Source organism: Phenylobacterium conjunctum, assembly GCF_042679085.1.
In the GTDB taxonomy this organism is placed as follows: Bacteria; Pseudomonadota; Alphaproteobacteria; order Caulobacterales; family Caulobacteraceae; genus Phenylobacterium; species Phenylobacterium conjunctum.
Genome location: NZ_JBHTLQ010000013.1, coordinates 1 through 53,608, shown reverse-complemented (window position 1 = coordinate 53,608; position 53,608 = coordinate 1). Strand labels below are relative to the sequence as shown.

Genomic DNA, 53,608 nt, shown 5'->3' with positions numbered 1-53,608 from the left:
GACGGGCGGGCGCGGCGGAGGTCAGGGACATCGGGAGAGCTCAGACAGAGTCGTGGACGTATGTCGCAGCGCCATCGGGCGGCGACGTTGCTTCAGCGCCTAGCGGCGGTTGTCCGTGATCCCTGCCATGACACGATCCTAGACAGTTCCCTTCAGGCTGCAAGCCCCTCAGGCCGCAACCGCAGCGACCTCTGCGGGCCGTCCGACCTTGAGCGCCAGCACCAGGGCCAGGCCGAGCAGGCTGGAAGCCACCAGGATCGCGAGGCCCGGCATGTGCAAGGTGCGGTCGTTGTGCACCGACCAGGCGAAGATGGTGCCGTAGATGATCGGCCCCAGGACCGAGGCGATGCCCTGCAGGCCCTGGTTCGCGCCCTGCAGGCGGCCCTGTTCGTTGGGCTGGACCCGGCGGGTCATCAGCCCTTGCAGGCCCGGCTGGACGAAGTTGGCGAAGGCGAACACCGGGGCCGAGGCCAGGTACATCCAGCCCTGCGACGAGACCGCGTAGAGGAAGAAGCCGAGGCAGCCGGCGGCGCAGCCCAGCAACAGCGCGCCGCGCTCGCCGATCCGCGACACGACGGGGCCGACAAGGGCCAGCTGCACGATCAGGCCCAGCACCCCGGTGGCGGCCATGGTCAGGCCGATGGTGGCTGGGCTCCAGCCATAGCGGTAGCCGGAATAGAGCACGAAGATCGCCGGCAGCACGGTGTGGGCCAGCTGAAACAGGAAGCCGACCCCGGCCAGGCCCAGGAGCTGGCCGTGGTTCTTCAGGAAGCCGAGGGAGCCAATCGGGTTGGCGCGCTTCCAGTCGAAGGCGCTGACCCGGCGCTCCGGCGGCAGGGACTCCGGCAGGACGAAGAAGCCGTAGAGCAGGTTGGCGCCCGTGATCGCCCCGGCCACCAGGAAGGGCAGTCGAAGGTCGATGCCGGCGAGCGCGCCGCCGAAGGCCGGGCCGACCAGGAAGCCGAAGGAGAAGGCCGAGCCCATGATGCCGAAGGTCTTGGCCCGGTTCTGCGGCTCGGTGACGTCGGCCACATAGGCGTTGGCGGTCGAGAAGCTGGCGGCGGTGATCCCATTGATCACCCGTCCCACGAACAGCCAGGCGAGGTTGGGCGCAAAGGCCATGACCAGGAAGTCGATGGCCAGGCCAGCCAGGGAGATCAGCAGCACGGGCCGACGGCCGAACCGGTCGGACATCATGCCCAGGATCGGCCCGCAGAACAGCTGCATCAGGCCCCAGGTCGCGCCGAACACCGCGTTCCAGTTCGAGGCCGCCGCCGTGTCGCCGCCGGTGAAGCTCTTGATCAGGTTGGGCAGCACCGGGATCATGATTCCGAAAGAGACCGAGTTCATCAGCGCCACGGCGAAGATGAAGCCGAAAGCGGCGTTGCGCCCCTTGGGCGCGGGCTGGTCGGTCATGTCGGCGTCTCCCCCCAGGGACAATCGGTCAGTTGGTATGGATGGGCAAGCCTAGGCCAGGCCAGATCCCATTCCCGTCAGCAGATCCCGCCACCATTCGGCCAGGCGCATGAGCAGCAGTTGGTCGGGGAAGCCATGGCGGGCCACATGGTCGGCTGGAACCTGGTCGAAGCCGCGATGCTCGACACTGACCCTTGTCTCCTCCCCCACCGCCTCGAAGCGAACCTCAACCTCTGTGAGAAGATCCGCCGGGAAGGTCGCCTGGCGCCAGGAGAACACCAGGCGCGCCGGTGGCTCCCAGGCCAGGATCCTGCCGATCTCGAACACCTTGCCATTAGCCAGGGTCTCGGTCAGGCGACCGCCCTCCCCCGGCTCAAAGGCCAGGACGCCAGGCGCGCGCGGCGTGGTCTGGAACAGCGCATTGGGCCGCCACCAGGCGCCGATGTCGGCCGTGAACACCTGGAAGGCGCGCTCGGGCGTCGCCTTCACACGCAGGGCGACATAGACCTTGGAGGTCACGCCTGCCCCTCGATGTGGGCCTTGAAGGCCGCGAGCTGTTCGCTCCACAACCGTTCGGCCTCTTCCAACCAGCGCATCAGGTCGATCATCGGCTGCGGCCTCAGGGCGTAGATGCGCACCCGCGCATCGAATTCGGGATGGGTCTCGTCCACCAGGCCGCTCGCCTTCAGCGCCTTCAGGTGCCGGCTCATGGCCGGCGGCGGCAGGCCGAGCTCGCGCGCCAGCTCCCCGGCCGGACGCGGGCCACGGGCCAGCAAGTCCACCACCTGGCGCCGATGCGGATCGGCCAGGGCCGCCAGGGTGCGGTCGATGGCGAGGGCCGCGCTCATTGCCAGCCGGTGATCTTCAGGCCGGTGGCGGCCTCGGCCTCTTCGCGGCTCACGGTGGCGACGGTCTGGCCAATGGTCCAGATGTGGCCCTCTGGGTCGCGGCAGCGATAGGTGCGATCGCCATAGAACTGGGTGGTCGGCGGCTCGATGATCTGGGCGCCGTGCTCATGCGCGCGGGCGCAGTGGGCGTCGATGTCGGTGTCGATCTGGATATGGACGGTCTGGCTGTTGATCCCCCCGAGCGAGGCCGGGCTCTGGTGGAAGGCGGACCATTCGCCGCCGACCATGATGGTCCCATCGCCGAGGGTGAGCTGGGAGTGGGCGACATTGCCCTCGGCGTCCTCCAGCAGCATGGCGAGCTCGAAGCCGAGCGCCGATTCCAGCCAGGCGATGGCGGCCTTGGGGTTCTTGTAGAACAGGGCGGAGCGCAGGGTGGGCATGGCGGGGTCCTAGAGGCTGGTGGTGATGGCGTGGCCGGTGGCGGCGGCCATCTCGTCCACGGTCAGTTGGGTCAGGGTCTGGCCGAAGGACCAGGGATGATCTTCAAGGTCGAGGCAGGTGTAGACCCGGTCCCCATAGGCCTGGGTCTCCGGCTCGCGGCCGATGCGGGCCCCTGCAGCGCGGGCCCGGGCGCAGTGCGCATCCAGGTCGGTGGTCAGCTGGACGTGGATCGACTGGCTGGCGCGGCCACCGAACGCGACGGGGCTGAAGCTGGGCGCGCGGGGCGGGCCCATGACCATGATCAGCCCGCCCTCCAGCTTCAGCTCTGAATGCATCATGCCGCCCTGGCCGTCGTCGACCACCAGCAGGGTTTCGAAGCCGAAGGCCTTTTCCAGCCAGGCGATGGCCGCGCGAGGGTCCTGATACCAGAGCCCAGGTGTGATCGTCGGACGGCCCATCAGGAGGGCTCCATTAGTTTTCATTGCATATAATATTTTCGCCTTCTGATAATTATGTCAAGGCGCGAGCGCAGGGACCAGCGGCCCGAGGGTTCCGTCGTTCGGCTGCGGCGTCACGCCAATCAGCCTGGCCAGCAGCGGATAGACGTCCACATTGTCGAAGACCGGCAGGACGACGCCCGGCTTGAAGGCTGGGCCCGCGGCGACGAAGACCGCGGCCATGGCCGGGTCATAGGGATCAAAGCCGTGTGCCCCCCGATTGGTCATGGGCCAACGGGCGTTGCGGGCGTGGGTCGAGAGCATCCAGCCGGTGTCGGCCAGGCAGACGATGGCCGGGATCCGGGGATGGGCGCCGAAGCGCATTCGCTTGGGCAGGCCGGACTTTCGCCAGCAGGTCATATGGTCATGGCGGCCCAGCAGAGCGGCCTCCACCTGCCGTTTGCGGCCGGGCTCGGGATAGAGCCCCGCCCCCGCCCCGAACGTCACCACGCGGATCGCCTCGGCCGGGACCAGATCATCCAGGTAGACGATGCGGTCACGGGAGACGCCGGCCATGCCGTGGTCGGCGACGACGACGAGGTTCGCATCAACGCCGCGTCCCCGCAGCTCCGCATCCAGGCGGCCGATCTGGGTGTCGATCCGGCGGGTCGCGACGCGACGCTCAGAACTGTCCGGCCCGAAATAGTGACCGACGGTGTCCACGTCGTCGAAATAGAGCGTGAGAAAGGTCGGCGGTTCGGGCGCGGCGAGCCAGGCCAGCACCTGGTCCACCCGCGCCGAAGCCAGCACGTTCTTGTCGTAGGGGCGCCAGGCCGAAGGACGAACGCCCCGGATCGGCAGGTCCGAGCCCGGCCAGAACATGGTGGCGGTGCGCACGCCGGCGCGTTCCGCCGTCACCCACAGGGGCTCGCCGCCATCCCACCAGAAGGGATCACCTGAGATCGCCTTGGCGCCCATGGTGAAGGTCTGCCCCGGGCGATCGGCGTCCTCCATCACATTGTCGACCACCCCGTGATGGTCGGGCCTAAGCCCGGTGACCAGGGTGTAGTGGTTGGGGAAGGTCAGGGATGGAAACGAGGGCCGCATCCCTTGCGCCCGCGCGCCACGCGCCGCCAGCGCGCTGAGGTTCGGCGCATCCTCGGGGTTCAGATAGTCAGCGCGGAAGCCGTCGACGCCGATCAGGATCGTGACAGGCCGCTCGCCCGCCCAGGCCAGGCCGGCGACGCTGAACAACAGGAGGCTAAGGACCGCAGTGAGCAGGTTGCGCATGCGCCGAGCCTAGCCCAGCGCGGTGACGGTCCGGATACGAAAAAGGCCCCGGAGGTCATCCGGGGCCTTTGAACGCTTCGAGCCTGTCGGCTTATTCGTCGGCGAAGGCCGAGACCTGGACCGGACCGGAGTCCTTGCCCTTTTCAGCCGGATCGCGATCCACGAACTCGATCACGGCGACCGGGGCGTTGTCGCCATAGCGGAAGCCGGCCTTCAGGACGCGGGTGTAGCCACCGTTGCGGCCCTTGTAGCGCGGACCGAGGACGGCGAAGAGCTTGCCGACCTGTTCGACGTCGCGGACCTGGCTGATGGCCTGACGGCGGGCGTGCAGATCGCCGCGCTTGGCCAGGGTGATCAGCTTCTCGACCACGGGACGCAGTTCCTTGGCCTTCGGCAGGGTGGTGACGATCTGCTCGTGCTTGATCAGGCTCGCGGCCATGTTGGCGAACATGGCGGTGCGGTGGGCGGTCGTACGACCAAGCTTGCGGTGGGCTTTACCGTGACGCATTTCAAAACTCCTGGGCCGCTCGGACCCGTTGGAAGCGCCCTTCGGACGCCCTCTTCCTGATCAATCCCAGCCTGCTCCCCGCCTGGGTCAACACGATGCGCCGGAGCCCTCCACCGCTGGTGCGGCTTCGACGGGCCCGGACCGCCCGAAAGCGGCCCTGGGGCTGGCGCTAAACCAGATTACATCTGGTCTTCGAACTTCTTGGCCAGTTCCTCGATGTTTTCCGGCGGCCAATTCGGCACGTCCATGCCGAGATGCAGGTTCATGCCCGCGAGCACTTCCTTGATCTCGTTCAGCGACTTGCGGCCGAAGTTCGGAGTGCGGAGCATTTCCGCCTCGGTCTTCTGGATCAGGTCGCCGATGTAGACGATGTTGTCGTTCTTCAGGCAGTTCGCCGAACGGACCGAGAGCTCGAGCTCGTCGACCTTCTTCAGCAGCGCCGGGTTGAACGGCAGTTCCGGCTTGGACTCGCCCTCGACCTTCTTCTTCGGCTCTTCGAAGGTGATGAAGATCTGCAGCTGGTCCTGGAGGATGCGGGCCGCATAGGCGACGGCGTCCACGGGGGACACGGCGCCGTTGGTTTCCACTTCCATGATCAGCTTGTCGTAGTCGAGGCTCTGGCCCTGGCGGGTGGGCTCGACGCGATAGGCGACGCGCTTGACCGGGGAGAAGAGGCTGTCGACGGCGATCAGGCCGATCGGGGCGTCTTCCGGACGGTTGTGCTCGGCCGGGACGTAGCCCTTGCCGTTCTGCACGGTGAACTCCATGCGCACGGTGGCGCCGTCATCCAGGGTGCAGAGCACGTGGTCGGGGTTCAGAATGTCGATGTCGGCGCCGGCGTCGATCTGACCGGCGGTCACGGCGCCAGGGCCGGTCGCGCGCAGGGTCATGCGCTTCGGACCTTCGGAATGCATCCGAAGGGCCATCTGCTTGATGTTCAGCACGATGTCGACGACGTCCTCACGGACGCCTTCAAGCGACGAGAACTCGTGGACGACGCCGTCGATCTGCACCGCCGTCACGGCGGCGCCTTGCAGCGACGAGAGCAGCACACGGCGCAGGCTGTTGCCCAGCGTCACGCCAAAGCCACGTTCGAGCGGCTCGGCGATGATGCGGGCCTTGCGGCTGGCATCGACGCCGGTCTCGATCACGGGCTTCTCGGGACGGGTGAGCTCGTTCCAGTTTCTTTCGATCACGGATGGATGTCCCTCGAACGCAGGATCGCCGGACGCGTCTTACGCGGTCCGGCGCCGGGAAATAGCAGTACTTCGGTACTCAGACGCGCCGACGCTTGGGCGGACGGCAACCGTTATGCGGAATCGGGGTCACGTCCCGGATGGTGGTGATGGTCATGCCCACCGCCTGCAGGGCGCGCAGAGCCGACTCACGACCCGAACCCGGACCGGAAACGTTGACTTCCAGCGTCTTCACACCGTGCTCGGCGGCCTTCTTGCCGGCGTCCTCGGCCGCCATCTGGGCGGCGTACGGGGTCGACTTGCGCGAGCCCTTGAAGCCCATCATGCCGGCGGAGGACCAAGAGATGGTGTTCCCTTGGGCGTCGGTGATGGTGATCATGGTGTTGTTGAACGAGGCGTTCACGTGCGCCACGCCCGAGGTGATGTTCTTGCGTTCGCGACGTTTGACGCGAGCCGGTTCCTTGGCCATCGGTAAGCTCTCTTACTTCTTCTTGCCGGCGATCGGCTTCGCAGGCCCCTTGCGGGTGCGCGCGTTCGTGTGGGTGCGCTGACCGCGGACCGGCAGGCCCTTGCGGTGACGCAGGCCGCGATAGCAGGCCAGGTCCATAAGGCGCTTGATGTTGACCGCGGTCTCGCGGCGCAGGTCGCCTTCCACCGTGTAGTCACGGTCGATGGCTTCACGGATCTGGAGCACTTCAGCGTCGGTCAGCTGGTTGACGCGGCGCGCGTCGTCAATGCCAACCTTATCCACGATCTCCCGGGCTTTCGCCTGGCCGATGCCATGGATGTACTGAAGCGCGATGACCACGCGCTTGTTCGTGGGGATGTTTACGCCGGCAATACGGGCCACGTCGGGTCTTCTCCTGGTCACGCAGAGATGCGCGAAAAACGCCCCGGCCCCGGTGTCCCTCTCGGGAAGGCCAGCGCATCCTTCGCGCGTTTCGCGGAAGCGGCCCGTTATAGGGATCGTTACGCTTCCGTCAATGGCCGCAGTAACGAATTTTCACCCCTTGCGGGAGCCTTTTGGGCCCCGCGTCGGGAAACTCGTCACACCGACCGCTCAAGTCCGGATCCCCCGGCCTCAAACGAGGCTGAAAGATCCTTGAAAGTGCCTCCGCCGCCCGGTTGGACGACGAAACAGCCCCCTGCCCTATTACGGGAGGCTGTTCAGCGCCGAATCGATTCCGGTGGCCACCGCGTCGATGGTCCCCATGCCGTCCAGCTCAACCAGCTTTCCCTGGCCCTGGTAGTAGGGCAGCAGGGGCGCGGTCTGTTCGTTGTACGCGGCGAGCCTCACCTTGAAGCTCTCCGGATTGTCGTCAGGGCGGCCCGACTCCGCGAACCGGCCGGCCACCCGGGTCAGCAGCGCGTCGTCGTCCACCTTCAGGCGCAGCACCACGTCGATCTTCGCGCCGCGGCCGGCCAGCATCTTGTCCAGGGCTTCCGCCTGGGCGAGCGTGCGGGGGAACCCGTCGAAGATCGCGCCGCCGGCCGCTTCGGCCTCGGGCAGACGCTCCTCGATCAGGGCGATGACGATCTCGTCCGTGACCAGCTCACCGCGCTGCATGACGCCCTCGACGCGCTTGCCGAGCTCGGAGCCCGAGGCGATCGCGGCGCGCAGCATGTCGCCGGTGGACAGCTGAACCATCTTGCGGGTCTCGACCAGGCGCTTGGCCTGGGTGCCCTTACCGGCGGCCGGCGGTCCGAACAGGATCAAATTCATCTAGCTATTCCTCCCCGCCGGCCGTCCCCACGGCCGGTTTAAATGGCGTCGATCAATAAGCGTCTGGGCGCTTTGAAATATCAGCGCCCGCGGCCCCCGCGCAGCTTCGACTTCTTGATGAGGCCTTCGTACTGGTGGGCCAGAAGGTGGGACTGGATCTGCGTGACGGTGTCCATGGTGACGCTGACCACGATCAGGATCGAGGTGCCGCCCAGATAGAAGGGCGCCTTGAACGCGCTGATGAAGATCTCAGGCACCAGGCAGACGAGCGTGATGTAGGCGGCGCCGATCACGGTCAGGCGGGTCAGCACGAAGTCGAGATACTCCGCCGTGCGCTTGCCCGGACGGATGCCCGGCAGGAAGCCGCCATACTTGCGCAGGTTCTCGGCGGTCTCCTCCGGATTGAAGACGACCGAGGTGTAGAAGAAGCAGAAGAAGATGATCAGGGCGGCGTACAGCACCATGAACAGGGGCTGGCCATGCTGGAGCTGGCCCACCGCGCCCGGCAGCCATTGCAGCCAGCCCGGCAAGTCCGCCGTGGCCAGGAAGCTCATCGCCGTCGCCGGCAGCAGCAGCAGGGACGAGGCGAAGATCGGCGGGATCACGCCCGAGGTGTTCACCTTGAGCGGCAGGAACGAGGTGTCGCCGCCGAACATGCGGTTCCCCTGCTGGCGCTTGGGATACTGAACCAGCAGGCGGCGCTGCGAGCGTTCCATGAACACGATGGCCAAGATGGCGGCGACGGCCACCACCAGGATCGCAAGGCCGCCGAAGGTCGACATCTGGCCGGTCCGCATGACCGTCAGGAGCTGCCACACACCCGTCGGCAGGTTGGCGACGATGCCGGCGAAGATCAGCAGGGACACGCCGTTGCCGACGCCGCGGCTGGTGATCTGCTCGCCCAGCCACATCAGGAACATGGTGCCGCCGGTCAGGGTGATGACGGTGGAGGCCAGGAAGAACGGCCCGGGGTTGATCACCAGGCCCGGGCTCGACTGCAGGCCCGCGGCGATCGCGAACGCCTGCAGCACGGCCAGGACGACCGTCAGGTAGCGGGTGTACTGGTTGAGGGTCTTGCGACCCGCCTCCCCGCCTTCCTTGCGCATCTTCTCCCACGGCGGATAGACCGTGCCGAGCAGCTGGACAATGATCGAGGCCGAGATGTAGGGGCCGACGTTCAGGGCGAAGATCGCCATCCGCTGGACGGCGCCGCCGGAGAACATGTTGAACATGCCCAGGAGGCCGCCGGACTGGCTCTCGAAGGTCCGCCGGAAGGCTTCCAGGTCGATCCCCGGGATCGGGATGTAGGTCCCGAGCCGATAGACGATCAACGCCAGCAGCGTGAACCAGATGCGCTTGTGCAGCTCCGTCGCCTTCTGAAAGGCGCCGAAGTTCATATTTGCGGCGAGCTGTTCTGCGGCCGAAGCCATGCAAGTCCCCGAGCTTTAAGACGGATCGTACATAGGGCGTCCGTTACGCCCTGTCATCCGCCCTGCCCCGCCCTTCTTTAAGGAAGGTGGACGGGCGTGGATGCGAAAAGGCCCCGCCACAGGCGGGGCCCTCAAGTCAGGCGCTTAGGCCTTGACCTTCTTTTGCAGCTTGCCCTTGGGCGCGTCGCTTTCCACCGGGGCGGTGGTGGTGACGCTGCCGCCGGCCTTCTCGACGGCGGCCTTGGCCGCGCCGGTGGCCGCGTAGACGGTGATGTTGATCTTCGACTTCAGCTCGCCCTTGGCCAGCAGCTTCACGCCGTCCTTCTTGCGGCGGATCACGCCGGCGGCCAGCAGGGCGTCAGCGTCGATGGCCTTCTTGGCGTCGAGCTTGCCGGCCGCAATGGCCTGCTCCAGGCGCCACAGGTTCACTTCCGCGAACTCCAGGGCGAAGGGGTTGTTGAAGCCGCGCTTGGGCATGCGCATGTGCAGCGGCATCTGGCCGCCTTCGAAACCCGCGATGGCGACGCCGGTACGGGACTTCTGGCCCTTCACACCGCGGCCGGAGGTCTTGCCCTTGCCCGAACCCGGGCCACGGCCGACGCGCATGCGGCCCTTGGTGGAGCCTTCGCGGGGAGCGATTTCGTTGAGCTTGGTCATGTGACGCCTCTCCTTGGAGATCTGTCGCCGGAACCGATGGTCCCGACTCGGCTGATGTACAAATAGCGAAGCCCGGAACCGGGAACCGGATCCGGGCTGCGCGTCTATAGCTTAGGGCTTAGCCCTCGACCACTTCCACCAGGTGGTGGACCTTGGCGATCATGCCGCGCACGGAGGGGGTGTCCTCCAGCACGGACGTGCGGCCGATCTTGTTCAGGCCCAGGCCCGCCAGGGTGGCGCGCTGGTCCTTCGTGCGGCGGATCGGGCTCGCCGTCTGACGAACGGTGACCTTGGCCATCTCTTATTCTCCGTCAGCCGGGGTCGCGCCGTCGGCCTTGCGGCCCAGCACGTCAGCGACCTTCTTGCCGCGCTTGTTGGCGACCTGGCGGGGAGAAGACTGAGCCTTCAGCGCCTGGAACGTCGCGCGCACCATGTTGTAGGGGTTCGACGAGCCCATCGACTTGCCGACCACGTCCTGCACGCCGAGGGTTTCGAGCACCGCGCGCATCGGACCGCCGGCGATGACGCCGGTGCCGGGAGGCGCCGCGCGGACCATCACCTTACCAGCGCCCCAACGGCCGTTGCCGTCGTGGTGCAGGGTGCGGCTTTCGCGCAGGGGAACGCGGATCATCGACTTCTTGGCTTCTTCGGTCGCCTTGCGGATGGCTTCCGGCACTTCACGCGCCTTGCCATGACCAAAGCCCACGCGGCCCTTCTGGTCGCCCACCACCATCAGGGCGGCGAACGAGAAGCGGCGGCCACCCTTCACGGTGGCGGCGACGCGGTTGATGTGCACCAGCTTTTCGACGATGTCGCTGTCGACCCGCTCTTCCTGCGGGGCGCCACGGTCACGGCCCCGGCGTTGACCGCCTTCGCCGCGTTGTTCGTTTCCACGAGCCATCAGCTTACCCCTAGAAGTTCAGGCCGGCTTCGCGCGCGGCGTCAGCCAGGGCCTTGACCCGGCCGTGATAGATGTAACCGCCACGATCGAAGACGACGTCCTTGACGCCCTTTTCGATGGCGCGCTGGGCGACAAGAGCGCCGACGCGAGCGGCGGCTTCCTTGTCCGAACCCTTCTGCTTGTCGCCCTCGAGGGACGAGGCCGCAGCCAGGGTCACGCCGTTCGCGTCATCAATGACTTGGGCGTAGATGTTCTTGTCCGAACGGAAGACCGACAGACGCGGGCGGCCATTGGCCAGCTTGCGAAGGCGGATCCGAGTGCGCTCGGCGCGGCGCTTGGCCGTCTGACGAGGAGAAAGAGCCATGGCTTACTTCTTCTTGCCTTCCTTGCGGCGGACCTTTTCGCCCGCGTAACGCACGCCCTTGCCCTTATAGGGTTCCGGCGGACGGATACGACGGATGCGGGCGGCGATTTCGCCGACGGCCTGCTTGTCGATGCCGCTGATCTTGATTTCGGTCTGCTTCGGCACCGCGAAGCTGATCCCCTCCGGCGGAGGGACATCGACTTCGTGGCTGAAACCAAGCTGCATGGAGAGCGCAGAGCCCTTCATCGCAGCGCGGTAACCCACGCCGACCAGTTCGAGGGTCTCTTCATAGCCCTGGGTCACGCCCACGACCATGTTGTTCACCAGCGTACGCGACAGGCCCCACATGGCCTGGGCGCGCGTGCTGTCGACCCGCTTGGACAGGACGAGCTCAGCGCCCTCCTGCTTGACCTCGATCTCTTCGGCCACGGTCCAGGAAAGCTGGCCCTTGGGCCCCTTTACCGACACCGTCTGGCCGGAGATGGTGACCGTCACCCCAGTGGGGACGGCGACCGCCTTTTTTCCGATCCGCGACATCTTAGTAGACCCGGCAGAGAACTTCGCCGCCGACGTTCGCTTCGCGAGCGGCGGCGTCCGACATAACGCCCTTGGGCGTCGACAGGATCGAGATCCCCAGGCCGTTCTTCACCGGCTTCAGGTCCTTGATCGACGAATAGACGCGACGGCCCGGCTTGGAGACGCGGCTGATCTCAACGATGACGGGCTGGCCGTCAAAGTACTTCAGCTCGATCTCGAACTCGGGGAAGGCGCCCGGCTTCTGCACCAGGGCATAGCCGCGGATGTAGCCTTCCTCGGCCAGCACATCGAGGACGCGCGCGCGCATCTTCGAAGCGGGGGTCGAAACCTTAGAACGGCCGCGGGTGGCGGCGTTCTTGATGCGGGCGATCATATCGCCAACGGGGTCGTTCACCATGGGCCCCTCCTACCAGCTCGACTTGACCAGGCCGGGGATCTGACCGTGCGAACCCAGTTCGCGCAGAGAGATCCGGCTCATCTTCAGCTTCCGATAATAGGCGCGCGGACGCCCCGTGACTTCGCATCGGTTACGGATGCGGGTCTTGGACGAATTCCGCGGCAGCTCGGCGAGCTTCAGGCGGGCTTCGAAGCGTTCCTCGAGCGGCAGGCTCTGGTCATTGGCGATCGCCTTCAGCGCATCGCGCTTCGAGGCGTATTGCTTGACGAGGGCCTTGACCATCTCGTTGCGGTTGACGGCGCTTTTCTTGGCCATTTTGCTTTCCTTCCCGCCGCTTAAGCTTGAACGAACGGGAACTGGAATTCCTTGAGAAGCGCACGCGCTTCGTCATCGGTCTTCGCAGTCGTGGCGACGATGATGTCCATGCCCCACATCTGATCGATCTGGTCGTAGTTGATCTCGGGGAACACGATGTGTTCCTTGAGACCCATGGCGTAGTTGCCACGGCCGTCGAACGAGGTGGGCTTCAGGCCCCGGAAGTCCTTCACCCGCGGCAGAGCGATGGTGATCAGACGGTCCAGGAATTCGTACATGCGGTCCTTGCGAAGGGTCACCTTCGCGCCGATCACCATGCCTTCGCGCAGCTTGAAGCCGGCGATGGAATTGCGGGCGCGGGTGGCGACCGGCTTCTGGCCGGCGATGGCCGTCAGATCCGCGATGGCCGCCTGGACCTTCTTGGAATCGTTGACCGCTTCACCGATCCCCATGTTCAGGACGATCTTGTCCAGCTTGGGGATCTGCATTTCGTTCGTGTACGCGAACTGTTCCTTCATCGCCGCGCGGATGCGCTGGCGATATTCGGTCTTCAGCCGCGGCTCGTAAGCTTGCTCAGCCATTGATCACCTCGCCGGTCGTCTTGGCGACACGCACCTTCTTGTCACCATCGACGCGGAACCCGACGCGGGTCGGCTTCCCCTTGGAGTCCACGATCGCCACGTTCGAAATGTGCAGCGCCGCTTCCTTGTTCTTGATGCCGCCTTGCGGGTCGGACTGGGTCGGGCGGGTGTGGCGCTGAACCATGTTCAGGCCCTCGACCACGACGCGGTCTTCCTTCGGCAGCACCTTCAGGACGTTGCCTTGACGGCCCTTGTCCTTGCCGGTGAGGACCACAACGCGGTCCCCCTTCTTGATCTTCGCGGCCATCACAGCACCTCGGGGGCGAGCGAAATGATCTTCATGTGGTTCTTGGCGCGCAGTTCGCGGGGAACCGGGCCAAAGATCCGCGTGCCGATCGGCTCGGATTGCTTGTTGACGATGACGGCGGCGTTCTTGTCGAAGCGGATGACCGAGCCATCCTTGCGCTTGATGCCCTGGCTGGTGCGCACGACGATCGCCTGCAGCACGTCACCCTTCTTCACGCGGCCGCGCGGAATGGCTTCCTTCACGGAGACGACAATCTTGTCGCCCACGCTGGCGTAACGACGGCCAGCGCCGCCGAGCACCTTGATGCACATCACACGACGGGCGCCAGAGTTGTCGGCGACCTCGAGGTTAGTCTGCATCTGAATCATGGATCAGACCTTCCTTACGCGCCCTGGCCAGCGTCCGCCTTCGGCAGAGCTTCCCAGGTCTTGGTTTTCGACTTCGGCGCGCACTCGATGATGCGAGCGATTTCGCCGGTCTTGTAGACGTTGGCTTCGTCGTGCGCGTGGTACTTCTTCGACCGACGGACGGTCTTCTTCAGCACCGGGTGCAGGAAGGTCCGTTCGACCTTCACGACGATGGTCTTGTCGCCCTTATCGGAGACGACCACGCCTTCGAGAATTCGTTTCGGCATTCGTCCCTCTCCTTAGGCCGCGGCCTGCTTGGCGCGCAGGACGGTCTTTATGCGGGCGATGTCTTTACGAACTTCGCTCGCACGATGGGTCTTCTCGACCTGGCCCGTCGCCGCCTGGAAGCGCAGGTTGAACTGCTCCTTCTTCAGGTTCAGCAGGGTTTCGGCGAGCTGGTCGGGCGTCATGCCCCGGATTTCGTCAATCTTCATCACGCGTGCTCCACGGCGGCGTCGATGCGGGTGACGATGCGGGTCTTCACCGGAAGCTTGGCCGCGCCGAGGCGCAGGGCTTCACGGGCCACATCGTCCGGCACGCCGTCGATTTCGAACATGATCCGGCCGGGGTGAACCCGGGCGGCCCAGTACTCGACGGACCCCTTACCCTTACCCATCCGGACTTCGGCGGGCTTGTCGGTGACGGGAACGTCCGGGAAGATCCGGATCCACACGCGACCTTGACGCTTCATCTGACGGGTGATGGCCCGACGAGCGGCTTCGATCTGGCGCGCTGTGATCCGTTCCGGTTCCACCGACTTCAGGCCGTAGGACCCGAAGTTGAGGGTGAAGCCGCCCTTGGCGACCCCGTGGATCTTGCCCTTGAACTGCTTGCGGTACTTGGTTTTCTTAGGCGAAAGCATGGCTCAACCTCACGCGCCGGCTTGTTCGCGACGATCGCGGCGCGGACCACGGTCGGGACGATCGCCCCGTTCGCGGCCACCACCCTCGCCGGCCGGACCGGACTCGGTGGCCAGGCGCTTGTCCTGAGCCATCGGATCGTGCTCCAGCACCTCGCCCTTGAAGATCCAGGTCTTCACGCCGATGATGCCGTAGGTGGTCTTCGCTTCCGCGAAGCCGTAGTCGATGTCGGCGCGCAGGGTGTGCAGCGGCACGCGGCCTTCGCGATACCACTCCATGCGGGCGATTTCAGCGCCGCCGAGACGGCCCGAGACGTTGATGCGGACGCCCTTGGCGCCGAGGCGCATGGCGGACTGCATCGAACGCTTCATCGCACGACGGAAAGCCACGCGGCGCTCGAGCTGCTGGGCGATGTTCTCGGCCACCAGCTGGGCGTCGGTCTCGGGCTTGCGCACTTCGACGATGTTCAGGTGGATCTCGCCGTCCGTCAGGGCGCCGAGTTCCTTGCGCAGCTTGTCAATGTCCGCGCCCTTCTTGCCGATGATCACGCCAGGGCGCGCGGCATAGATGGTGATGCGGCACTTCTTGTGCGGACGCTCGATGATGATGCGCGACACACCGGCCTGACCCAGGCGCTTCTTCAGCTCCCGGCGGACCTTGATGTCTTCGTGCAGCAGCTTGCCGTACTCGTTGCCGTCGGCGAACCAACGGCTGTCCCAGGTGCGGTTGACGCCGAGGCGCAGACCGATCGGATTGACTTTCTGACCCATCAGGCGGCCTCACCCAGCTCGCGAACCACGATGGTGAGTTCGCTAAACGGCTTTTCGATGCGCGAGGCGCGGCCGCGGGCGCGGGCCGAGAAACGCTTCATCACCAGGTTCTTGCCCACAAAGGCCTCGGACACGACCAGGGAGTCGATGTCGAGGTTGTGGTTGTTTTCGGCGTTCGAGATGGCCGAGTAGAGCGCCTTACGCACATCGCGGGCGATGCGCTTGTGGCTGAACTCCAGCTCGTTCAGCGCGCGCTGAACCTTGAGGCCGCGGATCGACTGGGCCACCAGGTTGAGCTTGCGCGGGCTGATGCGGAGCGAGGTCACCTTGGCCATCGCTTCCACGCCGCTCAGGCGACGGGCTTTAGCTTGCTTGGCCATGCTACTTCCTCTTGGCCTTCTTGTCGGCCGCGTGACCCGGGAAGTACCGGGTCGGAGCGAATTCGCCGAACTTCATGCCGACCATGTCTTCGGACACGAGCACGGGAACGTGCTTTTGGCCGTTATGGACGCCGAAGGTCAGGCCGACAAATTGCGGCATGATGGTGGAGCGGCGCGACCAGGTCTTGATCACGTCCTTGCGGCCGGAAGACTGAGCAGTCTCGGCCTTCTTGAGGAGGTATCCGTCGACGAACGGACCTTTCCAGACGGAACGGGTCATAGCTTAGCGAGCCTTCCGAGCGTGACGCGAGCGGATGATGAACTTATCCGTCGCCTTGTTAGTGCGGGTCTTGCGACCCTTCGTCGGCTTGCCCCACGGGGTGACCGGATTCCGGCCGCCCGAGGTGCGGCCTTCACCACCGCCGTGCGGGTGATCGATCGGGTTCATGGCGACACCGCGGACGTGCGGACGGCGGCCCTTGTGGCGGGCGCGACCGGCCTTGGCCAGCGACTCGTTCATGTGGTCCTGGTTCGACACAGCGCCGACCGTGGCCATGCAGCTGTCCTGCACCATGCGCAGTTCGCCCGAGTTCAGGCGGATCTGGGCGTAGCCGGCGTCACGGCCGACCAGCTGGGCGTAGGCGCCGGCCGAACGGGCGATCTGACCGCCCTTCAGGGGCTTCAGCTCGACGTTGTGGATGATCGTACCGATCGGCATGCCACGCAGCGGCATGGCGTTGCCCGGCTTCACGTCGGCCTTTTCGGAGGCGATGACGGTATCACCGGCCTTCAGGCGTTGCGGGGCCAGGATATAGGCCAGCTCGCCGTCGGCGTACTTGATCAGCGCGATGAACGCGGTGCGGTTCGGGTCATACTCGAGACGCTCGACGGTCGCCGGCACGTCCCACTTGCGACGCTTGAAGTCGACGATGCGGTACAGACGCTTCGCGCCGCCGCCCCGGAAGCGGACCGCGATACGGCCACCGCCGCCACGACCGCCGCTCTTGGTCAGACCTTCGACCAGCGACTTTTCCGGACGGCCCTTGTGGAGCTCGGACCGGTCGACCAGCACCAGCCCGCGACGGGACGGCGAAGTCGGCTTGTATTGCTTCAGAGCCATCGGTTCAGAGCCCCGTGGTGATGTCGATCGACTGGCCTTCGGCCAGGGTCACGACGGCTTTCTTGACGTCCGAGCGACGGCCCGGGCGGCCGCGGAAGCGCTTGGTCTTGCCCTTGACCACCAGGGTGTTGACCTTGGTGACCGAGACCTTGAACAGCGCTTCGACAGCGGCGGCGATTTCGTCCTTGGTCGCATCGTGGGCGACGCGGAACACGACCTTGTTCTGCTCCGAGAGCAGGGTGGCCTTTTCCGTGATCACCGGCGACAGGATCGCGTCGTAGTGGCGGGCGGTGGGGTTAGCCATCACGCGGCCTCCTTCTCAGCGAAGCGGGCGTTGATCGCATCGACCGCGTCCTTGGTCAGGACCAGGGTCTGGCGACGCAGCACGTCATAGACGTTCAGGCCAGCGTTCGGCAGCACGTCCACGTTCGGAATGTTGCGGGCGGCGAGCTTGAAGTTGGCGTCCACTTCCGGACCCGCGATCACCAGGGCGTTGGTCAGGCCGATCTTGCCCAGTTGGGCGCGCAGGGCGCCGGTCTTGGGATCGTTGATCGAGACGCTGTCCACGACCACGAGCGAGCCGGACTTGGCCTTGGAAGACAGCGCATGGCGCAGGGCCAGGGCGCGGAACTTCTTGGGCAGGTCGAAGGCATGGCTGCGGACCACGGGACCGTGGGCCTTGGCGCCGCCGACGAACTGGGCCGCACGGCGCGAGCCGTGACGAGCGCCGCCGGTGCCCTTCTGCTTGTACATCTTCTTGCCCGTGCGAGAGACCTCGTTACGGACTTGGATCTTGTGGGTGCCGGCGCGGCGCTTGGCGAGTTGCCAGGTGACCATGCGCTGGAGGATGTCCCCGCGGATCTCTTCGATGCCGAAGATGGCGTCAGACAGTTCGATCGAACCGCCCTTCCCGCCGTCGAGCTTGATGACGTCGAGTTTCATTTATTCTTGGCCCTCAGCTTGGGGGGCCTCGGCCGGGGCTTCTTCCGCGGCGGGCGCGGCTTCAGCGGCGACGGCGACCTGGCCGGGCTTACGGAACGCGCCGGGCTTGGGGGCCTCGGCCGGCAGGGCGACCTTCACGGCGTCGCGGATCTTCACGAAGGAGCCTTCGTGACCGGGGACGGCGCCCTTGACCATGATCAGGCCGCGCTCGGCGTCGATGCGCCACACGGTCAGGTTCAGGGTGGTGACGGTTTCCTGGCCGAGGTGACCAGCCATCTTCTTGCCCGGGAAGGTGCGGCCCGGATCCTGGCGGTTACCGGTCGAACCGTGAGCACGGTGCGAGACGGAAACGCCGTGGGTGGCGCGCATGCCGCCGAAGTTCCAACGCTTCATGGAACCGGCGAAACCCTTACCGACGGTCACGCCGGTCACATCGACCTTCTGACCTTCGACGAAGTGGTCTGCGGTGAGTTCCGCGCCGACCTCGATCAGGTTGTCGGCGGAGACGCGGAATTCCGCGACTTCACGCTTGGGTTCGACTTCGGCCTTGGCGAACTGGCCACGCAGGGCTTTGTTCGTGTTCTTGGCCTTCTTGGCGCCCGCGCCGAGCTGGAGGGCCACATAGCCATCCTTCTCAGAGGTGCGCTGACCCGTCACCTGGCAGCCTTCGAGGCTGAGGACGGTCACAGGGACATGGGATCCCGCTTCATCAAAGAAGCGCGCCATGCCCAGCTTCTTGGCGATCACGCCGGTACGCATCGGCAGGGTCCCCTTAGAGCTTGATCTCGACGTCCACGCCGGCGGACAGGTCGAGCTTCATCAGCGCGTCCACAGTCTGCGGGGTGGGGTCGACGATATCGAGCACGCGCTTGTGCGTGCGGATTTCGAACTGCTCGCGCGACTTCTTGTCGATGTGCGGCGAGCGGTTGACGGTGAACTTTTCGATCTGCGTCGGCAGGGGGATGGGCCCCCGCACGGTCGCGCCGGTGCGCTTGGCCGTATTGACGATCTCGCGTGTGGAATGGTCCAGCACGCGGTGATCGAAGGCCTTGAGCCGGATGCGGATGTTCTGACGATCCATATCGCTCTTCAATTTCCCCTACAGACGACGGTCCGTCCGCGTGACTTGACCATTTCAAAGACCAACCCGAACTCCCCTTGCGGGGCGCTCGTACGCGTAAGTCCGCTCAAACGACATAGGCCCGCGCGAAACCTTTCCGCGAGGGCCCCCTTCCCGAAACGCTGTTTAGCACTGTCTCAGGTCGTTCCGCGAACCGCGTCTGCGTTTCCAAATCGCTTTGGAGCCGCACAGCCAGTCCAACAGGAGGCGGGTCTATACGTGGGCGACTCGGTCCCGTCAAGGGCGAGCCGAAGCTTCGCGACGCGCAAGCGAAGCCCCCTGCCCGGTCAGCCGATGGTGACGCCACCGGAGCCCATGACCGACTTCTTCACCGCGCCCGTGACCTTTCGCACGCGCACGTCGCCGGAGCCGACAATCCGCGCGTCGAGGTCGCCGACCTCCCCGTCCATGCGCACATCGCCCGAGCCGGCGACAGTGACGTCCATCCTCTGGGCGCGCCCGGCGGCGATGCGCACGTCGCCTGAGCCCGCCACGCGGACCTTGGCCGGGCCGGACACCGAGGCCACCCCGACATCGCCCGAGCCGGCCACGGAGACTTCCAGGGCGCCGGAGACGGCCTGGGTGCGCACATCGCCGGAGCCGGCGATCTGGATGACGGCCTCGCCCGCCGCGCCTGTGTTGACGTCGCCGGAGCCCGCCTCGCTGACGCTGAGCTTGCCGGTCACATTAGCAAGGGTCCAGTCGCCGCAGCCGGCGTTGGCGAAGTCCAGGCTGGCGGACTTGCCCACCGAGCCGAACACCGCACCGCCGGCGGTGAGCCGGACATCGCGGGGCGTGCGGACCACCACCTGGGGCATGGCGTCGTAGGCGACCTCGCCCAGGTTCGCGACCCGCACCGAAGTCCGGCCCATGGTGGCGTTGCAGTCGCGGATGCGGCGGTTGAGATTGCCGTCGATGATCCATTTGCCCCCGGCGCTGCGCACCTGCAGCGGCAGGTCGGGGTGGGTGGTCAGGATTTCCACCTTCACGTCCGCGCGGTCCTCGGGGATGACGACGACCCGGGCGACCGCGTCCTTGATTTCCACCGAGGCGGCGTTGGCGGCGCCAGCGGCGCTCATGACGACGGCGCAGGCGGCGATGGCGACTGGAAGACGCATGCGTCTCTCCCCTGTTCTGAACAACCTTGGGTCAGGGGTATCCGCTGTCGCCCGCCCAGACAGCTTAATTCGAGGTCATGACAGAGGTTTCATCTGCCGGCCTCGAACTCGGTCAGCAGCCGCTCATGCCGCCACTGTTCCCGCGCCTTGTCCGAGGCGGCCACCAGGGCGGCGCAGGGGCCGGGCTTGGGCGTCTCCGCGCCCAGCTGACCGGCGCAGGCCCTGGCCGGGCGCGCGTAGGTTCCGGGGTCGCTCCAGAGCCCCTCCCCCGCCAGGAAGGAGAAGGCGATGGCGTTGCGGGCGGAGCGCTTCAGGTCAGCATAGGCCGCCCCCTCCTCCGCGGCCCGCGCATACTCCCGGGACAGGTCAATGCGCAGCAGGCCGGCGTCGTCGGTGGACAGGCTGGTCGGCACGCCGCGGGCCCGCAGCCAGGCGACGGGATGCGCCTGGCCCCGCACCTCGAGGATCGCGTCGTTGGAGCTGAGATTGACCTCGACCATCACCCCCTTGGCGGCGGCTTCGGCGGCCAGGGCCTCGGCGCCGTCCTCGTGCGGGAAATCGACCCCGTGGCCGATGCGGCGCGCCCCGGCCACGCGAATGGCCTCGGCGATGTGCGACCGCAGGGCCGACGGCGGGGCGACCTTCAGGGTCAGCTCGCCGGCGTGCAGGGCGGCGGGCGCCTTGCGGCCATGGTCGGTCAGATAGTCCACCATGCGCATGTGCAGGCTGTAGTTGGCGACCGCATTGGGATGGTCCTCCGGCGCCACCATCTGGATCCCGACCCAGCGCTTGTCGGCGGCCACCATGGCCACGCCCAGCTGGATCTGGGCGAAGGTCTGTTCCGGCGGCAGAACCCGGATGGTCTGGTAGAGGTAGCGCACCGTCACCTGGCACCCCGGCGAGGCGTCGGGCTGGCCGCAGCGCATGACGGTGCGGGCCCGGGCTTCCAGGGCGTCTGTCTGGGCGCTGACCAGGGGGACCAGGGCGTCCAGCCCCTGGGCGCGCGTCGCGGCGGCCTGGGCGGCGAGGTCCCCGCCCTTCCAGCCGGCGATGGCCCCCTTGGCCGCGGCCGCCGCCCCCTGGGGCGTGATCATGGCTTCAAGATAGAAGGTGTTCTGCCGGCCCAGGCTGTCGAGCACAAAGGCCAAGGCGTCGCCGCCGCGGGTCTCGGAGACCGCGCCGATCCGGCTGAACACCCCGAAGAACTGGTCATGACCCGACCGGTCCCGAAAGTCCGGATGGCGGACGGAGAAGGAGTCCAGCAAGGCGCTGCGCAGATCCTCGTCGCGCAGGGCGGTGCTGGCGGGCTTCAGGTCGCCCCCCGGCTGGCAGGCCGGGGCCAGGGCCAGGCGGGCCACGTCCACGCACAGGCCATCCTCCGCCGCCCAGGCCAGCAGCGCCTCACCGAACACCGCCCCTGAGATGTGGTTGTGCAGCTCTCCGCCCTTGGGCAGGGCGCGGGTGAAGGCGGCCAACTCGCCGCCGGTCATCCGGTCCAGCCGGGGCTCCGCCGCCAGGGCCGCGCCTGACACCTGAAAGCCCGCCAGCAGGGCCAGTCCACCTCGAATCCAGCGCTTGATCATCGGCTCCCCCTCCATCTACAGGCGGCCCGAGGGCCAGCCCTGAGTCAAGGCTTGGCCTTTCCCTCCCCTACGCCTCGCCCTAGAGCCTCATCCCGTCGAATTGAAACATTCGACGGGACAAATGAGGCTCTAATTCAAAAAGTTAGAGCGTGATGATCGCCGAAACCGGATTCCACTTTCGGCTATCACGCTCTAGGGTGGCGCTGAGGGACTGAAATGATCGGAGTTGGGCCATGAGCCTCGATACAGTCATCAAGAGCGGCCTGGCCGCTGTCATCGGCGCCGCAGCCCTGTCCGCGGTCCCGGCGACCGTTACGGCCCAGGGCTATGACGCCCCGCCCCCTGGGAGCTACTGGCAGAGCTGTCGCAATGTGCGCACCGAGCGCGTGAATGGCGGCGCCCTGTTGTCGGCGGAGTGCCGGGACATGCGCGGCGCCTGGCGCGGCTCCACCCTGCGCTTCAGCGACTGCCGCGGCGAGATCGAGAACCGTGATGGTCAGCTCACCTGCTACATGGGCGGCGGCTACAACAACGGCGGCTACAACAACGGCGGCTACGGAAACGGTGGCTACGGAAACGGTGGCTACGGAAACGGTGGCTACAGCGGCGGCGGCTATGGCAACGGCGGCTATGGCAATGGCGGCTATGGCGGCGGTTACGGGAACGGGGGCTACGGCAATGACCGCCCCCGCCCGGTCGCCGGCGGCTCCATGACGCTGTTCACCAATCCCAACTTCGGCGGCGCAGCCTTTGGCACGAGCCGCGAGATCACCAACCTGCCGCGCCAGTACAATGACCAGGCCATGAGCCTGAAGATCGGCCGCGGGGCCTGGGAGGTCTGCACCGACAGCGACTTCCGCGGCCGCTGCCAGGTGTTCGATCGCGACGTGCCGGACCTGACCCGCTTCGGCATGGCCCAGGCCATCAGCTCGATGCGCCAGGTCCGCTAACCCCAGCCCACAATCGGAAACAGAAAAGGCCGCCCAGGATGTCCTGGGCGGCCTGATCTTTGAGTGCGTGGTCCGGCCCGCCGAAGCGGGCCGAGCCGTCGAGATTACTCGACGATCTTGGAGACGACGCCGGCGCCGACGGTGCGGCCGCCTTCGCGGATGGCGAAGCGCAGGCCCTGGTCCATGGCGATCGGGGTGATCAGCTCGACGTCCAGCTCGGCGTTGTCGCCGGGCATGATCATCTCAACGCCTTCCTTCAGCTTGATGATCCCGGTCACGTCCGTGGTCCGGAAGTAGAACTGCGGACGGTAGTTGGTGAAGAACGGGGTGTGACGGCCGCCTTCTTCCTTGGTCAGGATATAGGCTTCAGCCACGAACTTGGTGTGCGGGGTGATGGAGCCCGGCTTGCACAGCACCTGGCCGCGCTCGACGTCTTCACGCTTGGTGCCGCGCAGCAGCACGCCAACGTTGTCGCCGGCCTGACCTTGGTCCAGCAGCTTGCGGAACATTTCGACGCCCGTGCAGGTCGTCTTCTGAACCGGACGGATGCCGACGATTTCGACTTCTTCGCCGACCTTCACCACGCCCTTTTCGATACGGCCGGTCACCACGGTGCCGCGACCCGAGATCGAGAACACGTCTTCCACCGGCATCAGGAACGGCAGGTCCACCGGACGCTCCGGCTGCGGGATGTAGGTGTCGACCGCGGTCATCAGCTCGAGGATCGCGTCTTCGCCGATCGGCGCGTCACGACCTTCAACCGCCGCCAGGGCCGAGCCCTTCACGATCGGGATGTCGTCGCCCGGGAACTGGTAGGACGACAGAAGTTCGCGAACTTCCATCTCAACCAGGTCCAGCAGCTCGGCGTCGTCGACCATGTCGACCTTGTTCATGAACACCACCAGGGCCGGCACGCCGACCTGACGGGCGAGCAGGATGTGCTCGCGGGTCTGCGGCATCGGGCCGTCAGCGGCCGACACCACCAGGATCGCGCCGTCCATCTGCGCCGCGCCGGTGATCATGTTCTTCACGTAGTCGGCGTGCCCAGGGCAATCGACGTGAGCGTAGTGACGGTTCGCCGTCTCATATTCCACGTGCGCCGTGTTGATCGTGATCCCGCGGGCCTTTTCTTCCGGAGCCGCGTCGATGTCGGCGTAGTTCTTCGCCGTCGCGCCGCCGGTCTTCGCCAGCGTGATCGTGATCGCCGCCGTCAGCGTCGTCTTGCCGTGGTCAACGTGGCCAATCGTGCCGATGTTGCAGTGCGGCTTATTACGTTCAAACTTTTCTTTAGCCATTTCAAGCTCCAGCCCTGTCCGGGCTTGTCCTCTAAACTAGGGTTGGGGTTAGGCGTACTTCTTGATGACTTCGTCGGCGACGTGTTGCGGCACCGGGTCGTAGTGATCGTATTGCATGGTGAACTGAGCGCGGCCCTGCGACATGCCCCGGAGGGTGTTCACATAGCCGAACATGTTCGCCAGCGGCACGAAGGCGTTGACGACGATCGCGTTGCCGCGCGTGTCTTGGCCCTGGATCATGCCCCGACGACCGTTGAGGTCGCCGATGACCGAACCCAGGTACTCTTCCGGGGTCACAACCTCGACGGCCATGATCGGTTCGAGCAGCTTCGGGGCGCCCTTCTCGCGCAGTTCCTTGAAAGCGCCGCGGGCGGCGATTTCGAAGGCCAGCACGGAGGAGTCCACGTCGTGATACTTGCCGTCGGTCAAGGTGGCCTTGAAGTCGATCAGCGGGAAGCCGGCGAGCAGGCCGTTGTCCTTGACGGACTCCAGACCCTTTTCGACGCCGGGGATGTATTCCTTCGGCACGGCGCCGCCGACGATGGCGCTTTCGAACACGAAGCCCGAGCCGGGTTCGCCCGGTTCGAAGGTCAGCATGACGCGGGCGAACTGGCCGGTGCCGCCGGTCTGCTTCTTGTGGGTGTAGTCGATGTCGACCTTCTTACCCAGGCTCTCGCGATAGGCCACCTGCGGCGCGCCGATATTGGCCTCGACCTTGTAGGTCCGCTTCAGGATGTCGATCTTGATGTCCAGGTGCAGTTCACCCATGCCCTTCAGGATCGTCTGGCCGGACTCGTGGTCGGTCGAGACGGTGAAGGACGGATCTTCGGCGGCCAGCTTCTGCAGGGCGACGCCCAGCTTTTCCTGGTCAGCCTTCGACTTGGGCTCGACGGCGATTTCGATAACCGGGGCCGGGAACTCCATGCGCTCCAGGATCACCGGCGACTTCAGCGGGTCGCACAGGGTGTCGCCGGTACGGGTTTCCTTCAGGCCGGCCAGGGCGACGATGTCGCCGGCATAGGCTTCCTTGATGTCCTCGCGGTTGTTCGAGTGCATCAGCAGCATGCGGCCGACGCGCTCGCGCTTGTCGCGGGTCGAGTTCATCAGGCTCATGCCGGTTTCGAGCTTGCCCGAATAGATGCGGCAGAAGGTCAGCGAACCGACGAAGGGGTCGTCCATGATCTTGAACGCCAGGACCGACAGCGGTTCGTCGTCCGAAGCCTTACGGACAACCGGCTCTTCGGTCTTGAAGTCGATGCCGGCGGTCGGCGGGATGTCCACCGGCGACGGCAGGTAGTCGACGACGGCGTCGAGCAGGGGCTGGACGCCCTTGTTCTTGAAGGCCGAGCCGCAGAGGATCGGATAGAAGGCGCCGGTCAGCACGGCCTTACGGATGCACTTCTTGATGGTCGCTTCCGAGGGCTCTTCGCCGCCCAGATAGGCTTCCATCGCCTCGTCGTCGAGTTCGACGGCGTTCTCGATCAGGTAGTTGCGGGCTTCCTCGGCCTTGGCCTGCAGGTCCGCCGGGATTTCCTCGTCACGATAGGACGCGCCCAGGCCGTCATTGTCCCAGACCACGGCCTTCATGCGGACCAGGTCCACGAGACCCTTCAGGTTCGATTCCGAACCGATCGGGAACTGGATCGGAACAGCCTTCGCGCCCAGACGGTCGCGGATGGACTCGACGGACTTGTCGAAGTCGGCGCCGATCTTGTCCATCTTGTTGACGAACACGATCCGCGGAACCTTGTACTTGTCGGCCTGGCGCCAGACGGTTTCGGTCTGCGGTTCGACGCCGGCGTTGCCGTCCAGCACCGTCACGGCGCCGTCGAGCACGCGCAGCGAGCGCTCGACTTCGATGGTGAAGTCGACGTGCCCGGGGGTGTCGATGATGTTCAGGCGCTTCTCGTTCCAGAAGGCGGTCGTCGCGGCCGACGTGATCGTGATGCCGCGTTCCTGCTCCTGCTCCATCCAGTCCATGGTCGCAGCGCCGTCGTGGACTTCGCCGATCTTATGGCTCTTGCCGGTGTAGTACAGGATCCGCTCGGTCGTCGTCGTCTTGCCCGCATCGATGTGGGCCATGATTCCGAAGTTGCGGTAGTCTTCGATTTTATGCGTGCGGGGCATAGCGGATGCTCTGCTGGAGGGGCGTTCGGGAGTATCTGAACGAACAGCGCGGGCGGTTTAGCCTAAACCGCCCGCGCCGGGAAGCGATGGATTGCCGGCGTTACCAGCGGTAGTGCGAGAAGGCGCGGTTGGCTTCCGCCATCTTGTGCGTGTCTTCGCGCTTCTTGACGGCCGTGCCGCGGTTCGAGGCCGCGTCGAGCAGCTCGCCCGCCAGCTTGTCCGTCATGGTGTTCTCACCGCGCTTGCGCGCAGCGGTCACCAGCCAACGGATGGCCAGGGCCTTACGACGGTCCGGACGGACTTCGACCGGCACCTGATAGGTGGCGCCGCCGACCCGGCGGGAACGCACTTCGATGGCCGGAGCCACATTTTCCAGGGCCGAGTGGAAGGTTTCCAGAGCGGTCTGGTCCTTGCGCTTGGCTTCCAGGATGTCGAAGGCGCCGTAGATGATGTTTTCGGCGACGGCCTTTTTGCCCTCGTACATCACGTAGTTCATGAACTTCGTGACGGTCAGATCCCCGAACTTCGGATCCGGCAGGACTTCACGTTTCTCAGCGCGGCGGCGGCGGGACATTCTTCTTCTTCCTTACTTCGGACGCTTGGCGCCATAGAGCGAACGGCGCTGCTTGCGGTCCTTGACCCCTTGGGTGTCGAGCACGCCGCGCAGGATGTGGTAACGGACGCCCGGAAGGTCCTTCACACGGCCGCCACGGATCAGGACCACGGAGTGTTCCTGCAGGTTGTGGCCTTCGCCGGGGATGTAGCACACCGCTTCGATGCCCGTGGTCAGGCGCACCTTGGCGACCTTACGAAGCGCCGAGTTCGGCTTCTTCGGGGTGGTCGTGTAGACGCGCGTGCAAACGCCGCGACGCTGGGGGCAGCCCTTCAGGGCGGGCACCTTGTTCCGCGACGGCTTGTCTTGCCGGGGCTTGCGGATGAGCTGGTTGACTGTAGGCATCTAATCTCTGCTCTGGAGGCGTGTGCCGTTGGGCCGGAGCGCCTCAATTGGGGTCAATATCGACTTGGTTCTCGACGCCTCCCGCTGAACGCAAAAACTCGCCGGCGCGCGCTGGTTTGCGCCCCGGCGGGTCAGGACGTCCCTTGCAGGACGAACCGTTCATCGGGACCAGGGGGAATCCCGGCCTCGAAAGGAGCGCGGTTCATACTCGCGAAGCCCTGATCCGTCAACGGCATGTAAACAGCCCCCGGTCCGCCCGCTTGCCGCCACGCTTTCGCCGCCGTGGCCAAGCCTGATCGGCGGGGAACTGGGAGGGGGACATGGTCGGGCGCAATGCGCAGCGCAGGGGGCGTCTGTCCCTGGTGATCGGGGCGTCCATCGCCCTGCACGCCGCCCTGCTCGCGGTGCTGGCCCTTCAGAAGCCGCCAGCCTCGCGGATGGTCGCGCCCGCCCTGATCGAGGTGACCATAGCTCCTCTCTACCTGGTGGAGCCCCAGGCCCGACAACGGCGCGACCGCGACCGGATCCGCCCGCGCGCCGCGAAGCCGATCACCGGCCCCCTCCCCGTCGCGCCGCTCTACGCTGCGCCCACGCCAACCGCGACGCCTGCGGCGGGGCCCTGGCGGGTGCAGGAAGCTGTTGGCGGAGCCGCCCAGCTGAGCCAGGCCCTGCGCAAGGGCGGCCTCGGCTGCACCCAGGCGGATCTTGTGGGCCTGAGCCCCAGCGAGCGCGAGGCCTGCCAGGCGCGCCTGGCGGCGGGCGCCAAGACCGCCGCCTATCTCGGCCAGGGCCTGAACGCCGCCAAGCAGAAGACCCTGGACCTGGCCGCCGAGCGCAAGGCGGCCTACCTCCGATACCGCGACGCCCCCATCCCGCCGGGCCTGTCCACCTCCAACGCCGCCGGCGGCATCGCCGGCCTGGGTGAAGTCCCCGCCGTGTCGCAGACGCCCCGCTAGGGGTTCACCGGCAGGTTCTTGGCCAGGAAAGCGCCGAGGGTCTCCAGCAGCTGGGTGCGCGGCGCGGAGCGCAGCAGGAAATGGTCCTCGTTCTTGAAGGTCACGAACTCGGCCGGCTTGCCCGCCGCCTTGAGGGCCGACGCCATGCGCTGGGACTGCTCATAGTCAACCGAGCCGTCCTGGTCGCCGTGCATCAGGAGCACGGGCGCACGGATGTCCGCAACGTGCTGGACCGGCGAGGTCTGCAGGATCTTCTCAGAGCTCGCATCGTCCAGCATGCGCCGCAGGGAGCGCAGGCCCCAGGAGTCGTCGCCCGAGACGCGGAGCTGTTCGGTGATCAGAAGGCCCAGGTCGGAGACGCCTGCCATCGAGGCGGCGCACTTGTAGGCCTCGGGGTGCATGCTCACGCCCGCCAGGGCGGCATAGCCGCCGAAGCTCCAGCCGAAGATACAGACGCGGGCCGGGTCGATGGTGTTGGACGCCGCCACCGCGGCGATCCCGTCCAGCAGATCGGTCTGCATCTTGCCGGCCCACTCCCCGCGGCCGGCGTCCTCGAAGGCCTTTCCGAACCCGGCCGAGCCGCGGAACTGCGGGCGCAGGACCGCATAGCCTCGCGTCGCCAGGAACTGGGTCAGCCAGTCGAAGTCATCGTCGTCGCGGGCCACGGGGCCGCCGTGCGGCATGACGATCAGCGGGAGCTTCCGGCCGTCGAGAGCGCCAGGCGGCAGGGTCAGATAGGCCGGGATCTCCAAGCCATCGCGGGCCTTGTAGGTGATCCACCGGGTGGTCCCCAGGGCTGCGTCCTTGAGTTCGGGATACTCTTCGCCGATGGGCGACAGCTCCTTGCGCGCGCGGTCGAACAGGTACCAGGCGCCTGGCGCGCCCTGCCCGTTCACCCGCACCAGGAACCGTGTCCGGTCGGCTGACCATTCGCTGACGGTCACCGTCTTTCCCTTGAACGCCTTGGCCAGCATGGCGTGGACACCGCGGATCTCAGGGTCCAACCATTCCACGCGGAAGGTCTCGGCGCCCGACATGACGCCTACCGGCTGGTCCCGATTTCGGTCCCAGACAAGCGCGACATCGCTGCCACGCACCGGCGCGCCGACCTTCTCCGTCGCGCCGCCCGCCAAGGCGTGGCGCACAACCTGGGACGCGCCGCCGTCGTCCTCGACCATGTAGATGGAGTCCGTGGCGCTGGCGTAGCCCGCATAGTGGCGGGGCCATTCCTCGTCCTGGTTGGCGTACAGCGCCGTCCACGGCTTCACGCCCTTGGCCCGGGCGTAGAGCGTGTATTTGTGCGAGATCTCGTCGCTCTCGTGGCGGACCCGCGCCTCGCCGGACTGGTCCACCTCCCAGCTATAGGTGTCGTAACCGCCCTTCTCGAGGAGGGTCGCCTTGCCGTTGGCCGGATCAACGGCGAACAGGGCCAGCTGGAAGCCGCTCTCGCCCTTGCGCTTCATGCGGGTGTCCATGGAGCCCGCAGCGCCCAGGTTATCCTGTACGCCGATCATCACCGCCTTGGCCGGCGGGCCGCTAGCAAGGCCGACGACGGGCTGGGAGATCAGAAGCTGAGACGTGACGTCCTTGTCCAGCATCCGCACCACAGCCTGCCCCTGCAGGTTCACCGAGATGTTGCGCTCGTACCGATAGCCGATCTTGGGAGTCCACTGCTTCCAGAAGCCGATCCGCGCGAGCACGTGATCGTCGCCGACCCAGCGCAGGCTGACCGCCTGGACGTCGCCCAGGTTGAGAGTCGGCAGGCCAGGCTGATCGATGGTGGCCAGGGAGAGGCTGCGGACCTCCGGCGAGCCGCCCAGGATGGCCACCGTCTTGCCGTTCGGCGAGATCGCCGCGTCATAGACGCCCGGCATTCGTCCGAAGGCCGACGCCGGCGGGGGCGCGGTCTGCGCCCAGGCGACACCGCCCAGGGCGACGGCTATCGCCGCGCCCGACATCACTGCAACCTTCATGAGCCCCCCGGCCTCGATACTCGCCTGAGGCTAGCCAAGCGCGGTCGCGCCCACAAGCTGAAGCTGCGCCCGGCGCTTAAATCGACATAGGCGCGAAAAAAATCCCGCGCCCTGGTTTAGGGCGCGGGCTTCAGTGGGGGGTGGTTACGAGACGGGTCTCAGGCGGCGATGATCTTGGCGCCGTCGTTCACGGTCAGCGGCTTTTCCAGCGTGGACCAGTCGATGGCGCCGTCGTGCTTGAGGTTCTCGAAGTGCAGGACGCCCAGTTCCTCGAACTTGGGGCGGATCTTGTCGGTGAGCAGGCCTACGCGCTTCAGGTTGGGGATCATCCGCTCGAACAGGAAGGTGCGGAACGCCTGGCCGCCCTGGCTGGCGTTGTTGATCTCCATGGCCTCGTCATGGGTGAAGCCGAACTCTTCAGCGACCGTGGTCGAGACCAGGCGGTTGCGCATGACCAGGCAGGCCTCGTAGGCGAACTGGGCGCGCTCCTCGATCTCGTCTTCCGGCAGGGCGCGGATCCAGTCCTCCAGATAGTTGACGCCAAAGGCCACGTGGCGGCCCTCGTCGCGCATCACCAAGCCGACAACGTCGCGCAGCAGCGGATCATCCGTGGTGGCGTGGATGGTCTGGAAGGCCGCCAGGGCCAGGCCTTCGATCAGGATCTGCATGCCGATGAACTTCAGGTCCCAGCGCGGATCGGTCAGCACCTTGTCCAGCAGGAACTTCAGGCTCGGATTGATCGGATAGATCATCCGGCAGCGTTCCATCAGGTAGCGGTGGAACACCTCCACATGGCGGGCTTCATCGAAGGTCTGGGACGCGGCGTAGAGCTTGGCGTCATGGGTCGGCGCGCAGCTGACCAGCTGGGACGCGACCAAGAGCGCCCCCTGCTCCCCATGCAGGAACTGGGACAGGGTCTGGGCCAGGGACCGACGGCCGAAGTCGGCCTTCTGCTCCGGCGTCAGCGCCTTCCACTTGGGATGATCGCGGAAGCCTTCGGGACCCTCGGCCTGCGGCGCGTCGGCGGGCTTCTGCGGATAGGGCTGGGTCCAGTCGATATCGAGTTCAGAGTTCCAGTTGAACCGCTTGCCCAGCTCATAGAGCTTGCGGATCTTGGTGTTCGCGTTCTCGTAGTCCCAGTTGTAGGAGCCGGTCAGCGGCGTCCTGAAGATCTCGCGGATGGTCTCGACATCGTGGTCGGTCAGGCGCTTGGCGAGGTCGTCGTCGGTGAAGGTCTGAACCTCGGTGGGCGGGCCCTTGACGATCGAAACGTGCAGCATGGCTGGCTCCCTGTCGCCCGCTTCCAGCGTCGGGCTCTGACAGGGACGATAAAGATGACGCCGGCGTCATCTTTGATTCAGATCAACAGCCGCCGGATTTCCGCGCCCGAAATGCAAAACGGCCCGGGATTGCTCCCGGGCCGTCCGCATCTTCAAGCCGTGAGGCCGGGGGCTCAGCCCTCGACCGCCTCGCCTTCCGCCGCCAGGGCGATGGCTTCCGGCAGGGGCTCCATGGCCTCCTCGCGGCTGGCCGACAGGGCTTCGTCGCGCTTGGCGGCGATGCGCTGCAGGTTGCGCAGGTAGGAACCGGTGCCGGCCGGGATCAGGCGGCCCACGATCACGTTCTCCTTCAGGCCTTCCAGGGTGTCGGTCTTGCCCTGGACGGAGGCCTCGGTGAGGACGCGGGTGGTTTCCTGGAACGACGCCGCCGAGATGAAGCTGCGGGTCTGCAGCGACGCCTTGGTGATGCCGAGCAGGACCGGCTGGGTGATCGCAGAGCGACCGCCGCGGGCTTCCGCCTTGGCGTTCTCTTCGTCGACCTCGACCTTGTCGAGGTGATCGCCCTTGAGCAGGCCGGTGTCGCCGGGCTCCAGGATTTCGACCTTCTGCAGCATCTGACGAACGATGGTCTCGATGTGCTTGTCGTTAATCGGCACGCCCTGCAGGCGATAGACTTCCTGGATTTCGTTCACCAGGAACTCGGCCAGGGCTTCGATGCCCTGGATGCGCAGGATGTCGTGCGGATCCGGGTTGCCGTCGATCAGGTACTCGCCCTTGCGGATGATGTCCCCGTCGTGGACGGCGATGTGCTTGCCCTTCGGGATCAGGAACTCGACCGCCTCGCCACCGTCTTCCGGGGTGATCTTGATGCGGCGCTTGTTCTTGTAGTCCCGGCCGAATTCGACGCGGCCGTCCATCTCGGCGATGACCGCGCAGTCCTTCGGACGGCGGGCTTCGAAGAGTTCGGCGACGCGCGGCAGACCACCGGTGATGTCCCGGGTCTTGGCGCTTTCGGTCGACATACGGGCCAGAACTTCGCCGGGCTTCACCTCGTCGCCGTCGCCGACGGAGAGAATGGCGCCCACGGGCAGCAGGTAACGGGCCTCACCGCCATTCGAGATCCGGCGATAGGAGCCGTCCTCGGCCAGCACCGCCATGGCCGGACGCAGGTCCGACCCCTTGGTGGAGGCGCGCCAGTCGATGACCACTCGGTTGGAGATGCCGGTGGCTTCGTCGGCTTCCTCGCGGACCGACAGGTTCTCCACCAGGTCTTCGAACCGGATACGGCCGCCGACTTCGGTGATGATCGGGGTCGAATAGGGGTCCCAGTCGGCCAGACGATCGCCGCGCTTGACCTTCTCGCCGTCCTTGAACTTCAGGCGGGCGCCGTAGGGCGGCTTGTAAGTCTCGCGATCCTTGCCATCGACCTGAACCGAGAGCTGCAGGTTGCGGCTCATGCAGATCAGGACGCCGTCGGGGGCGATGACGGTGTTGCCACCGGTGATCTTCACCACGCCGTTGTTGTTGGCTTCGAAGAACGAGGCGTCGGCCACCTGGGCGGTGCCGCCGATGTGGAAGGTCCGCATGGTCAGCTGGGTGCCCGGCTCGCCGATGGACTGGGCGGCGATGACGCCGACCGCCTCGCCGATGTTCACCGGGGTGCCGCGGGCCAGGTCACGGCCATAGCAGGTCGCGCAGACGCCGTTCTTGGCTTCGCAAGTCAGGACCGAGCGCACCTTCACCGACTGGACGCCGGCGCTTTCCACGAGGTCGATCATGTCCTCGTCGAGATAGGTGTCGGCGGGCACGATGACTTCGCCGGTGTTCGGATCCTTGATGTCCTCGGCCGAGGAACGACCCAGGATGCGCAGGCCCAGCGAGACCAGGACGTCACCGCCCTCGACCACGGCCCGCAGGGTGATGCCCCGGGTGGTGCCGCAGTCTTCCTCGTTGATGATGCAGTCCTGAGCGACGTCCACCAGACGGCGGGTCAGGTAACCCGAGTTGGCGGTCTTCAAGGCGGTGTCGGCCAGGCCCTTACGGGCGCCGTGGGTGGAGTTGAAGTACTCCTGAACGGTCAGGCCTTCCTTGAAGTTCGAGATGATCGGCGTCTCGATGATCTCGCCGGACGGCTTGGCCATCAGGCCGCGCATCCCGCCGAGCTGCTTCATCTGGGCCTGCGAACCGCGGGCGCCGGAGTTGGCCATCATGAAGATCGAGTTGATCTCCAGCTCGCGGCCGTTCTCGTCCTTCGGCTGGGTCGAGATCTCGGCCATCATCTCGTCGGCGACGCGGTCGGTGGCCTTGGCCCAGGCGTCAACGACCTTGTTGTACTTCTCGCCCTTGGTGATCAGGCCGTCCGCATACTGCTGCTCGTACTCTTCGACCAGCTTGCGGGTTTCCTCGACGATGACCTTCTTGCGGGCCGGGATGACGATGTCGTCCTTGCCGAAGGAGATGCCGGCCTTGGCGGCTTCCTTGAAGCCCAGGCCCATCATCTGGTCGGCGAAGATGACCGTCGCCTTCTGACCGCAGTGGCGGTAGACGGTGTCGATCAGATTGCCGATTTCCTTCTTGGTCAGGTTCTTCTCAAGAAGGCGGTGGCCGACCTGCGGGTGGTGCGGGAACAGGGCCACGATCTTCATCCGGCCCGGCGTCGTATCGATCACCTTGCGGACCAGTTCGCCCTCGGCGTTCATCTCCGTGTGGCGGGCCTTGATCTTGGAATGCAGGGTCACCACGCCGGCGTCGAGCGCCGCGTCGATCTCGCCCAGGTCGGCGAACAGCTTGCCCTCGCCGGGCTCGCCGTCCTTGGCCAGGGACAGGTAGTACAGGCCCAGCACGATGTCCTGAGACGGCACGATGATCGGACGGCCGTTGGCCGGCGACAGGATGTTGTTCGTGCTCATCATCAGCACGCGCGCTTCCAGCTGGGCTTCCAGCGAGAGGGGCACGTGGACGGCCATCTGGTCGCCGTCGAAGTCGGCGTTGAAGGCGGCGCAGACCAGCGGGTGCAGCTGGATGGCCTTGCCCTCGATCAGCTTGGGCTCGAACGCCTGGATGCCCAGACGGTGCAGGGTCGGGGCGCGGTTGAGCAGGATCGGGTGCTCGCGGATCACCTCGTCGAGGATGTCCCACACCGCCGGCTGCTCACGCTCCACCATGCGCTTGGACTGCTTCACGGTGCCCGACAGGCCCTTGGCGTCCAGGCGCGCATAGATGAACGGCTTGAACAGCTCGAGCGCCATCTTCTTGGGCAGGCCGCACTCGTGCAGCTTCAGCTCGGGACCGACCACGATGACCGAACGGCCGGAATAGTCGACGCGCTTGCCCAGCAGGTTCTGACGGAAGCGGCCCTGCTTGCCCTTCAGCATGTCGGCCAGCGACTTCAGCGGACGCTTGTTGGCGCCCGTGATCACGCGGCCGCGACGGCCGTTGTCGAACAGGGCGTCCACGGCTTCCTGCAGCATCCGCTTTTCGTTGCGGATGATGATGTCCGGGGCGCGCAGCTCGATGAGGCGCTTCAGGCGGTTGTTCCGGTTGATGACCCGGCGATAGAGGTCGTTCAGGTCCGAGGTCGCAAAGCGGCCGCCGTCCAGCGGCACCAGGGGACGCAGTTCCGGCGGGATCACCGGCACCACGGACAGGATCATCCACTCGGGCTTGTTGTTGCTCTCGATGAAGCTCTCGATGAGCTTCAGGCGCTTGGACGCCTTCTTGAGCTTCATTTCCGAGGTGGTGGTGATCAGCTCTTCGCGAAGCTTGTCGGCTTCCTTGGCCAGGTCCAGGCCACGGAGCAGGCCCTGGACGGCCTCAGCGCCGATCTCGGCGGTGAAGCTGTCGTCGCCGAACTCTTCCTGGTAGCGCATGTAGTCGTCTTCCGAGAGCAGCTGGTGCTGCTTCAGCGGGGTCAGGCCCGGCTCGGTGACGATGTAGTATTCGAAGTACAGGACGCGCTCGATGTCCTTCAGCGGCATGTCGAGCATCATCGAGATGCGGCTCGGCAGCGACTTCAGGAACCAGATGTGGGCGACTGGGCTGGCCAGCTCGATGTGGCCCATCCGCTCGCGGCGAACGCGCGCGAGGGTGACCTCGACGCCGCACTTCTCGCAGATGATGCCCTTGTACTTCATGCGCTTGTACTTGCCGCACAGGCACTCGTAGTCCTTGGTCGGACCGAAGATGCGGGCGCAGAACAGGCCATCACGCTCGGGCTTGAACGTGCGGTAGTTGATGGTCTCGGGCTTCTTGATCTCGCCGAACGACCACGAACGGATCTTCTCCGGCGACGCCAGAGCGATACGGATGCGGTCGAAGGTCGGAGCGGCCTGGACCGGATTGAAGATGTTCAGGACTTCCTGGTTCATCTTGGTTCCTTCTGCGGGACGCGGCCCGCGAAAATGTCAGACAGAAAACGGACGGACCGCCCTCCCCCGCTTCGAGGGAGGGCACCAGACTTCCGTCAGCTGTTTTCCAGCTCCACGTTCAGGCCCAGGGAACGCATTTCCTTGACCAGCACGTTGAAGCTTTCCGGGATACCGGCCTCGAAGGTGTCGTCGCCACGGACGATGCTTTCGTAGACCTTGGTCCGGCCGGCCACGTCGTCCGACTTCACCGTCAGCATTTCCTGCAGGGTGTAGGCGGCGCCGTAGGCTTCCAGAGCCCACACTTCCATTTCCCCGAAGCGCTGACCGCCGAACTGCGCCTTACCACCCAGCGGCTGCTGGGTGACGAGGGAGTACGGACCGATCGAACGGGCGTGGATCTTGTCGTCAACCAGGTGGTGCAGCTTCAGCATGTAGATGTAGCCGACCGTGACCGGGCGCTTGAAGCGCTCGCCCGTCTGACCATCGTACAGGATCGACTGGCCGGACCGGTCGAGACCGGCCTCTTCCAGCAGGTTCTCGATGTCGTCGATGTGGGCGCCGTCGAAGACCGGGGTCGCGAAGGGCACGCCCTTGGACAGGTTGCGGGCCAGCTCGATGAGCTCTTCCTCGGTGTCCGGGAGTTCCTCGCTGGGCCCGTAGACGCCGCGCAGGTGATCAATGAGCGCCTGCTTCTGGCCGCCGTTCTGCCAGGCTTCCAGGGTCGCGGCGATCTGCTTGCCGAGGCCCGCCGACGCCCAACCCAGGTGGGTTTCGAAGATCTGACCGACGTTCATGCGCGAGGGCACGCCCAGCGGGTTCAGCACGATGTCGACGCTGGTGCCATCAGCCAGGTAGGGCATGTCCTCGATCGGCAGGATCTTGGAGATAACCCCCTTGTTGCCGTGACGGCCGGCCATCTTGTCGCCCGGCTGCAGCTTGCGCTTCACCGCCACGAACACCTTGACCATCTTCATCACGCCGGGCGGCAGTTCGTCGCCACGCTGCAGCTTGTCGACCTTGTCCTCGAAGCGGCGGTCCAGACGCTTGCGGGCCTCGTCGAACTGACGGCGCATGGCCTCCAGCTCGCCCATGGCCTTTTCGTCGTCGAGGGCGATCTGCCACCACAGGCCGGGCGCGATCTCTTCAAGCTTCTCCAGGCTGATCTCGCCGCGGCCCAGGCCCTTCGGACCCGAGACGGCGGTCTTGCCCACCAGCAGCTGACGCAGACGCGTGGTCATGTTGCGGTTCAGGATCGCGAACTCGTCGTCGCGGTCCTTGCCCAGGCGGTCGATTTCGGCCCGTTCAATGGCCAGGGCGCGTTCGTCCTTGTCCACGCCGTGACGGTTGAACACCCGGACTTCCACGATCGTGCCGGCGACGCCCGGGGGCAGACGCAGGGAGGTGTCGCGGACGTCGGAAGCCTTTTCGCCGAAGATGGCGCGCAGCAGCTTCTCTTCCGGGGTCATCGGGCTTTCGCCCTTCGGGGTCACCTTACCGACCAGGATGTCGCCGGGCATGACCTCGGCGCCGATGGCCACGATGCCGGCTTCGTCGAGGTTGCGCAGGGCTTCCTCGCCGACGTTCGGGATATCGCGGGTGATTTCTTCCGGGCCCAGCTTGGTGTCGCGGGCCATGACCTCGAACTCCTCGATGTGGATCGAGGTGAAGACGTCGTCACGCACGATGCGCTCGGAGATCAGGATCGAGTCTTCGAAGTTGTAGCCGTTCCAGGGCATGAACGCGACGAGGGCGTTGCGGCCCAGGGCCAGTTCGCCCAGCTCCGTCGACGGGCCGTCGGCGATGACGTCGCCGGCCCGGATCTTGTCGCCCACGCGGACCAGCGGACGCTGGTTGATGCAGGTCGAGGTGTTGGAGCGCTGGAACTTCTGCAGGCGGTAGATGTCGACGCCGGGCTTGGTCGGGTCGGTCTCTTCCGAAGCGTGCACGACGATACGGGTGCCGTCGATCTGCTCGACGACGCCCGCGCGGCGGGCGACGACCACGGCGCCGGAGTCCCGGGCCACGACCGCTTCCATGCCGGTGCCGACCAGCGGCGCATCCGATTGGATGAGCGGCACGGCCTGCTTCTGCATGTTCGAGCCCATGAGGGCGCGGTTGGCGTCATCGTTTTCCAGGAACGGGATCAGCGAGGCGGCCACCGAGACGACCTGCTTCGGCGACACGTCCATCAGGTCCACGTCGGCGCGCGGCAGCAGCGAGGGTTCGCCGTTGATCCGGCCGGGGACGAGGTCTTCGACGATCTCGCCCTTCTCCAGCTTGATGTTGGCCTGGGCGATGACGTGCTTCGCTTCTTCCATGGCCGACATGTAGACCACCTCGTCGGTGATCTGGCCGTCCTTCACCCGGCGGTACGGGCTTTCGATGAAGCCGTACTTGTTGACCACGGCGTGGGTGGCCAGCGAGTTGATCAGGCCGATGTTCGGGCCTTCCGGCGTCTCAATCGGGCAGATCCGGCCGTAGTGGGTCGGGTGCACGTCGCGGACTTCGAAGCCGGCGCGCTCGCGGGTAAGACCGCCCGGGCCAAGCGCCGACAGGCGGCGCTTGTGGGTGATTTCCGACAGCGGGTTGGTCTGGTCCATGAACTGCGACAGCTGCGAGGAGCCGAAGAATTCGCGGACCGCGGCGGCGGCCGGCTTGGCGTTGATCAGGTCATGCGGCATGACCGTGTCGATATCGACGGAGCTCATGCGCTCCTTGATCGCCCGCTCCATGCGCAGCAGGCCGACGCGGTACTGGTTTTCCAGCAGTTCGCCCACCGAGCGGACCCGGCGGTTGCCGAGGTTGTCGATGTCGTCGATTTCGCCGCGGCCGTCGCGCAGGCCGACCAGGGTCTTGAGGACCGCCAGCACGTCGTCCTTGCGGATGACGCGGACATCGTCCGGGCAGTCCAGCTCCAGGCGCATGTTCATCTTCACGCGGCCGACCGAGGACAGGTCGTAGCGTTCGGAATCGAAGAACAGCGACTTGAACATGGCTTCCGCCGCCTCGACGGTCGGGGGCTCGCCCGGACGCATCACGCGGTAGATGTCGAACAGCGCGTCCTCGCGGGCGGTGTTCTTGTCGATGCGCAGGGTGTTGCGCATGTAGGCGCCCATGGTCACCTCATCGACGTCCAGGACGTCGAGGACCGTGAAGCCTTGCTCTTCCAGGGACGTCAGCAGGGTGGCGTCCAGCTCGTCACCGGCTTCGGCGTAGATTTCGCCGGTCTGGAAGTTGACCAGGTCGCGGGCCAGGTACTTGCCGGTCAGGGCCTCGGGGGCCAGCAGCAGGGTCTTCAGACCGGCGTCGGCGAACTTCTTGGCGTTACGAGCCGAGATCTTCTGGCCGGCGGGAGCGACTTCCTCACCCGTATCGGCGTCGATCAGGGCGAACTCCGGCTTCACGCCGCGCCAGCGTTCCGGCTTGTAGGCCGTGGCCCAGCCGCCTTCGCGCTTCTCGAAGGAGACGGTCTCGTAGAACGTGCCGAGGATTTCCTCGCCGTCCATGCCGAGCGCCATCAGGAAGGTGGTGGCGGGCAGCTTCCGGCGGCGGTCGATACGGACATAGACAATGTCCTTGGCGTCGAACTCGAAGTCCAGCCAGGAGCCGCGATAGGGGATCACGCGGGCGGCGAACAGCAGCTTGCCCGAGGCGTGGGTCTTGCCCTTGTCGTGGTCGAAGAACACGCCCGGCGAGCGGTGCATCTGCGAGACGATGACGCGCTGGGTGCCGTTGACGATGAAGGTGCCCTTGTCCGTCATGAGCGGGATGTCGCCCATGTAGACGTCCTGCTCCTTGATGTCCTTCACGGAGCGGGCGCCGGTCTCTTCGTCGGTTTCGAACACGATGAGACGCAGCTTGACCTTCAGCGGCGCGGCGAAGGTCATGTCGCGCTGGACGCATTCCTCGACGTCGTACTTCGGCTCCTCGAACTCGTAGGAGACGTATTCGAGCACGGCGCGCTCGTTGAAGTCCTTGATCGGGAAGACGGACTTGAAGACCGCCTCGATCCCCTCGTCACGACGTTCGCCGGCGCGGACTTCGCGCTGCAGGAACTGTTCGTAGGAGGAGCGCTGAACCTCGATCAGGTTCGGCATCTGCACGGCTTCGGGGATGCGGCCGAAAGAGTAACGGATCCGCTTCTTTCCAGTGAAGGACTGCGCCATTGTGTTCCCTTGATCGACGCCCGGAACGGTTTCCGCGCGTCAGGTCTTTATTCCTGCGTCCACCCTCGAACGCTCCCCTTGGGGAACGCCGGACGCTGGAAGCCCCCTTTTCGCCGGGGGCGTTCCCTCGCATGGCCGGAGGGTAGCGGGCCATGCCTCGGAACGTGGGCGCGCGACAGACTCGCGTCTGAGACGAATCGGAATTTCGCGAAGCAGCCGAAATAGGCGCTTTGCGCGCTTTAGGGAAGCCCCTAGTCCCCAGAAAATGCGCCCCTGCCCGGCCCTCTGGCGCCGCACCCTGGCAGCAGCCACCCACGATGAGCGCTAACACACTGACTATCTTGACGTTTTTACGGCTTCACCGTGAACATTCGACTCGTGGCGCGGCGAGACCGGCCAGAAAGGAGCGAACCCATGAAGGTGTCGCCAGAGTTCGAGCTGCAGATCCAGGGCTATGGCCTGACCACCGCAGAGATTCTGTACCGGCTGCCGGACCACCCGGCCCTGCTGCAGAGCTATATCTGGCAGGAGTACGATCTGTTCCCGAAGTTTCCGAACCTGAGGAAGTTCCTGGATTTCTGGAGCCACAAGCTGGACGGGGTGCTGCATACGGTCACGGTAGCCCACAACCGGCTGATCAAGCCCGCCGAGTTCAAGGCGGTTGATGGGGTGTTCCGCCTGAACTAAGGCGCCCTGGGGCTGGCCTTCCGCTAAGGCCCGTGGGAGCCTGGGCCATGACGCCCCTGTCCCGCCGCACCGCCCTCGCCCTCCTGGCCGCCGGACTGGCGCGGCCGACCCTGGCGGCGGACAGCGCGCTTGCCGACATGGCCTGCGCCGGCCTGATCACCGTGCGGCCTGACGGTGCGGAGCAGACCCTGCTGCGGGGGCCCGAGCCCTTCGACCTGGACCGGCCGTTCCGGGTGGCCTCGGTCTCCAAGATGATCGCGGCGGCGGTGTTCATGACCCACGCCTTGGAGACGCGCCTCGACCTCGACGCTGATGTATCCCCCTGGCTGGGGTTCAGGCTGCGGCATCCCGCCTGGCCGGACCGGGTGATCAGCGCGCGCCTGCTGCTGTCCCATCGCAGCGGCCTACGCAACGGGCCGAGCTATCCGGTTCCCCTGGGCCATGATCTGGCCGAGGCCTTCCAGCCGGGCGGCCGGCACTGGGACGACGGCGGCTGGTTCGGTCCGGCGGACAAGTCGCCGGGCGAGTGGTTCGCCTATGCCGACGTGAACTTCGCCCTGCTCGCCCAGATCCTGGAGGCCCGCACCGGCGAGCGCTTCGACCTTTATATGCGGCGCCGGCTGTTTGCGCCGCTCAGCCTGGAGATCGGCTACAACTGGAGCGGCGTCGGCCAGGCCCGCCGGGACCGGGCCATGCCGGGCCTTCGCCGCCAGAACGGACGCTGGGTTCCGCAAGTTGATGCGAGCCCTCCGCCCGCGCCAGACGTCGCAGTCGTCCGTACGCCGGGCGCGCCGTCCCTGGAAGCCTATCGTCTGGGCTCCAACGGCTTCCTGTTCTCGCCGCAAGGCGGCTTGCGCCTGTCGGTCCGGGACCTCTCCCGGCTGGGCCGGATGTTCGTGCGCGGCGGAGAGGGCGTGTTGCCGCGCCGCGCGATCGAACTAATGCAACGCCCCGTCTGGGCCTACACACCGACGACCGCCAACGGCGAAACGGACGGGGTATTCCAGGGCTATGGCCTGGGCGTGGAGCGCCCGCGCGGGGCTGCGGGACCGCAGGGCGATGACTTCTTCGGACCCGGATCGGCGCGCTGGGCGGGCCATCTGGGCGACGCCTATGGCTGGATGTCCGGGCTGTTCTGGAACCGCGACAGCGGCGCAATCCTGGCCTGGGCTCTGAACGGCATGCCGGAGACGGCGCGCCCACCCTCCTCCACCTCGAGCCTGACCGCGCCGGAGGCCGAGCTCGTGGGCCTTGGCCTGGCCCTGCTGGAATAGAAAACGGGCCCGGAGGTCTCCCTCCGGGCCCGCCCGAAAAGACGCGGATGCCGCGCCGCCAGATTACTTGATCTGGACGGTGGCGCCGGCTTCTTCCAGCTTCTTCTTGACTTCTTCGGCTTGCTGCTTGGAGACGTTCTCGACGACGTTCTGCGGAGCGCCTTCGACCAGGTCCTTGGCTTCCTTCAGGCCGAGGTCCGGACGGACGCCGCGGACTTCCTTGATCACGTTGATCTTCTTGTCGCCACCGGCGGTCAGAACAACGGTGAACTCGGTTTGCTCTTCGGCGGCTTCGGCCGGAGCAGCGGCGGCGCCGCCAACGGCGGCCACGGCCACCGGAGCAGCGGCGGAGACGCCCCACTTTTCTTCGAGCAGCTTGGACAGCTCAGCGGCTTCCAGCACGGTCAGGGCGGAGAGGTCTTCAACCAGCTTTTCGAGCTTGGACATTGGGTTGGTTCCTTAGAGAGGTTTTGTTGTGTCGGAAGATGACGATCAGGCGGCGTCTTTGTTGGCGTAAGCGCCAAAGACACGCGCGAGCTGACCCGCCGGCGCCTGCAGAACACCCGCGACCTTGGTCGCCGGGGCCTGGATGAGGCCGATGAGCTTGCCACGGAGCTGATCCAGCGAAGGCAGGGTCGCCAGAGCGCCCACGCCAGCCTTGTCCAGCACCTGCTGGCCCATGAAGCCGCCAATGATGGAGAGCTTGTCGTTCTCCTTGGCGTACTGGGCCACGACCTTGGCGGCGGAAACAGGATCCGGCGCGAAAGCGATGGCGACAGGACCGGTGAAGAGGGCGTCGCCCGCCTCGCCGATCGAACCGTCCAGAGCCTTCTGGGCCAGGGTGTTCTTCACCACCTTCAGCTGGGCGCCTTCCTTGCGGAGGCGGCCCCGAAGATCGGTCATTTCCGCAACGGTCAGACCCAGGTTGTGGGTCACGACCACGGCGCCGGCGTCGGCGAAGACGCCCTTAAGCGTCTCGATCGACTCCTGCTTTTGAGCGCGGTCCATTGCGGTCTCCATACTCAGGTCCGGCCCCGGGACGATTCCCGAGACCGCAAAACGATCCCGCGCGGAGGGAGCCCCCACGTGTGATCGGCCTGTCCTTTGAGAGAAGTCGCAGTCTCCACGCCGCAAGCCGAGGCCTGGCGGAGAAACCTCATCTTCCCGTCTCCCCACGATCGAGGAAGGGCTCTTCCTCGGATTATGGCTCCCGGTGACCCCGGGGTCCTCGCAGTTCTTGGACAGGATGGAGGCCCTAAGGCCCCCAACCCGCCGCCCCAGGCGGGGCGACGAAACTCTAGAAGGCGCGGCCTTTACACGGGAACGGACAGGATTTCAACGCCCCTCCCCGCTTCCGACATTGTGCGGCTCAGCCGGTCCAGTTCGCCGGGCGCTTCTCGCCCCAGGCCTTGATCCCCTCGCGATAGTCCGGGGCCTTGATCATCTCTTCCAGCAGGGCCTCGGCCGCGCGGACGGAATTGGCGGCGTCCCGGTGCAGGTCGCGATAGATCTGGCGCTTGGTCTCGCGCGCGGAGCCCGGCGCGACACCAACGGCCAGGGTCTTGGCGTAGGTCATGACCTCGCCCATCAGGTCGCCCGGCGCCACGAGGCGGTTCAGGAAGCCCATGGCCATCGCCTCTTCCGAGGTGAAGACCCGGCTGGACAGCAGGATGTCGTTGGCGTGGCTGAGCCCCACGATGCGCGGCAGCACCCAGGACAGGCCGAACTCGGCGGGGAAGTTGAAGCGGCCGTGCGCCGCCGTGAACTTGGCACCCGTCACCGCAAACCGCAGGTCCGCGAAGGCCGCGAGCACCAGGCCGACGCCGGCGGCCGCGCCGTTGATGGCGGCGATGATCGGTTTGCCGACCCCGAAATGGTAGGCGAAGGTGGCGTCGAAGGCTGGATCGACGCCGTAGCCGGGATTGGCGATGTCCTGCGGCGTACCGGGGTCATAGCGCCCCTTCTCCGCATGGCCGTCCAGGGCGCCAAGGTCAGCGCCGGCGCAGAAAGCCTGGCCCTCGGGATCGCCGGTGACCACGATCACCCGGACAGACGGATCCTTGTCCGCCTGATCCAGGATCCAGCGGTACTCGGTATGCATCCGGCCGGTCCAGGCGTTGCGCCGCTTGGGCCGGGCCAGGGTGACGACGGCCACCCCCTCGTCGATTTCGTAGCGGGTGGCCTTCAGCTCCATCGCGGTCAGGCCCGTTCGAAGATCGCCGCGATGCCTTGGCCGCCGCCGATGCACATGGTCTCCAGGCCGTACTTGCCGTCGCGACGCTTCAGTTCGCGCAGCAGGTTGGCGAGGATCCGGCCGCCGGTGGCGCCGATGGGGTGACCCAGGCTGATGCCCGAACCGTTGACGTTGAGCTGGTCGCGCTCGTCCCAGCCCCAACCTTTGAGCACCGCCAGCACCTGGGGCGCGAAGGCTTCGTTCAGCTCGACGAGATCGATGTCCTTCCAGCCCAGGCCGGTGCGCTCGAACAGGCGCTTCACGGCCGGAACCGGGCCGATGCCCATGCGCGACGGATCGCAGCCGGCGGCGGCCCAGGAGACGAACCAGCCCATGGGGTCCAGGTTCAGCTCGGCCAGCTTGTCCTCGGCGACCACCAGGCAGGCGGCGGCGGCGTCGTTCTGCTGGCTGGCGTTGCCGGCCGTGACCACGCCATCCTTCTCGATGGCGCGCAGCTTGCCCAGGCTCTCGGCCGTGGCGTCGGCGCGCACGCCCTCGTCCTTGGCGAAGATGATCGGATCGCCCTTCTTCTGGGGCACGGAGACCGGCACCAGCTCGTCGTCGAACTTGCCCTCGGCCCAGGCCTTGGCGGCGCGCTGGTGGCTCATGGCCGCGTATTCGTCACAGGCCTCGCGGCTGATGTTGTAGTCGCGGGCCAGGTTGTCGGCGGTCTCGATCATGCCGGAGATGACGCCAAAGCGGCTGATCGGCTGGCTCATCACCCGGCCGCGGGCCAGACGGTCATGCATGGTCACCGAGCCGGCGCGGGCGCCGTTGCGCATGTCGAGGGAGTAGTACTCGACATTGCTCATGCTCTCGACGCCGCCGGCGATGACCACGTCGGCCACGCCGGTCTGGACCATCATCGCGGCGTCGATCACCGCCTGCAGGCCCGAACCACAGCGGCGGTCGAGCTGGTAGCCGGGGATTTCAATGGGGAAGCCGGCGGCCAGGGCCGACCAGCGGGCGATGCAGGGCGCCTCGCCATTGCCGTAGCCCTGGGCGAAGACCACGTCGTCCACCCGAGCGGGATCCAGGCCGGTGCGCTCCACCAGGGCCTTGAGGATCACCGCGCCGAGGTCGCCCGCCGTCATGCTGGCCAGCGAGCCCTGGAACTTGCCCACGGCGGTGCGGATGGGGCTGACGATGGCGACGCGTCTCATGGGCGGCTTCCTCTGAAGATTTTCATCGTCAGTGAAGTCCGCCGCGCCTTCGGTCAAGTCGCCGGTATTGGCGGGGAGCGCACGCCGGGTTAGCCTTTCCGCATGGCTGGCGATCTTGCGATCCGACTGACACCTGCGGAAGAGGCGCAACTCGACGCCCTTGCCAAATCACGCGCCCAGAGCCCGTCGGAACTCGCCCTCGAAGCGGTTCGTGATGTTCTGCGCTTTGACACAGCGTTCCGGGAAGCCGTGGAACAGGGCCTCGCGGCAGTGGCGGAAGGCGATGTCCTGCCGTTCGACGACGTCGAGCTCGGCCTTCGGGACTACATGGCGGGCAAGTCCGCCTCTTGAAGGTCCTGATCTCAGGGCCGGCACAATCCGACCTTCGGGCGGCGTTCGAATTCCTGCGTGAGCACAATCCGCGCACGGCCTTCGCGCAGATGGACGACCTGCTTGCGACGATACGCGGCCTGGAGGACCTCTCGGCGCGGGGCCGCCTCGGACGTATCGCGGGAACGCGCGAGCTCGTGGCCCGCACCGGGCACGTCATCGCCTACCTGCTGCGCGCGGACGCTGTGGTGATCCTGCGTATCCGTCACGGCCGGCAGGACTGGCCAGCCTGAAGTGACCCGGGAAACGAGAAAGGGCGCGACGTCGCCGTCGCGCCCCTCCGATAGTCCGTCAGATCAGAAAGATCAGACGCCGACCGAGCCGGTGTCGACCTTGAAGCCCGGGCCCATGGTGGACGAGAGGCTGATCTTCTTGATGTAGGTGCCCTTGGCGCCCGTCGGCTTGGCCTTGTTCAGGGCGTCGACCAGGGCGCGCACGTTGGCCAGCAGGGCGTCTTCGGTGAAGCTCGCCTTGCCAATGCCGGCGTGGATGATGCCGGTCTTCTCGGTGCGGAACTCGATGGCGCCGCCCTTGGCGTCCTTCACGGCCTGGGCCACGTTCGGCGTCACGGTGCCGACGCGCGGGTTCGGCATCAGGCCGCGCGGGCCGAGCACCTTACCCAGACGACCGACGAGGGCCATCATGTCGGGGGTGGCGATCACGCGGTCGAAGTCCATGAAGCCGCCCTGGATGCGCTCGACCAAGTCCTCAGCACCGACGACGTCGGCGCCCGCGGCCTGGGCTTCGGCAGCCTTGGCGTCCTTGGCGATGACGGCGACGCGGACGTCACGGCCGGTGCCCGAGGGCAGGCTCACGACGCCACGGACCTGCTGGTCGGCGTGACGCGGGTCGACGCCCAGGTTGACGGCGATTTCGATCGACTCGTCGAACTTGGCCGTGGCGTTGGCCTTCACGAGCTTGACGGCGTCTTCGACCTTGTGGCTCGCGGAGCGATCACCGGTGAAGGTTTGGGCGCGCTTGGGTTGCTTAGCCATGTCTTAGGCCTCCACGATCTGCAGGCCCATCGAGCGCGCGGAGCCCTCGATGATCTTGGTGGCGGCTTCAACGTCGTTGGCGTTGAGGTCCTTCATCTTCTTTTCCGCGATCTCGCGCAGCTGAGCTTGCGTGATCTTGCCGGCCACTTCGCGGCCCGGCTTGTTCGAGCCGGACTTCAGGCCGAGGGCTTCCTTGATGAAGTGGGTCGCCGGCGGGGTCTTGGTGATGAAGGTGAAGGACTTGTCCTGATAGACGGTGATGACCGTCGGCAGGGGGGTGCCCTTCGGCTCCTTCTCGGTGCGGGCGTTGAACTCCTTGCAGAAGCCCATGATGTTGACGCCGCGCTGGCCGAGCGCCGGCCCGATGGGCGGCGAAGGCGTGGCGGAGCCCGCGGGCACCTGCAACTTGATGTAGCCCAGAATCTTCTTGGCCATGTTTGCTCCTGATGACCGGAGAACCGGTCGGTTTGAGCCGTGGTCCGGAGTGGCGCTCCTCCCACGGATTTAGGCCGCGCAAGCCAATGGCCCACCCGGCGAAGGGCGCGCTCTTAGCAGGGCGCGGACGCGATCACAAGCTTTGCAGAGCTTGTACTTCCTGCCCCCCAGAGGGATCAGGCGGTCTTTTCGACTTGGCCGTACTCGAGCTCGACCGGGGTCGCGCGGCCGAAGATCGAGACGGTGACGCGCAGGCGGGCGCGTTCTTCGTCGACCTGCTCGACCGAGCCGTTGAAGCTCGCGAACGGGCCGTCGGTGACGCGGACCTGCTCCCCGATCTCGAAGGAGATGGTGGGCTTCGGACGCTCGACACCCTCTTCGATGGCGCCGATGATGCGAGCCACCTCCTTTTCGGAGACCGGCATCGGCTTGGAGCCGGAGCCCAGGAAGCCGGTGACCTTCGGGGTGTTCTTGATGAGGTGGTAGGCCTCGTCGGTGAGCTCCATCTTCACCAGCACATAGCCGGGGAAGAACTTGCGCTCGGCGTTCACCTTGCGACCGCGGCGGATTTCGACGACGTCCTCAGTGGGCACCAGGATGTCGGAGAAGTTCTCGGCCAGGCCCTGCTGGGCGGCCTGCTCACGGATCGATTCCGCGACCTTCTTCTCGAAGTTCGAGTAGGCGTGGACGATGTACCACTTGTGCCGCGGGTTGGACTGCGCGTTGGTCTCGGCGTTCATTTCTCTTATCCCGCCTTCGCGAGTTTCAGGACCAGGCCGATCAGGAAGCTGATCAGCGCATCAGCGCCGAACAGGAAGGCCGAAGCCATCACCACCATGATGCCGACCATCACCGAGGTGATCCAGGTCTCCTTGCGGCTCGTCCAGGTGATCTTGCGCGCCTCGGCGCGGACTTCACGGGCGAACTGGGCGGGGCTGGTGCGCTTCTTGGGCTTTTCCGCCGGCTGAGCCAGTGCGGACGCCGGCGCGATCGCCGCGGCCGTCTTGGCGGCGCGGTTCTTCATCGCTTGCGGCGTGGAACCCGGTTTCCTGGCCATCGAGGCGTCTCGACACTCTTCTATAGGGGCGGCGGCTGATCCGCGCCCGGGGATCTACATAAGCATGAAATGGCAGGAGTGGAGGGACTCGAACCCCCGGCCCTCGGTTTTGGAGACCGATGCTCTACCAGCTGAGCTACACTCCTACGCGACCGTCCCTTTCGGGCTGGCCTCCGACAGACAATCGATACGTCGGATCGCTTTCCGGCGCATCGGCTCATCGCCGGAGCCGCGCGGTTTAGCAGCGAGCCCCCGCCTGAGCAAGACCCGCGCGGGGATCGATTGCCGCGCCTGCAGCGTTTCCGCAAACCGGAGGACGCCATGACCCAAGCCCGACGCCGCGGCGACCTTGCCCGCAACAGGGACGAGGACCTGAAGCCCGCCGATCCGCCCCGTCCGGCGACCGAGCCGCCAGGCGCCGAAGGCTCGTCCCGAACCCCGAAGACCATGACGGATCCGGCCACCGGCGAACCCGCGAAGTCCCCTCCCCGCCCCAACGGCGCGGCCCCTTAGAGCACCAGGTTCACGAGCTTCGACACGAGCCAGAGCGCCATGAGCGCCAGCACACCGACGCGCCAGGCCCGAGCCGCGGATCCGCGCCGGCCCCACGACCGAACCAGGTCGGCGCGCACTGGCTGGCGCAGGAAGAGCTCGGCGCTCGCCAGGCTCTGCTCCCGAAACTTGGCGTAGGCGGCCGCCTCATCCGGCCGCACCAGGCCCCGATCCAGGCTCAAGGCCTGTTCAAGGCGCAGGCTTGTGCCTCGCGAATCCAGAATCACCAGGCGCGAGACCGATTTCCACGGCCCCTTCTGCACCACCGCTTCCCACGCGCTGGCCCGGGAGGACACAGGCAGGTGGATCTCAGTGCGGCTTCGCATGCGCAAGGCCTCGCCCAGATGCGCCGGCAGGCGTCGCGCCTGGGCCAACAAGCTCGGCAGGCTCGGGCCGAAGAGGTCGTCGACTGTGGCGAACTCGGCGTGTGTCGAGGCCGCGTCGATCCGCCAGACCGGCTTCACCACATAGGTCTCGACCGTCGTCAGCAGGTTGGCGTCAAGATCGTCGCGGACCTCCAGGGGCTCGGCGGACAGGACCGGGCCGACCCGATGGTCCGTATGGTCCCTGAACGCCCGCGCCACCGATGCGGAGCCAGCCGCGAGGCGGCGTCGCATGATATCCGCCCGCCGCCCGGCATGGACCGTCTCGACCCGCATCTTGGCGGCGCCGGACACGGTCTGGGGCAGGTCATAGACTGTATAGATGCTGAGGACGTCCTCGATCGGCCCCTCACCCATGTGTTCGAGCCGGCTCACAGGGACCAGCGGCAAGGCCCAGCCGTATCGAGGCTGATGGAGGACCTCCAGGCGTCCGCCCTGCGGGAACGCCGTGGGATCGACCCAATAGCGCCGACCGCTCAGCTTCAGGCCGACCACGCAGTGATCGAAGGCGGCGAGGCTTGGCGGCTCCGTCTCCAGGCTCTCGCCTCGCACGGTGTTGACCAGCACCGGCTCGGCGGCGACCCCGAGGTGGTGGAGGATGCACACCAGCAGGCGGGCGGCGTCCTTGCAGTCGCCCGTCCGCGTCGCCCAGATTTCCTGGACCGGGCGCGGCGCAAAGCCCCCTGCGCCAAGATGGTCGGCCTGATAGCGCAGGCTGCTCTGAACCAGGCGCAGCGCCGCAACGATGCGGTCCCCGGCCGAGCCTCGCCGCGTCCTAAGCCCCGCCACCTGGGCCATCAGGTCGGCCGGCAAGGGTTCGAGGGCGTAGCCGGGACGGAAGCGGTCGGCGACCTGGGACCAGGCGCAGTCCTCCGCCAACCTGACCGCGGCGTGCTGACGGATCCACTCTGGCGCCAGGGGCTCGGGGGAGACGGCGGGCGTAGCACAGGTTCGCCAGGTCCAGGTCCGCAGCCCCTCGGCCGTGAGCTCAACGCGCGGCGCAGGCGCCTCATTCCAGGCGCGCACCGTGAAACGGCGCTCGGCGGGCGCCATGACCCGCACCCGGGTCTCACCGACCCAGCGCATCCAGCTGAGCGGCCACTCGGCGCAGAACAGGTCGGCCAGCATCGGGTGGACGCCCTCGACGCTGTAGCAAAGGTCAACGACATCGCCGACCCGGACGTCCGGGATCGACAGATGCGCCGTCAGCCGACCGTCGAACACGGCGCGCTCCAGGTCCTGCTCACGCCTCAGGAGCTGAAGCCCTTGCTGGGCGTCGACCTCTATCGCCTCCCCCGCCCGCAGGATCCGCACATGGTGCAGGACAAGTCGCTGGAACGACGGCTCGAAATCAATGCTGACCTGGCCGGCGGGGGTCAGGCCATCCGGACTGGTGACTTCATTGACCGTGCGGGACAGCCAGGTCTGGGATCCTTGTCCCAGGTGAACCTGAGTGTCGTAGAGCCAGGCGCAAAGCCCCTCATCGATCTGCTCGGCCGCGGGAGGCGTAGGCCGCGAGAACGCGGGCGCTTCGGCCCACGACGGCAAGGCGTCGAAACTCACGACCGACGGATTCCCCGTCGGCGGCGCCAGGCTATCGATCACGTCGTCCCCCAATACGCCCACGCCAGGGCGTCCCCAGGAGTTACCCGCAACCCTGAGCAGATTCAACGGCGGCGCGCGCCTAGACTGCGTTCGACCCAAACAAGAAAAGGCCGCCCAGGATGTCCTGGGCGGCCTGATCTTTGAGTGCGTGGTCCGGCCCGCCGAAGCGGGCCGAGCCGTCGAGATTACTCGACGATCTTGGAGACGACGCCGGCGCCGACGGTGCGGCCGCCTTCGCGGATGGCGAAGCGCAGGCCCTGGTCCATGGCGATCGGGGTGATCAGCTCGACGTCCAGCTCGGCGTTGTCGCCGGGCATGATCATCTCAACGCCTTCCTTCAGCTTGATGATCCCGGTCACGTCCGTGGTCCGGAAGTAGAACTGCGGACGGTAGTTGGTGAAGAACGGGGTGTGACGGCCGCCTTCTTCCTTGGTCAGGATATAGGCTTCAGCCACGAACTTGGTGTGCGGGGTGATGGAGCCCGGCTTGCACAGCACCTGGCCGCGCTCGACGTCTTCACGCTTGGTGCCGCGCAGCAGCACGCCAACGTTGTCGCCGGCCTGACCTTGGTCCAGCAGCTTGCGGAACATTTCGACGCCCGTGCAGGTCGTCTTCTGAACCGGACGGATGCCGACGATTTCGACTTCTTCGCCGACCTTCACCACGCCCTTTTCGATACGGCCGGTCACCACGGTGCCGCGACCCGAGATCGAGAACACGTCTTCCACCGGCATCAGGAACGGCAGGTCCACCGGACGCTCCGGCTGCGGGATGTAGGTGTCGACCGCGGTCATCAGCTCGAGGATCGCGTCTTCGCCGATCGGCGCGTCACGACCTTCAACCGCCGCCAGGGCCGAGCCCTTCACGATCGGGATGTCGTCGCCCGGGAACTGGTAGGACGACAGAAGTTCGCGAACTTCCATCTCAACCAGGTCCAGCAGCTCGGCGTCGTCGACCATGTCGACCTTGTTCATGAACACCACCAGGGCCGGCACGCCGACCTGACGGGCGAGCAGGATGTGCTCGCGGGTCTGCGGCATCGGGCCGTCAGCGGCCGACACCACCAGGATCGCGCCGTCCATCTGCGCCGCGCCGGTGATCATGTTCTTCACGTAGTCGGCGTGCCCAGGGCAATCGACGTGAGCGTAGTGACGGTTCGCCGTCTCATATTCCACGTGCGCCGTGTTGATCGTGATCCCGCGGGCCTTTTCTTCCGGAGCCGCGTCGATGTCGGCGTAGTTCTTCGCCGTCGCGCCGCCGGTCTTCGCCAGCGTGATCGTGATCGCCGCCGTCAGCGTCGTCTTGCCGTGGTCAACGTGGCCAATCGTGCCGATGTTGCAGTGCGGCTTATTACGTTCAAACTTTTCTTTGGCCATGGGTTCCTGCCGGCGGGCTAGAGGGTTGTTGGAGCGGGTAGCGGGAATCGAACCCGCATCCTCAGCTTGGAAGGCTGCTGCACTACCATTGTGCTATACCCGCTTACGGGCGGTGCTCGGGCGAGCCCTCCTGGAAAATGCTGCTCCTGCGCGTGGTGGGGGAAGTAGGACTCGAACCTACGAAGGCTGACGCCAGGGGATTTACAGTCCCCCCCCTTTGCCACTCGGGACATTCCCCCAGCGCGCTTGGAGCCCTATCAAGGGCCGGCATTTCATTTCCGGCCCCGATTGGGAGGGCGTCTTATAGTGTCGTCGCATCACGAACGCAACGGACCCCGAAAGGGTTCTCGCAAAGCCCCTGCAAAGCCTTCGTTTGCAAGGCCTCAGGCCAAGCGGGACAACGTGTCCGACGACTGGTTGTGGGGCTGGCACGCGGTCGAAGCGGCCCTGTCCAACCCCAAAAGGCAGCCGCCAATGCGTCTGTTGGCGACCCCAGATCGGGCCCAGGAAATCGAGCAACGATTCGGCCGACCCAAGGCTCTGGAGGTGGTCGAGGGCGCCAGGATCGGCCAGTCCCTGCCTCCCGGCGCGGTGCACCAGGGGGTGGCGATGCGTATTCCCCCGCTTGAGGACTGGAGTCTGGAAGACTTCCAGCCCGGCCCCGGCGCAGTGCTCCTGATGCTGGACCAGGTCACCGATCCGCAGAATGTCGGCGCCATCCTGCGCTCGGCGGCCGCCTTCGGGGCTCAGGGCGTCATTCTGCAGGACCGCCACGCGCCGAAACTGACCGGCGCCCTGGCCAAGGCGGCGGTAGGCGCCGTGGACCGCATCCCCACCGCGCGGGTCACCAACCTGTCGCGGGCGATCGAGACCCTCACCGAGCGCGGCTGGCGCGCCGTCGGCCTGGCGGGTTCCGGACAGCGCACCCTGGATCAGGTGATGGACGGCTCGCCGGTGTTACTCATTATGGGCTCCGAAGGCGAAGGCCTCCGGCGGCTTGTGGCGGAGCACTGCGACGAGTTGGCGCGCATCGCAATGCCCGGCGGCTTCGAGAGCCTTAACGTTTCGGCCGCCGCCGCGGTGGCGCTCTATGAGGCGACCCGCGTTCGCTTGTAGGGCGAAATGGATATCCCCCGGCTCGATTCACCCTTTTGACTTCCGGCTCCACCGTGGTTTGTTGTGATCCTGACACCTTAACGGGCCAGATTGGCCTGGGATCTTCGCGATGGAATGGGGGCTTCCGATGGCGAGTGTGTTCAAGAGGTTGGCGTTTCAGGGGGCTGCGGCCGCCGCTCTGCTGACGGTCGCAGGGTGCAGCGGACCTGCGCCGCATGAACCGCCGCCGCCGCCGGACAGCTATAAGGCGTCGGATTCACCATCCTTGATGGGGGGCGCGCCGACGTCCGACAATTCCGGACTGGCCGGTGGCCCCGGGGCGTCGGCTACGACCTCGGCCAATCTGCCGCCGGCGGCGAACTCGAACCCCAAGTACGTGATGCGCCTCGTCACCTATCGTCGCGCCGACGGCGTGCTGGTGACGGCCATGCGGCCGATCAAGAACCCCGAGGATATGACCGCGGCGGAGCGTCGTCAGGTCTATGGCAACCGCTACGCGCCGCGGGCTCGGGTCACCGCCCATTCGCATTCGGCGTCCGCGCCGGCCAGCCACGCGGCCCCTGTGCGCGTGGCCGCCGCGCCTGCGGCCAAGCCCGCCTTCGCCGCCAAGCCCGTCGCGGTG

At 66.3% G+C, this 53,608-nt stretch carries 62 protein-coding genes, 3 tRNA genes and 1 pseudogene (1 of these 66 cut by a window edge); 9 read left to right on the top strand and 57 right to left on the bottom strand.

The window, feature by feature from the left end:
• The 36 genes from ACFQ27_RS07900 to ACFQ27_RS07725 all read right to left on the bottom strand — a co-directional run.
• Positions 1-31 carry the beginning of an MFS transporter gene (locus ACFQ27_RS07900; protein WP_377353187.1) on the bottom strand. 1,202 nt of this gene lie to the left of the window's left edge, so the window shows 31 of its 1,233 coding nt (coding positions 1-31); its start codon is at positions 29-31; the stop codon falls past the left edge of the window.
• Between the two features lie 137 nt (positions 32-168).
• The gene (locus tag ACFQ27_RS07895) at positions 169-1,416 is read right to left on the bottom strand and encodes a TCR/Tet family MFS transporter (protein ID WP_374347463.1); all 1,248 of its coding nucleotides are present in this window, start codon (positions 1,414-1,416) and stop codon (positions 169-171) included.
• A gap of 51 nt (positions 1,417-1,467) precedes the next feature.
• Positions 1,468-1,935: an SRPBCC family protein gene (locus tag ACFQ27_RS07890; RefSeq protein ID WP_377353186.1), complete on the bottom strand. Its 468-nt coding sequence runs from the start codon at positions 1,933-1,935 to the stop codon at positions 1,468-1,470.
• Positions 1,932-2,264 carry an ArsR/SmtB family transcription factor gene (locus tag ACFQ27_RS07885; RefSeq protein WP_374347467.1) on the bottom strand — a complete coding sequence of 111 codons (333 nt, stop codon included), beginning with the start codon at positions 2,262-2,264 and terminating at the stop codon, positions 1,932-1,934. Before ACFQ27_RS07885 ends, ACFQ27_RS07890 begins: the two co-directional genes overlap by 4 nt.
• Positions 2,261-2,704, bottom strand: a complete 444-nt coding sequence (locus tag ACFQ27_RS07880; RefSeq protein WP_374347468.1) for a VOC family protein — start codon at positions 2,702-2,704, stop codon at positions 2,261-2,263. Before ACFQ27_RS07880 ends, ACFQ27_RS07885 begins: the two co-directional genes overlap by 4 nt.
• Before the next feature lie 9 nt (positions 2,705-2,713).
• Entirely contained in the window at positions 2,714-3,163 is a 450-nt protein-coding gene (locus ACFQ27_RS07875; protein WP_377353185.1) for a VOC family protein, read from the bottom strand.
• Between the two features lie 57 nt (positions 3,164-3,220).
• Positions 3,221-4,432, bottom strand: coding sequence for an alkaline phosphatase family protein (locus tag ACFQ27_RS07870; RefSeq protein ID WP_377353184.1), 1,212 nt, complete (start codon positions 4,430-4,432; stop codon positions 3,221-3,223).
• Between the two features lie 91 nt (positions 4,433-4,523).
• Entirely contained in the window at positions 4,524-4,940 is a 417-nt protein-coding gene (gene rplQ, locus ACFQ27_RS07865; RefSeq protein WP_374347474.1) for a 50S ribosomal protein L17, read from the bottom strand.
• Between the two features lie 179 nt (positions 4,941-5,119).
• A complete protein-coding gene (locus ACFQ27_RS07860) occupies positions 5,120-6,136 on the bottom strand; it encodes a DNA-directed RNA polymerase subunit alpha (RefSeq protein ID WP_374347476.1) in 1,017 nt (338 codons plus the stop codon).
• Positions 6,137-6,215: 79 nt separating this feature from the next.
• Positions 6,216-6,605, bottom strand: coding sequence for a 30S ribosomal protein S11 (gene rpsK / locus ACFQ27_RS07855; protein WP_374347478.1), 390 nt, complete (start codon positions 6,603-6,605; stop codon positions 6,216-6,218).
• A gap of 12 nt (positions 6,606-6,617) precedes the next feature.
• Positions 6,618-6,986, bottom strand: a complete 369-nt coding sequence (gene rpsM, locus ACFQ27_RS07850) for a 30S ribosomal protein S13 (RefSeq protein WP_374347480.1) — start codon at positions 6,984-6,986, stop codon at positions 6,618-6,620.
• Positions 6,987-7,289: 303 nt separating this feature from the next.
• A complete protein-coding gene (locus ACFQ27_RS07845; RefSeq protein ID WP_374347481.1) occupies positions 7,290-7,859 on the bottom strand; it encodes an adenylate kinase in 570 nt (189 codons plus the stop codon).
• Positions 7,860-7,939: 80 nt separating this feature from the next.
• Positions 7,940-9,289 carry a preprotein translocase subunit SecY gene (gene secY, locus ACFQ27_RS07840; RefSeq protein WP_374347483.1) on the bottom strand — a complete coding sequence of 450 codons (1,350 nt, stop codon included), beginning with the start codon at positions 9,287-9,289 and terminating at the stop codon, positions 7,940-7,942.
• Between the two features lie 144 nt (positions 9,290-9,433).
• Positions 9,434-9,946, bottom strand: coding sequence for a 50S ribosomal protein L15 (gene rplO / locus ACFQ27_RS07835; protein WP_374347485.1), 513 nt, complete (start codon positions 9,944-9,946; stop codon positions 9,434-9,436).
• A 118-nt stretch (positions 9,947-10,064) separates the two neighbouring features.
• The gene (gene rpmD, locus ACFQ27_RS07830; RefSeq protein ID WP_374347487.1) at positions 10,065-10,244 is read right to left on the bottom strand and encodes a 50S ribosomal protein L30; all 180 of its coding nucleotides are present in this window, start codon (positions 10,242-10,244) and stop codon (positions 10,065-10,067) included.
• Positions 10,245-10,247: 3 nt separating this feature from the next.
• Positions 10,248-10,847 (bottom strand): 30S ribosomal protein S5, encoded by a 600-nt coding sequence (gene rpsE / locus ACFQ27_RS07825; protein ID WP_374347489.1) that lies wholly within the window; start codon positions 10,845-10,847, stop codon positions 10,248-10,250.
• A gap of 10 nt (positions 10,848-10,857) precedes the next feature.
• On the bottom strand, positions 10,858-11,211 hold the full coding sequence (gene rplR / locus ACFQ27_RS07820; RefSeq protein WP_374347491.1) for a 50S ribosomal protein L18: 354 nt from the start codon (positions 11,209-11,211) through the stop codon (positions 10,858-10,860).
• A gap of 3 nt (positions 11,212-11,214) precedes the next feature.
• Positions 11,215-11,748: a 50S ribosomal protein L6 gene (rplF, locus tag ACFQ27_RS07815; protein ID WP_374347493.1), complete on the bottom strand. Its 534-nt coding sequence runs from the start codon at positions 11,746-11,748 to the stop codon at positions 11,215-11,217.
• Between the two features lies 1 nt (position 11,749).
• On the bottom strand, positions 11,750-12,145 hold the full coding sequence (rpsH, locus tag ACFQ27_RS07810) for a 30S ribosomal protein S8 (RefSeq protein WP_374347495.1): 396 nt from the start codon (positions 12,143-12,145) through the stop codon (positions 11,750-11,752).
• Between the two features lie 9 nt (positions 12,146-12,154).
• Positions 12,155-12,460: a 30S ribosomal protein S14 gene (rpsN, locus tag ACFQ27_RS07805; RefSeq protein WP_374347497.1), complete on the bottom strand. Its 306-nt coding sequence runs from the start codon at positions 12,458-12,460 to the stop codon at positions 12,155-12,157.
• A gap of 20 nt (positions 12,461-12,480) precedes the next feature.
• Positions 12,481-13,041: a 50S ribosomal protein L5 gene (gene rplE / locus ACFQ27_RS07800; protein WP_374347499.1), complete on the bottom strand. Its 561-nt coding sequence runs from the start codon at positions 13,039-13,041 to the stop codon at positions 12,481-12,483.
• Complete coding sequence (gene rplX / locus ACFQ27_RS07795) at positions 13,034-13,348, bottom strand: 50S ribosomal protein L24 (RefSeq protein ID WP_374347500.1); 315 nt, start codon at positions 13,346-13,348, stop codon at positions 13,034-13,036. Before rplX ends, rplE begins: the two co-directional genes overlap by 8 nt.
• A complete protein-coding gene (gene rplN / locus ACFQ27_RS07790) occupies positions 13,348-13,716 on the bottom strand; it encodes a 50S ribosomal protein L14 (RefSeq protein WP_374347502.1) in 369 nt (122 codons plus the stop codon). Before rplN ends, rplX begins: the two co-directional genes overlap by 1 nt.
• Before the next feature lie 14 nt (positions 13,717-13,730).
• Entirely contained in the window at positions 13,731-13,982 is a 252-nt protein-coding gene (gene rpsQ, locus ACFQ27_RS07785; RefSeq protein ID WP_374347504.1) for a 30S ribosomal protein S17, read from the bottom strand.
• A 12-nt stretch (positions 13,983-13,994) separates the two neighbouring features.
• Entirely contained in the window at positions 13,995-14,189 is a 195-nt protein-coding gene (gene rpmC / locus ACFQ27_RS07780; protein ID WP_374347506.1) for a 50S ribosomal protein L29, read from the bottom strand.
• Positions 14,189-14,617 carry a 50S ribosomal protein L16 gene (gene rplP, locus ACFQ27_RS07775; RefSeq protein WP_374347508.1) on the bottom strand — a complete coding sequence of 143 codons (429 nt, stop codon included), beginning with the start codon at positions 14,615-14,617 and terminating at the stop codon, positions 14,189-14,191. The genes rpmC and rplP overlap by 1 nt, the downstream gene beginning before the upstream one ends.
• A 9-nt stretch (positions 14,618-14,626) precedes the next feature.
• Complete coding sequence (gene rpsC, locus ACFQ27_RS07770; RefSeq protein ID WP_374347510.1) at positions 14,627-15,385, bottom strand: 30S ribosomal protein S3; 759 nt, start codon at positions 15,383-15,385, stop codon at positions 14,627-14,629.
• On the bottom strand, positions 15,385-15,765 hold the full coding sequence (gene rplV / locus ACFQ27_RS07765) for a 50S ribosomal protein L22 (protein ID WP_374347511.1): 381 nt from the start codon (positions 15,763-15,765) through the stop codon (positions 15,385-15,387). The genes rpsC and rplV overlap by 1 nt, the downstream gene beginning before the upstream one ends.
• A gap of 1 nt (position 15,766) precedes the next feature.
• Positions 15,767-16,045 carry a 30S ribosomal protein S19 gene (rpsS, locus tag ACFQ27_RS07760; RefSeq protein ID WP_374347513.1) on the bottom strand — a complete coding sequence of 93 codons (279 nt, stop codon included), beginning with the start codon at positions 16,043-16,045 and terminating at the stop codon, positions 15,767-15,769.
• Positions 16,046-16,048: 3 nt separating this feature from the next.
• Entirely contained in the window at positions 16,049-16,885 is an 837-nt protein-coding gene (gene rplB / locus ACFQ27_RS07755) for a 50S ribosomal protein L2 (protein ID WP_374347515.1), read from the bottom strand.
• Positions 16,886-16,889: 4 nt separating this feature from the next.
• Positions 16,890-17,189, bottom strand: a complete 300-nt coding sequence (locus ACFQ27_RS07750; protein WP_374347517.1) for a 50S ribosomal protein L23 — start codon at positions 17,187-17,189, stop codon at positions 16,890-16,892.
• Positions 17,189-17,827: a 50S ribosomal protein L4 gene (gene rplD / locus ACFQ27_RS07745; protein WP_374347518.1), complete on the bottom strand. Its 639-nt coding sequence runs from the start codon at positions 17,825-17,827 to the stop codon at positions 17,189-17,191. Before rplD ends, ACFQ27_RS07750 begins: the two co-directional genes overlap by 1 nt.
• Positions 17,828-18,586 carry a 50S ribosomal protein L3 gene (gene rplC / locus ACFQ27_RS07740; RefSeq protein ID WP_374347520.1) on the bottom strand — a complete coding sequence of 253 codons (759 nt, stop codon included), beginning with the start codon at positions 18,584-18,586 and terminating at the stop codon, positions 17,828-17,830.
• Positions 18,587-18,599: 13 nt separating this feature from the next.
• Positions 18,600-18,908, bottom strand: coding sequence for a 30S ribosomal protein S10 (rpsJ, locus tag ACFQ27_RS07735; RefSeq protein WP_110449816.1), 309 nt, complete (start codon positions 18,906-18,908; stop codon positions 18,600-18,602).
• A gap of 326 nt (positions 18,909-19,234) precedes the next feature.
• On the bottom strand, positions 19,235-20,065 hold the full coding sequence (locus tag ACFQ27_RS07730) for a GIN domain-containing protein (RefSeq protein WP_377353181.1): 831 nt from the start codon (positions 20,063-20,065) through the stop codon (positions 19,235-19,237).
• Positions 20,066-20,154: 89 nt separating this feature from the next.
• Complete coding sequence (locus ACFQ27_RS07725) at positions 20,155-21,648, bottom strand: adenosine deaminase (protein WP_377353180.1); 1,494 nt, start codon at positions 21,646-21,648, stop codon at positions 20,155-20,157.
• A 233-nt stretch (positions 21,649-21,881) separates the two neighbouring features.
• Between ACFQ27_RS07725 and ACFQ27_RS07720 the strand changes: the two genes are divergently transcribed.
• Positions 21,882-22,598 (top strand): beta/gamma crystallin-related protein, encoded by a 717-nt coding sequence (locus tag ACFQ27_RS07720; protein ID WP_377353178.1) that lies wholly within the window; start codon positions 21,882-21,884, stop codon positions 22,596-22,598.
• Between the two features lie 104 nt (positions 22,599-22,702).
• Here the strand turns inward: ACFQ27_RS07720 and tuf (ACFQ27_RS07715) are convergent, their stop codons facing one another.
• The 4 genes from tuf (ACFQ27_RS07715) to rpsL all read right to left on the bottom strand — a co-directional run bounded on the left by tuf (ACFQ27_RS07715) (position 22,703) and on the right by rpsL (position 26,978).
• Complete coding sequence (gene tuf / locus ACFQ27_RS07715; protein WP_377353166.1) at positions 22,703-23,893, bottom strand: elongation factor Tu; 1,191 nt, start codon at positions 23,891-23,893, stop codon at positions 22,703-22,705.
• A 48-nt stretch (positions 23,894-23,941) separates the two neighbouring features.
• A complete protein-coding gene (gene fusA, locus ACFQ27_RS07710) occupies positions 23,942-26,020 on the bottom strand; it encodes an elongation factor G (protein WP_374348504.1) in 2,079 nt (692 codons plus the stop codon).
• Positions 26,021-26,120: 100 nt separating this feature from the next.
• Positions 26,121-26,594 carry a 30S ribosomal protein S7 gene (gene rpsG / locus ACFQ27_RS07705; protein ID WP_374348507.1) on the bottom strand — a complete coding sequence of 158 codons (474 nt, stop codon included), beginning with the start codon at positions 26,592-26,594 and terminating at the stop codon, positions 26,121-26,123.
• Between the two features lie 12 nt (positions 26,595-26,606).
• A complete protein-coding gene (gene rpsL / locus ACFQ27_RS07700) occupies positions 26,607-26,978 on the bottom strand; it encodes a 30S ribosomal protein S12 (RefSeq protein WP_056018026.1) in 372 nt (123 codons plus the stop codon).
• Between the two features lie 320 nt (positions 26,979-27,298).
• On the opposite strand from rpsL, the gene ACFQ27_RS07695 reads away from it, so the two are divergent.
• Positions 27,299-27,934: a hypothetical protein gene (locus ACFQ27_RS07695; protein WP_377353177.1), complete on the top strand. Its 636-nt coding sequence runs from the start codon at positions 27,299-27,301 to the stop codon at positions 27,932-27,934.
• Here the strand turns inward: ACFQ27_RS07695 and ACFQ27_RS07690 are convergent.
• The 4 genes from ACFQ27_RS07690 to rpoB form a co-directional block, all read right to left on the bottom strand.
• On the bottom strand, positions 27,931-29,907 hold the full coding sequence (locus ACFQ27_RS07690) for an alpha/beta hydrolase family protein (protein WP_377353175.1): 1,977 nt from the start codon (positions 29,905-29,907) through the stop codon (positions 27,931-27,933). The two genes, ACFQ27_RS07695 and ACFQ27_RS07690, sit on opposite strands and share 4 nt — an antisense overlap.
• Before the next feature lie 158 nt (positions 29,908-30,065).
• Positions 30,066-31,187, bottom strand: a complete 1,122-nt coding sequence (locus ACFQ27_RS07685; RefSeq protein WP_374348516.1) for a ferritin-like domain-containing protein — start codon at positions 31,185-31,187, stop codon at positions 30,066-30,068.
• Positions 31,188-31,360: 173 nt separating this feature from the next.
• A complete protein-coding gene (gene rpoC / locus ACFQ27_RS07680) occupies positions 31,361-35,554 on the bottom strand; it encodes a DNA-directed RNA polymerase subunit beta' (protein ID WP_374348519.1) in 4,194 nt (1,397 codons plus the stop codon).
• Between the two features lie 95 nt (positions 35,555-35,649).
• On the bottom strand, positions 35,650-39,720 hold the full coding sequence (gene rpoB / locus ACFQ27_RS07675; RefSeq protein WP_374348521.1) for a DNA-directed RNA polymerase subunit beta: 4,071 nt from the start codon (positions 39,718-39,720) through the stop codon (positions 35,650-35,652).
• Positions 39,721-40,134: 414 nt separating this feature from the next.
• On the opposite strand from rpoB, the gene ACFQ27_RS07670 reads away from it, so the two are divergent.
• Entirely contained in the window at positions 40,135-40,407 is a 273-nt protein-coding gene (locus ACFQ27_RS07670) for an usg protein (RefSeq protein ID WP_377353174.1), read from the top strand.
• A 47-nt stretch (positions 40,408-40,454) separates the two neighbouring features.
• The gene (locus ACFQ27_RS07665; RefSeq protein WP_377353173.1) at positions 40,455-41,681 is read left to right on the top strand and encodes a serine hydrolase domain-containing protein; all 1,227 of its coding nucleotides are present in this window, start codon (positions 40,455-40,457) and stop codon (positions 41,679-41,681) included.
• A 63-nt stretch (positions 41,682-41,744) separates the two neighbouring features.
• On the opposite strand, the gene rplL is transcribed toward ACFQ27_RS07665, so the two are convergent.
• The 4 genes from rplL to ACFQ27_RS07645 all read right to left on the bottom strand — a co-directional run bounded on the left by rplL (position 41,745) and on the right by ACFQ27_RS07645 (position 45,077).
• Positions 41,745-42,128, bottom strand: coding sequence for a 50S ribosomal protein L7/L12 (gene rplL / locus ACFQ27_RS07660; protein WP_374348530.1), 384 nt, complete (start codon positions 42,126-42,128; stop codon positions 41,745-41,747).
• A 45-nt stretch (positions 42,129-42,173) separates the two neighbouring features.
• Positions 42,174-42,689 carry a 50S ribosomal protein L10 gene (gene rplJ, locus ACFQ27_RS07655; RefSeq protein WP_377353172.1) on the bottom strand — a complete coding sequence of 172 codons (516 nt, stop codon included), beginning with the start codon at positions 42,687-42,689 and terminating at the stop codon, positions 42,174-42,176.
• A gap of 361 nt (positions 42,690-43,050) precedes the next feature.
• Entirely contained in the window at positions 43,051-43,875 is an 825-nt protein-coding gene (locus tag ACFQ27_RS07650; protein WP_377353171.1) for an enoyl-CoA hydratase-related protein, read from the bottom strand.
• A gap of 5 nt (positions 43,876-43,880) precedes the next feature.
• On the bottom strand, positions 43,881-45,077 hold the full coding sequence (locus tag ACFQ27_RS07645; protein ID WP_374348536.1) for an acetyl-CoA C-acetyltransferase: 1,197 nt from the start codon (positions 45,075-45,077) through the stop codon (positions 43,881-43,883).
• Positions 45,078-45,179: 102 nt separating this feature from the next.
• On the opposite strand from ACFQ27_RS07645, the gene ACFQ27_RS07640 reads away from it, so the two are divergent.
• Together ACFQ27_RS07640 and ACFQ27_RS07635 are read left to right on the top strand one after the other, a co-directional pair.
• Positions 45,180-45,428, top strand: coding sequence for a CopG family ribbon-helix-helix protein (locus ACFQ27_RS07640; protein WP_377353170.1), 249 nt, complete (start codon positions 45,180-45,182; stop codon positions 45,426-45,428).
• Positions 45,425-45,700: a type II toxin-antitoxin system RelE/ParE family toxin gene (locus tag ACFQ27_RS07635; protein ID WP_377353169.1), complete on the top strand. Its 276-nt coding sequence runs from the start codon at positions 45,425-45,427 to the stop codon at positions 45,698-45,700. Before ACFQ27_RS07640 ends, ACFQ27_RS07635 begins: the two co-directional genes overlap by 4 nt.
• 72 nt (positions 45,701-45,772) lie before the next feature.
• Here the strand turns inward: ACFQ27_RS07635 and rplA are convergent, their stop codons facing one another.
• The 5 genes from rplA to ACFQ27_RS07610 all read right to left on the bottom strand — a co-directional run bounded on the left by rplA (position 45,773) and on the right by ACFQ27_RS07610 (position 48,100).
• The gene (rplA, locus tag ACFQ27_RS07630) at positions 45,773-46,462 is read right to left on the bottom strand and encodes a 50S ribosomal protein L1 (protein ID WP_374348542.1); all 690 of its coding nucleotides are present in this window, start codon (positions 46,460-46,462) and stop codon (positions 45,773-45,775) included.
• A 3-nt stretch (positions 46,463-46,465) separates the two neighbouring features.
• The gene (gene rplK / locus ACFQ27_RS07625) at positions 46,466-46,897 is read right to left on the bottom strand and encodes a 50S ribosomal protein L11 (RefSeq protein WP_374348544.1); all 432 of its coding nucleotides are present in this window, start codon (positions 46,895-46,897) and stop codon (positions 46,466-46,468) included.
• 176 nt (positions 46,898-47,073) lie between these two features.
• Positions 47,074-47,637, bottom strand: a complete 564-nt coding sequence (gene nusG / locus ACFQ27_RS07620) for a transcription termination/antitermination protein NusG (RefSeq protein ID WP_374348550.1) — start codon at positions 47,635-47,637, stop codon at positions 47,074-47,076.
• A gap of 5 nt (positions 47,638-47,642) precedes the next feature.
• On the bottom strand, positions 47,643-47,954 hold the full coding sequence (gene secE, locus ACFQ27_RS07615; protein WP_374348552.1) for a preprotein translocase subunit SecE: 312 nt from the start codon (positions 47,952-47,954) through the stop codon (positions 47,643-47,645).
• Positions 47,955-48,024: 70 nt separating this feature from the next.
• Positions 48,025-48,100: transfer RNA gene (locus ACFQ27_RS07610), tRNA-Trp, on the bottom strand.
• Between the two features lie 175 nt (positions 48,101-48,275).
• Between ACFQ27_RS07610 and ACFQ27_RS07605 the strand changes: the two genes are divergently transcribed.
• Positions 48,276-48,467: a hypothetical protein gene (locus tag ACFQ27_RS07605; RefSeq protein WP_377353168.1), complete on the top strand. Its 192-nt coding sequence runs from the start codon at positions 48,276-48,278 to the stop codon at positions 48,465-48,467.
• Here the strand turns inward: ACFQ27_RS07605 and ACFQ27_RS07600 are convergent.
• From ACFQ27_RS07600 to ACFQ27_RS07585, 4 genes are all read right to left on the bottom strand, one after another.
• A complete protein-coding gene (locus ACFQ27_RS07600) occupies positions 48,464-50,494 on the bottom strand; it encodes a DUF3857 domain-containing transglutaminase family protein (RefSeq protein WP_377353167.1) in 2,031 nt (676 codons plus the stop codon). The two genes, ACFQ27_RS07605 and ACFQ27_RS07600, sit on opposite strands and share 4 nt — an antisense overlap.
• Positions 50,495-50,679: 185 nt before the next feature.
• Complete coding sequence (gene tuf / locus ACFQ27_RS07595; protein ID WP_377353166.1) at positions 50,680-51,870, bottom strand: elongation factor Tu; 1,191 nt, start codon at positions 51,868-51,870, stop codon at positions 50,680-50,682.
• Between the two features lie 29 nt (positions 51,871-51,899).
• Positions 51,900-51,973: transfer RNA gene (locus ACFQ27_RS07590), tRNA-Gly, on the bottom strand.
• Between the two features lie 50 nt (positions 51,974-52,023).
• Positions 52,024-52,109, bottom strand: a tRNA-Tyr gene (locus ACFQ27_RS07585).
• 163 nt (positions 52,110-52,272) lie between these two features.
• Between ACFQ27_RS07585 and rlmB the strand changes: the two genes are divergently transcribed.
• Positions 52,273-52,986: a 23S rRNA (guanosine(2251)-2'-O)-methyltransferase RlmB gene (gene rlmB, locus ACFQ27_RS07580; RefSeq protein ID WP_377353165.1), complete on the top strand. Its 714-nt coding sequence runs from the start codon at positions 52,273-52,275 to the stop codon at positions 52,984-52,986.
• A gap of 268 nt (positions 52,987-53,254) precedes the next feature.
• Positions 53,255-53,608: pseudogene (locus ACFQ27_RS07575) on the top strand (hypothetical protein); the annotation flags it as partial.

Coding starts and splice junctions, on each gene's coding strand:
- ACFQ27_RS07690 (WP_377353175.1), bottom strand. CDS start 29,907: ATGAAGGTTGCAGTGATGTCGGGCGCGGCGATAGCCGTCGCCCTGGGC.
- rplN (WP_374347502.1), bottom strand. CDS start 13,716: ATGATTCAGATGCAGACTAACCTCGAGGTCGCCGACAACTCTGGCGCC.
- ACFQ27_RS07725 (WP_377353180.1), bottom strand. CDS start 21,648: ATGATCAAGCGCTGGATTCGAGGTGGACTGGCCCTGCTGGCGGGCTTT.
- rplV (WP_374347511.1), bottom strand. CDS start 15,765: ATGGCCAAGCAAGCTAAAGCCCGTCGCCTGAGCGGCGTGGAAGCGATG.
- secY (WP_374347483.1), bottom strand. CDS start 9,289: ATGGCTTCGGCCGCAGAACAGCTCGCCGCAAATATGAACTTCGGCGCC.
- rplE (WP_374347499.1), bottom strand. CDS start 13,041: ATGGCTGAGCAAGCTTACGAGCCGCGGCTGAAGACCGAATATCGCCAG.
- ACFQ27_RS07880 (WP_374347468.1), bottom strand. CDS start 2,704: ATGCCCACCCTGCGCTCCGCCCTGTTCTACAAGAACCCCAAGGCCGCC.
- rpsH (WP_374347495.1), bottom strand. CDS start 12,145: ATGGTGAACGACCCCGTTGGCGATATGATCGCCCGCATCAAGAACGCC.
- ACFQ27_RS07875 (WP_377353185.1), bottom strand. CDS start 3,163: ATGGGCCGTCCGACGATCACACCTGGGCTCTGGTATCAGGACCCTCGC.
- tuf (WP_377353166.1), bottom strand. CDS start 51,870: ATGGCCAAAGAAAAGTTTGAACGTAATAAGCCGCACTGCAACATCGGC.
- ACFQ27_RS07720 (WP_377353178.1), top strand. CDS start 21,882: ATGAGCCTCGATACAGTCATCAAGAGCGGCCTGGCCGCTGTCATCGGC.
- rplD (WP_374347518.1), bottom strand. CDS start 17,827: ATGAAACTCGACGTCATCAAGCTCGACGGCGGGAAGGGCGGTTCGATC.
- rpsL (WP_056018026.1), bottom strand. CDS start 26,978: ATGCCTACAGTCAACCAGCTCATCCGCAAGCCCCGGCAAGACAAGCCG.
- rpmD (WP_374347487.1), bottom strand. CDS start 10,244: ATGGCCAAGGTCACCGTTCGTCAGACGGCGAGCCCGATCCGCCGCACG.
- rpsK (WP_374347478.1), bottom strand. CDS start 6,605: ATGGCCAAGGAACCGGCTCGCGTCAAACGTCGCGAACGCAAGAACATC.
- rplA (WP_374348542.1), bottom strand. CDS start 46,462: ATGGCTAAGCAACCCAAGCGCGCCCAAACCTTCACCGGTGATCGCTCC.
- ACFQ27_RS07640 (WP_377353170.1), top strand. CDS start 45,180: ATGGCTGGCGATCTTGCGATCCGACTGACACCTGCGGAAGAGGCGCAA.
- fusA (WP_374348504.1), bottom strand. CDS start 26,020: ATGCCCCGCACGCATAAAATCGAAGACTACCGCAACTTCGGAATCATG.
- rpoB (WP_374348521.1), bottom strand. CDS start 39,720: ATGGCGCAGTCCTTCACTGGAAAGAAGCGGATCCGTTACTCTTTCGGC.
- ACFQ27_RS07845 (WP_374347481.1), bottom strand. CDS start 7,859: ATGAATTTGATCCTGTTCGGACCGCCGGCCGCCGGTAAGGGCACCCAG.
- rpsS (WP_374347513.1), bottom strand. CDS start 16,045: ATGACCCGTTCCGTCTGGAAAGGTCCGTTCGTCGACGGATACCTCCTC.
- tuf (WP_377353166.1), bottom strand. CDS start 23,893: ATGGCTAAAGAAAAGTTTGAACGTAATAAGCCGCACTGCAACATCGGC.
- rplO (WP_374347485.1), bottom strand. CDS start 9,946: ATGACCAAGCTCAACGAAATCGCTCCCCGCGAAGGCTCCACCAAGGGC.
- rplR (WP_374347491.1), bottom strand. CDS start 11,211: ATGGCTCTTTCTCCTCGTCAGACGGCCAAGCGCCGCGCCGAGCGCACT.
- rpoC (WP_374348519.1), bottom strand. CDS start 35,554: ATGAACCAGGAAGTCCTGAACATCTTCAATCCGGTCCAGGCCGCTCCG.
- rpmC (WP_374347506.1), bottom strand. CDS start 14,189: ATGAAGATTGACGAAATCCGGGGCATGACGCCCGACCAGCTCGCCGAA.
- ACFQ27_RS07750 (WP_374347517.1), bottom strand. CDS start 17,189: ATGGCTAACCCCACCGCCCGCCACTACGACGCGATCCTGTCGCCGGTG.
- ACFQ27_RS07670 (WP_377353174.1), top strand. CDS start 40,135: ATGAAGGTGTCGCCAGAGTTCGAGCTGCAGATCCAGGGCTATGGCCTG.
- rplB (WP_374347515.1), bottom strand. CDS start 16,885: ATGGCTCTGAAGCAATACAAGCCGACTTCGCCGTCCCGTCGCGGGCTG.
- ACFQ27_RS07605 (WP_377353168.1), top strand. CDS start 48,276: ATGACCCAAGCCCGACGCCGCGGCGACCTTGCCCGCAACAGGGACGAG.
- ACFQ27_RS07870 (WP_377353184.1), bottom strand. CDS start 4,432: ATGCGCAACCTGCTCACTGCGGTCCTTAGCCTCCTGTTGTTCAGCGTC.
- rplP (WP_374347508.1), bottom strand. CDS start 14,617: ATGCTTTCGCCTAAGAAAACCAAGTACCGCAAGCAGTTCAAGGGCAAG.
- rpsJ (WP_110449816.1), bottom strand. CDS start 18,908: ATGGATCGTCAGAACATCCGCATCCGGCTCAAGGCCTTCGATCACCGC.
- rpsQ (WP_374347504.1), bottom strand. CDS start 13,982: ATGCCGAAACGAATTCTCGAAGGCGTGGTCGTCTCCGATAAGGGCGAC.
- rplF (WP_374347493.1), bottom strand. CDS start 11,748: ATGTCGCGGATCGGAAAAAAGGCGGTCGCCGTCCCCACTGGGGTGACG.
- ACFQ27_RS07895 (WP_374347463.1), bottom strand. CDS start 1,416: ATGACCGACCAGCCCGCGCCCAAGGGGCGCAACGCCGCTTTCGGCTTC.
- rpsC (WP_374347510.1), bottom strand. CDS start 15,385: ATGGGTCAGAAAGTCAATCCGATCGGTCTGCGCCTCGGCGTCAACCGC.
- rplK (WP_374348544.1), bottom strand. CDS start 46,897: ATGGCCAAGAAGATTCTGGGCTACATCAAGTTGCAGGTGCCCGCGGGC.
- rpsN (WP_374347497.1), bottom strand. CDS start 12,460: ATGGCCAAGAAAAGCGCCGTCAACCGCAACGAGATGGTCAAGGCCCTC.
- rplX (WP_374347500.1), bottom strand. CDS start 13,348: ATGGCCGCGAAGATCAAGAAGGGGGACCGCGTTGTGGTCCTCACCGGC.
- rpsE (WP_374347489.1), bottom strand. CDS start 10,847: ATGGCTCGTGGAAACGAACAACGCGGCGAAGGCGGTCAACGCCGGGGC.
- nusG (WP_374348550.1), bottom strand. CDS start 47,637: ATGAACGCCGAGACCAACGCGCAGTCCAACCCGCGGCACAAGTGGTAC.
- rpsG (WP_374348507.1), bottom strand. CDS start 26,594: ATGTCCCGCCGCCGCCGCGCTGAGAAACGTGAAGTCCTGCCGGATCCG.
- ACFQ27_RS07665 (WP_377353173.1), top strand. CDS start 40,455: ATGACGCCCCTGTCCCGCCGCACCGCCCTCGCCCTCCTGGCCGCCGGA.
- rplQ (WP_374347474.1), bottom strand. CDS start 4,940: ATGCGTCACGGTAAAGCCCACCGCAAGCTTGGTCGTACGACCGCCCAC.
- rplJ (WP_377353172.1), bottom strand. CDS start 42,689: ATGGACCGCGCTCAAAAGCAGGAGTCGATCGAGACGCTTAAGGGCGTC.
- rplC (WP_374347520.1), bottom strand. CDS start 18,586: ATGCGTACCGGCGTGATCGCCAAGAAGCTGGGCATGGCGCGCTTCTTT.
- ACFQ27_RS07885 (WP_374347467.1), bottom strand. CDS start 2,264: ATGAGCGCGGCCCTCGCCATCGACCGCACCCTGGCGGCCCTGGCCGAT.
- ACFQ27_RS07730 (WP_377353181.1), bottom strand. CDS start 20,065: ATGCGTCTTCCAGTCGCCATCGCCGCCTGCGCCGTCGTCATGAGCGCC.
- rplL (WP_374348530.1), bottom strand. CDS start 42,128: ATGTCCAAGCTCGAAAAGCTGGTTGAAGACCTCTCCGCCCTGACCGTG.
- secE (WP_374348552.1), bottom strand. CDS start 47,954: ATGGCCAGGAAACCGGGTTCCACGCCGCAAGCGATGAAGAACCGCGCC.
- ACFQ27_RS07650 (WP_377353171.1), bottom strand. CDS start 43,875: ATGGAGCTGAAGGCCACCCGCTACGAAATCGACGAGGGGGTGGCCGTC.
- ACFQ27_RS07645 (WP_374348536.1), bottom strand. CDS start 45,077: ATGAGACGCGTCGCCATCGTCAGCCCCATCCGCACCGCCGTGGGCAAG.
- ACFQ27_RS07685 (WP_374348516.1), bottom strand. CDS start 31,187: ATGCTGCACGTTTCGATCGTCAAGGGCCCGCCCACCGAGGTTCAGACC.
- ACFQ27_RS07695 (WP_377353177.1), top strand. CDS start 27,299: ATGGTCGGGCGCAATGCGCAGCGCAGGGGGCGTCTGTCCCTGGTGATC.